Source organism: Streptomyces sp. NPDC102283, from assembly GCF_044766265.1.
Lineage (GTDB): Bacteria > Actinomycetota > Actinomycetes > Streptomycetales > Streptomycetaceae > Streptomyces.
On sequence record NZ_JBIWLQ010000004.1, the window covers coordinates 451,557 to 497,434 of the forward strand.

A 45,878-nucleotide genomic window follows, 5' to 3' on the forward strand; every position below is an offset into this window, starting at 1 on the left:
ACGCGCAGGTCAGCAGGGCGGGCCGGTCGTGCTGCCCCATCGAGGTGAGCAGCAGGACCGAGGAAGCGGTGAGGACGAAGCCCCAGCCGACCATGCGCCGGGGGCCGACGCGGCGCAGGGTGTGCGAGCCGGTGGCGCCCGCGGCCATCGCGGCGAAGGTCAGCGGCAGCAGCCGCAGCCCGGTCTCCAGCGGGCTGAGCCCGAGCACCAGCTGGAGGTACTGGACGGCGATCAGCTGGAGGCCGACGAGGGCCAGCATGGCGAGCACGATGCAGCCGACGGCGGTGGAGAAGGCGGGGCGGGCGAACATCGAGACGTCGATCAGCGGATGCCTGCGGCGCTTCTGGCGGCGTACGAAGAGGACGAGGAGCGCGAGCCCGAGGGCCAGCGGGCCCAGCGAGGCCGGATCCGAAAGCCCCGCGCCACCGCCCAGACGCTTCACGCCGAGGACGACGCCGAGCACGCCCGCCGCGGCGGTCAGCGCGCCCAGGACGTCCCACGGGCCGTCGTCGCCGCCGCGTGACTCGGGCAGCAGCCAGCGGCCCAGCGGCAGGATCACGGCCATCAGCGGGATGTTGACCAGGAAGACCGAGCCCCACCAGAAGTGCTCGACCAGGAAGCCGCCGACGACCGGTCCGGTGGCGGCGCCGACCGCGGCGACCGCGGTCCACACGCCGATGGCGAGCGCCCGCTCCCGGCGGTCGGGGAAGACCTGGCGCAGGATCGACAGCGTGGCGGGCATGATCATCGCGCCGCCGACGCCGAGGAGGGCGCGGGCCGCGATCAGGACGGCCGGGGTGTCGGCCGTCGCGGCGAGCGCGGAGGCCACGCCGAACAGCGCGTAGCCGAAGAGCAGCACGCGCCGTCTGCCGATCCGGTCACCCAGCGTGCCGAAGAGGATGAGCAGCGAGGCGCAGACGAGGGGGTAGGCGTCGACGATCCACAGGAGGGCCGTGCCGCTCGGGCGCAGGTCCTCGGTGACGGCGGGAACGGCGACGTGGAGCACGGTCGCATCGAGCGCGACGACCAGGAGACTGAGGCAGAGGACCACGAGGACGACCCAGCGGTTGGCGTCGTCGGCGGCTTCGCGCAGCCGGACCCCGGCCGTGGTCGTCCCGGACATCTACGTACCTCCCGATGAGTCCCTCGCGCTCGGCGGACCGACGGTGACGTGGGGTACGCGTCCCTCGGGCCCGGCATCGACGGGCGAGTGAGCCGTCAGCGTACGCGAGTCCGGCGAGGTCACACGTGGCGCACGTCATACCCCGGTCCGCCGCACAGTGTGGCCTACGCCATTCCGCCACCGGTGAGGGGGCTCCCGCCCGAGGGGCCCGGACGGCCGTCGTGGCGGGGGTCCGGGCGGGCGGCGCGGGGCGCGTCGCGACGGTGCGGGCCTCCCCCGAATGGCGGGATCAATTGCCGCGGATTCCGGTGCGCCTATCTTTCCGAGAGATCAAACACGCTTACGAACGGAACCGTCGGGCAATTGGCCGCAAGATCACGGAGAATCTTCTGCGCGCCCGGAAAAGACGCCGTTCCGAGACAAAGTCCACATCACATCGTCATCACAAAAAGCCCGGATTGGCCTGCTCGCACACTCACTCGCTGTAACGTCGATTGGGTGCGTACCGACATCTTTGCCCGGCTGGACCGGGAGCCGGAACCGCCGAAGATAGTGGCACCGCGGATGAGCCGTCACCGCATCGCCCTCTTCGGCGGGACGTTGGCGTTCTATCTCGCCATCGTCTGGGCGGTGCTGATCACGTCCTGGCTGGTGGCCCTGGACTGGAAGGTCATGCTGTTCCGGCCCTACCAGCAGTGGCCCGAGCTGCACGCCTTCCTGGACTACTACGTGGTGCTCGGCCAGCGCGGCCCCACAGCGGTGATGGTCGCCTGCTGGCTGGGCTGGCGCTCCTGGCGTCAGCACACGCTCCGGCCGCTGCTGGTCCTCGGCACCTCCCTGCTGCTGCTCAATGTGACGGTGGGCGCGGTCAAGCTGGGGCTCGGGCGGCTCGGCCCGCACTACGCGACCCAGATCGGCTCGGCCGAGATGTTCGCCGGCGGCGATATATTTCCCTCCGGGCACACCGCGAACGCCGTCGTGACCTGGGGAATCCTCGCCTACCTGGCCACCACGCCGCGCGCCAGGCGCTATCTGTCGGCGGTGTCCGCGACGGTCTCGCTGGGCGTCGGTCTCACCACCGTCTACATCGGTACGCACTGGCTCAGCGACGTCGTGCTGGGCTGGGCGGCCGGGCTGCTCATCCTCCTGGCACTGCCCTGGTTCGAGCCGCTGATCGCCCGGACGGAGGCCTGGATCTTCGCGATGCGCGAGCGGTGGCGCGAGCGGCGCGACGGCGCCCGTCCGGCGCCCGTGCCCGGGGCCGGGCCGCAGCCGGTGCTGCTGCCGCAGTCGATGGCCACCGACGGCCTCGCCGCCGAGACCGTGACCGCCGCGGCCGAGCCGGTGCTCCCCGCCGGACATCCGGCCCCGGGCGTCAGGGCGCGGGCCCACGGCGGGCACCCCGTGCGTCCGGGCTCCATGCCGGTCGCCCCCGCGGGCGTCCGCCGTCCGCCGCCGCACACGGAGCGGGGCGCGCGCGGCACCGGAAGTCCGGCGCGCCCGATGACCGGTGGCTGATCCCGCTTTCCCGGAACCGCTGGGTGCGCACGACGTCCCCCGCACACCGAAGGCCCCGACCGCGGTCGGGGCCTTCGGTGTGCGGGGCCCGGGCGACCGGCGCGTCAGCCCACCCAGCAGCGCGTCACCGTGCCGTCCTCGACCTGGAAGTTGATGCGGCCGTGGCGGAACTCCATGGTGAGGAACGCGCCCGGGGGAACGGCCCGGACCGTGTCCCAGCCTCGGGTCCCGGCCTGCCGCTCGGCGGCGTCGGCGGCGAGGCCGACGTACGACTCGGTGGCGTCGTCCGGCTGTGCTGGAGGGGTCGGTAGAGATGCCATGCCTTCACCGTAGGCGGCCCCGGACCGTGACGGAAGACCGGGCCGGGAGGGCGCCGGGGCGGGGATACACCTGCATCTCCCCATGCCATGACGGTCACGCTTGTGTCACAGGATCCCCACACGTGTATACGCGGCCCCATTCACTCGAACGGCCTCGATCGGAAGCACCGGCGCACATAAACGGGAAACAGCGTTCACCGGCATGAGGAGGTGTCGGAAGCCTTCCGGAATCATGGGATGACCTGCTTCTTTTCCCATCGCTGGGGAGTGTCGCCCGAATGGCCGGGACACCGGAATTTCCCGCCCCCGTAAACCGGCCTTTCCTTTCCGTACGCTTCCCGCCACCCGCCCGCAGGGCGTGGTGCGGCGGGCGGTCGACCACACCCGGAGTCTCACGGTCCGTCGAGCGCGCGCGTGAGCCGGTCCCGCGCCTCCCGCATCACCTCGGTCAGTTCGGGCGGCTCGATCACCTCGAAGTCGATCCCCATCATCAGCACGTGGATCACCAGCACGGCGAGGTCCGGCGCGCCCGCGGTCAGCCGGCAGGTGTCCGCGTCCACGGCCTCCAGCACCCCCGCGGACGGCGACACCTGCCGGGCCGCCCGGGCCAGCGGCGCCTTCAACAGGATCACGGCCCGGGCCGCGTAGGCCGAGACCGCGACGCCCCGGGAGACGTAGGCCGCCAGATCGTCCGCCGGCGGGGTGCGCGGGGTGAAGCGGGGGCCGTGCGGCGGGGTCGGGGTGATCCGGTCCACCCGGAAGGTGCGCCAGTCCGCCCGGTCCGGATCCCAGGCCACCAGATACCAGCGGCGTTCGGTGCAGACGAGCCGGTGCGGCTCCACGGTCCGGCGCGAGACCTCCCCGCCGTGGCTCCGGTAGGCGAACCGGAGCCGCTCCGTGTCCCGGCAGGCGGCCGCCAGCTCGGTGAGCACGGCGGGGTCGACGGCGGAGTCGTCCGCCCCGTGCAGCATCGGCACGGTGAACGCGCCGAGCGCGCTCACCCGGCGGCGCAGCCGGTTCGGCAGCACCTGTTCCAGCTTGGCCAGCGCGCGTACGGAGGTCTCGCCGATGCCCTCGATGCCGTGTCCGGCGGCCGTGCGCAGGCCGACGGCGACCGCGACGGCCTCCTCGTCGTCCAGCAGCAGGGGCGGCAGCTCGGCGCCGGCGCCGAGCTGGTAGCCGCCGCCGGTACCCCGGCTGGCGTTCACCGGATAGCCGAGGTCGCGCAGTTTGTCGACGTCCCGGCGCACCGTGCGCGGGGTGACGCCGAGCCGGTCGGCCAGGTCGGCGCCGGACCAGTCCCGGTGGGCCTGGAGCAGTGAGAGCAGGCGCAGCAGTCGTGCCGAGGTCTCCAACATGCGGGCGAGTCTGCCAGGAATTGCGGACAGATCCGGTCCGCAATCCGCTCGGTCCCTCAGCCCATCGGTCCCTCGGTCCGCGATTCCTCCGTCCGCGGCCCCTTCCCCCAGCGGTCTCCCTTCCCTCAGCTGTGCGCCGGTCCGGGCTCCAGCCGGAGGCAGAGGTCGTTGTCGGCGGTGTAGCAGGGGGTGGCGAGCACCCCGGGGGCCGCCGCGCGGGCCGGGTAGACGAAGGACTTGTCGCGGGACCAGACGTCGTCGAGGATGCGCGAGATCCTGATCCCGGCCGCGCCCTCCGCCGGGACCAGCCACAGCTGCCAGAGCTGTGCCTCGCGCACCGGCCCCCCGGCCGGCGGGCCGTAGGGCAGGGTGAAGGCGAAGCCGCCGGACGGCCCGTCAGGGGCGAGCGGGAAGCTGTGCGACCCGGCCGGGCCGCCCGGCGGCCGGGCCTCCACGAGGGCCCCCTCCCCCGCGGCGACGCCGTACAGCACGCCCTCGACCGTCATGCCGTCCGGGCCGACGACGACGGTTCCCGCCTCGGCGTGCGGGGCGCGGACCCAGCAGCGCAGGGCGAGCCGGCCGTCGGCGGTCGGGTAGGGCACCCGGGCGCTGACGCTCGCGGCTCCGGTGTCCGGGCTGCGGTCGACGAGGGCCCGCAGGTCCCGCAGCCCCGGCTCCACGGTCCGGACGGCCTGGGATCCCGGCTCCTCGACATAGGCGTCCCAGCGCCCCTCGGACAGCCCGGTGGAGGCCGGGAGGACCGCCCGCAGCCGCCCGGGGCCGGACTCGCCGAGCGGGATCCGCACCGTACCGCCGGGCCTGCGGCCGGCCGCGCCCCGGCGCCGCAGGAGCAGCACGGACGCGGGCGCGGGGGCGGGTGAGGAAGCCGGGACGGTCAGGTCGAAGGTGAGTGTCCCGGCCGGGTCGGCGGCGCAGTCGGCCCGTACGGTGGCTATGGCGGGGGTCATGCGGCCCTTCCCTTGCGGAGCGCGTCGGCGGCCTTGTAGCGCAGGGCGTAGGCCCCGTCGAGGACACTGCCGCGGGTGCGGTGCAGCGCGGTGCGCAGGGCACCGTGCCCATGCCCCTGGGCGCCGCGGGCGACGAGTTCGGTGAACAGGCTCTCGTGGCGCTCGGCGATCCGCGCCGGGTCGAAGCGGGCCGAGGCGCTCAGCGCGGCCACGCCCATCCGGTGGCGCAATCCGTCGTCCTCGATCAGCTGGAGCAGCGCGGCGGCGATCGCGTCCGGGTCGCCGACCGGCACCAGCCGCCCGTCGACGCCGTCCTCGACGATCTCGGCCGGTCCGTGCGGGCAGTCGGTGGCGACGACCGGCAGACCGCCGCGCATCGCCTCGACGATCGTCATGCCGAAGGACTCGCGGTCCGAAGTGACGGCGGCGATCGACCCCTTGGGCCACTCGGCCTCCATCGGGTTGGCCGAGCCCATCAGGAACACATGGTTGTGCAGGTCGAGTTCGTCGACGAGGGTGCGCAGGGAGGCCTGTTCGTCACCGGTCGCGTCGCCGCCGCCGTAGATGCGCAGCCGCCAGTCCGGGCGGGCGGCGGACACCTGGGCGAAGGCCCGCACCAGGAGGTCGTAGCGCTTGACCCGGTGCAGCCGGCCCGCCGCGACGACCCACTTCAGGTCGCCGCTCGCGGGCGGACAGGCAGGCTGGGGAACGGCGTTGGGGATGGTCTCGATCCGTACGCCGGGCAGCTTCAGCCGGCTTCGGTAGTCGTCCGCGTCGGCACGGGTGACGGTGGTGAGCGCGTCGAGCAGCGCGTACCGGTGGGCGATCTCGCGGCGCAGCCGGTAGCCGTGGCTGTCGAGCGTCAGGTGCTCCTGCCCCACGCGTACCGGTCCGCGGCGGGTCCCCCGGCTGAGGTGCACGTTGAGACCGGGGCGGGTGCCGACGACGACGTCCGCCTCGACCGCCTGGAGATGGGCGGCGATGCGGGCGTCGGTGAGCCTGCTGTACTGCTTGTGCCGGCTGTCCCCGCGCGGGAACACCGCGGCGGGCCGGGCGTGTTCGGGGTCGTCACCGTCGTACGTCGCGCTCTTCTTCCGCAGGTCGACGAGGTGGCGCAGCGTCACGCCATCGGGTGCGCCGAGAGCGGGGGCGTCACGGTGCCGGAAGACGGACACGATCTCGACGTCGTGCTGCTCGGCGAGCGTACGGGCGAGCGTGAACGTCGTCCGGATGGTTCCTCCGATTCCGTAGGCATTGTGCAGAAGAAAAGAAATATGCATGGTGTCGCTGTTTCCCCCTGTCGGCCCGACCTTGTCAAGTCTGTAGTTCCCGGCGAATTTCTGCCCGAAATGAACCGGGAAATCCCGGAGCATCCGCGACATCCCGCACGGTAGCCCCGCTCCTCCCTCGAACCGCTGTTGACCTGCGGGTTCCGGAGGCGTTCAATCCGGATAGCCGCAGGCCCCGGAAGTAACGGGATCGCGCGTGCGGACCACCGGTGCGACGACCCGGACGGTTAACCCACCACCCGTTCGCCAAGGCTTTACTCCGAGCTTGACGTAGATAAATGCCGGGAGGTTGCCTGCGCCCCGGCAAAAACTTCCCCGACGGAACGCGAGGGCCCCGGGCCGACGGGCCGGGGCCCGTGCGCCGAGCGGCCGGAACCGTGCGCCGACCCCTCGGAAGGCCCTACGTCGACTGCTCGACGTACCGATGTGTCGACCTGTGCCGCACTTCTGTGCGCCCCGGTGCGTGACCCCGGCCGCGGATCCCGCGTTGTCTCTTCATGGAGCCCGGGAACCACCCGGCCCACGCACCGAGTTCGAGGAGTCCCCGTGCCGCGCATGCTCGACGTCAGCCAGGACGTACGCGCCGAGATCGGCGACGACGAAGCCGACCGGCTGCTCGTCGGCGACAACGCCCCGGGCAGTTACGACTGCACCTCCTGCCGCACCCCCGGCGACTCCGACCAGGAACGCACCAGCACGGTGCTGTTCATCGGCGACGAGACCGCCGTCCTCGCCTTCGCCCACGCGACGTGCATCCCCTCGCAGGTCGTCAAGGTCGCGGAGGACCAGCTCCAGGGCGCGGTGCGCAGCATCACCGGAAGCGAGCAGAAGGATACGGAGGGGCGCATGCCCGAACAGGCCGTCCTCGGCATCACCAGCGGACTCGTCCTCATCGAGGACGATCTGCGCCCGGCCCTGGTCGTCGAACCGACCGGCCCGGTCGCCCGGCCCGGCACCGACGGCAGCGGGGGCGACGAATTTCTCCAGCTGCTGCTGGAGCAGGGATTCCGCCCCGCCCCCGACATGAACCGGCTGCCGGAGGTCCTCGCGGGCTGGTCCGTGCTGCTGGCGGTGGGCCAGCTGCACGCCGTGCTGCAGCCGAGCGCCGGAGGCGGCAACCCGGTCGCCTGGTGGCAGGCCCACCAGCCGCTCCAGGTGACCGACGGCTGGCGGGCCGCGGCCAACAAGTCGCAGACGGTCCTCGTCTTCGCCGCCCCGGCCGGCACCATCGGCCAGCAGCCGCGCGAGGACCTGCTCCGGGACGCCCTGGAGAAGGCCGCGGTCAACGGGCTGCTGGTCGCCGCGTCGATGCCGCTGGCCGGGACCTGATCGTGTCCGGCCGGCTCGGACGCCCCCGCCGAACAGCGTTTTCTCCGGCGGAGCCGCATCCGACGGGCAGTGAGGTCGTTGGCACCTACGTGCACTCATACGACTCCTCCCGCCAGCATCAGAGTCAGATCCCTGCCATGCGTCCCTCGCAGGATCCGTCGGGGGGCGTGTCCCCCACCCCGATCTACGACGCGCTGTACTCCGAGTACCGGCGCTCGTTCCGGGCGTTGCCGGGCGACCGGAGCGGCGAGGAGAATCTCGGTTTCCCGGCCTTCGGCGCCGGTCTCTTCGCCTCCAGGACCGCGTTGAGCGGTCACCCCGCCCCCTCCGGGCACGGCGGTGGGCACGGCGGCGGCGTTGGGCACAACGGCCAGAGCGGGAGCGGCGGGCAGAGCCCGCACACCGGGGGCCTCGGCTCCTGGCAGCGGGTGGGGCGGCATGCGGGGCGGGCCCGGCCCGCGGCGCTGCCGCCGGGTTCACCGGACTCCTGAGGCCCTGCTCCGCAGGCCGCGCGACGAAGCCCCGGGCCGCTCCGGCGAGAGCGGTCCGGGGCTTCGTCGTGCGCTGGTGCTGCTGGTCGCGCTGGTGCTACTTGTTGCGGCCGCGCTTCTCGCGGACCCGGACGGAGATGTGGATCGGGGTGCCCTCGAAGCCGAACTCCTCGCGCAGGCGGCGCTCCACGAAGCGGCGGTAGCCGTGCTCCAGGAAGCCGGAGGCGAAGAGCACGAAGCGCGGGGGCTTGGTGCCCGCCTGGGTGCCGAAGAGGATGCGCGGCTGCTTGCCGCCGCGGATCGGGTGCGGGTGGGAGGCCACGATCTCACCGAGGAAGGCGTTCAGCCGGCCGGTGGGAACACGGGTCTCCCAGCCCTCGATCGCGGTCTCGATCGCCGGGACCAGCTTCTCCATGTGCCGACCGGTGAGGGCCGAGACGTTGACGCGCGGGGCCCAGGCGATCTGCGCGAGCTCCGTCTCGATCTCGCGCTCCAGGTAGTAGCGGCGCTCCTCGTCGAGGGTGTCCCACTTGTTGAAGGCGACGACGAGGGCGCGCCCGGCCTCCACGGCCATGGTGATGATCCGCTGGTCCTGGACGCTGATGGACTCGCTGGAGTCGATCAGGACGACGGCGACCTCGGCCTTCTCCACGGCGGCGGCCGTACGCAGCGAGGCGTAGTAGTCCGCGCCCTCCTGGAGGTGGACGCGGCGGCGGATGCCGGCCGTGTCGATGAACTTCCAGGTGATGCCGCCGAGCTTGATCAGCTCGTCGACCGGGTCGCGGGTGGTGCCGGCCTGCTCGTTGACGACGACCCGGTCCTCGCCCGCGACCTTGTTCAGCAGGGAGGACTTGCCGACGTTCGGGCGGCCGATCAGGGCGATGCGGCGGGGGCCGCCGAGGGCGGTGCCGAACTTCTGGGCCGGGGCGTCGGGCAAGGCCTCCAGGACCGCGTCCAGCATGTCGCCGGTGCCGCGGCCGTGCAGCGAGGAGACCGGGTAGGGCTCGCCGAGGCCCAGCGACCACAGGGCGCTGGCGTCCGCCTCGCCGCTCTGTCCGTCGACCTTGTTGGCGCAGAGGACGACGGGCTTGCCGGCCCGGCGCAGCAGCTTGACGACGGCCTCGTCGGTGTCGGTGGCGCCGACGGTCGAGTCGACGACGAAGACGACCGCGTCGGCCGTCTCGATGGCGTACTCGGCCTGGGCGGCGACGGAGGCGTCGAGGCCCAGCACGTCCTGCTCCCAGCCGCCGGTGTCGACGACCTTGAAGCGGCGTCCGGCCCATTCGGCCTCGTAGCTGACGCGGTCGCGGGTGACGCCGGGCTTGTCCTGCACGACGGCCTCGCGGCGGCCGATGATCCTGTTCACCAGGGTCGACTTGCCGACATTGGGGCGGCCGACGACCGCGAGCACGGGGAGCGGGCCGTGACCGGCCTCGTCGAGGGCGCCCTCGACGTCCTCGGGATCGAAGCCCTCCTGCGCGGCGAGCTCCATGAACTCCGCGAACTCGGCATCGCCAAGTGCTCCGTGCTCGTGGCCCGAGCCGTCGGAGTGAATCTGGTCGTTCATGAAGTCCGTTCCTCTTTGCATCATCATCGATGGACCGCGATCAGCGCGGTCCACTACTCAAGTCTCGCCTATCGCCCGGTGAGGCGCTTGGCGCTTTCCAGGTGGGCGGTCAGCTTCGCCTGGATCCGCAGGGTCGCCTCGTCCAGCGCCCTGCGCGTCCGCCGCCCGTCGCCCGCGCTCGCGTCGAACGCGTCGCCGAAGACGACGTCGACCCGGCTGCGCAGCGGGGGCAGCCCCCGTATCAACCGTCCGGGCCGCTCGGTGCTTCCCAGGACGGCAACGGGGACGATCGGAGCCCCGCCCCGTACCGCGAAATAGGCGAGTCCGGCCCGCAGCGAGGCGAAGTCTCCTTCGCCCCGGGTGCCCTCGGGGAAGATCCCGAGGACGCCGCCGTCCTCCAGCACGCCGAGCGCGTGGGTGATGGCGGTGCGGTCGACGACCCGGCGGTCCACCTCGATCTGGCCGATTCCGTGCAGGAACGGGTCGAGGGGGCCGACGAACGCCTCCTTCTTGATCAGGAAGTGCACCGGCCGGGGCGCGGTGCCCATCAGCATCGGTCCGTCGATGTTGTGGGAGTGGTTCACCGCGAGTATGACGGGTCCGGCGGCGGGCACGCGCCACGCGCCGAGGACCCTGGGCTTCCACAGCCCGTACATCAGGCCGATGCCGATGGACCGCCCGACGGCCGCTCCGCGCAGCGTGGGCGCGCCTGTGGCATCGCTCACGCGGCGACCCGCTTCCCCTCGACGAGGGTGACGACGCACTCGATGACCTGCTGGAGGGTCAGCTCGGTGGTGTCCACCTCGACGGCGTCGTCCGCCTTGGCGAGCGGCGAGGTCTTGCGGCCGGAGTCGGCGGCGTCCCGCTTGATCAGGGCCTCGCGGGTGGCGGTCAGGTCGGAGCCCTTGACCTCGCCGCTGCGGCGGGCGGCGCGGGCCTCCGGGGAGGCGGTGAGGAAGATCTTGAGGTCGGCGTCGGGCAGCACGGTGGTGCCGATGTCCCGGCCCTCGACGACGATGCCGCCGGTCGCCGCCGCGGCGATGGAGCGCTGGAGCTCGGTGATGAGCGTGCGCACCTCGGGGACGGCGCTGACGGCGCTGACCTTGGAGGTGACCTCCTGGGTGCGGATCGGGCCGGAGGCGTCCTCGCCGTCGACGGTGATCGTCGGGGCGGCGGGGTCGGTGCCGGAGACGATGACCGGCTTGGCGGCGGCGGTCGCGATCTCGGCCGGGTCGCCGACGTCGATGCCGTTGTTCAGCATCCACCAGGTGATGGCCCGGTACTGCGCGCCCGTGTCCAGGTAGCTCAGGCCGAGCTTGGCGGCGACGGCCTTGGACGTGCTCGACTTGCCGGTGCCCGAGGGCCCGTCGATGGCGACGATCACGGAGGAGCGTGCGGTTTCCACGGTGGTGGACACCTTCCTGGTACACGGTGCGGGGACGGACGGGCCTCGGAGACGGCCTCGTACCAGGTTACCGAGTACCGGGCGGGCCCTTGTACCCCGTACGGGGGAGGCGGGCCACCCGGGCGGGGAAGGCGCCGCCCCGCCGTGCGGGACCGGGCTCAGCCGCGGATCGACCAGCCGCGTTCCCGGAGGGCCGCGCCGAGGACCGGGGCGGCGCTGGGCTCGACCATGATCTGGACGAGGCCCGCCTGCTGGCCGGTGGCGTGCTCGATGCGGACGTCCTCGATGTTGACCCCGGCCCGGCCGGCGTCGGCGAAGATCGCGGCCAGCTCGCCCGGCTTGTCGCCGATGAGGACGGCCACGGTCTCGTAGGCGGCGGGGGCCGCGCCGTGCTTGCCGGGGACCCGGACGCGGCCGGCGTTGCCGCGGCGCAGGACGTCCTCGATGGCTTCGGTGCCGGCGCGCCGCTTCTCCTCGTCGGCGGAGTGCAGGCCGCGCAGCGCGGTCACGGTCTCCTCCAGGTCGGCGGCGACCCCGGCGAGGACGTCGGCGACCGGGCCGGGGTTGGCGGAGAGGATCTCCACCCACATCCGGGGGTCGGACGCGGCGATCCGGGTGACGTCGCGGATGCCCTGACCGCACAGCCGTACGGCGGTCTCGTCGGCCTCCTCCAGCCGGGCGGCGACCATCGAGGAGATCAGCTGCGGGGTGTGCGAGACGAGGGCCACGGCCCGGTCGTGGGCGTCCGCGTCCATGACGACGGGGACGGCCCGGCACAGGGCGACCAGCTCCAGCGCCAGGTTGAGCACCTCGGTGTCGGTGTCCCGGGTCGGGGTGAGGACCCAGGGGCGGCCCTCGAAGAGGTCGGCGGTCGCGGCGAGCGGGCCGGAGCGTTCCTTGCCGGCCATCGGATGCGTACCGATGTACGGGGCGAGGTCGAGGCCGAGCGCCTCCAGCTCGCGGCGCGGGCCGCCCTTGACGCTGGCGACGTCCAGGTAGCCGCGGGCCACCCCGTCGCGCATGGCCCCGGCCAGGACGGCGGCGGTGTGCGCGGGCGGCACGGCGACGATCGCCAGGTCGACGCGGCCCTGGGACGCATCGTCCGTGCCGGCGCCGAGCGCGGCGGCGGTGCGGGCGGAGGCGGGGTCGTGGTCGACGAGGTGCACGTGGACGCCGCGGCCGGCCAGGGCGAGGGCGGCGGAGGTGCCGACGAGCCCGGTTCCGATGACGAGGGCGGTTCTCACTGGGCGATGTCCTTGCGCAGAGCGGCGGTGGCGCCGAGGTAGACGTGGCTGATCTCGGCGCGCGAGAGATAGGTCTCGACATGCACGAGGATACGGACGACCCGGGGCATGGCCCCGTCGATGTCCAGCTCCTGTGCGCAGATCAGGGGGACGTCGACGATACCGAGGCCGCGCGCGGCGGCGGCGGGGAAGTCGCTGTGCAGGTCGGGGGTGGCGGTGAACCAGATGCTGATCAGGTCGTCGGCGACGAGCTCGTTGCGGTCCAGTACGGCCGTCAGCAGCTCACCGACCCGCAGGCCCATGTGCCCGGCCTCGTCCTGGTCCAGCTGGACAGCGCCCCGGACCGCTCGTACCGCCACGTCGCACTCCTCGTTCTGCGTTCTGCGTTCTGCGCTGATCGTCCGCGCCTCCGGGCCGGCGCCCTCGGCGCCGCCCTTCGCCCACCTCAGCCTAGATCGGCCGCGGCGGACCCGGTCGCGGTGTTCCCTCCGTGAGACGGCCGGTCACGTGCGTGGGGCGCTCCGGAGCGCGGGCCGTCAGGGCGGGGGGCAGGGCCGTCGGTGGCCTCTGTCGACACCCGGGCGGGCGCACGGTCCGCCCGGTTGCTTCGCCCGGGGGCCCTCCGCCGCCACGATGGCCGGTACCCACCACACCAGGCCCTACCGAAGGAGAGCCCATGAACGCACGGCGAAGGACGGTGCTGGCCGCGGGTGCGGCGGGCGCCGCCTCCCTGGCCACCGGCTGCGGATCGTCCGGCGGGGACGGCGACGGGGACGCGAGCTCCACGCCGACAGCGTCCGACGGCGCTTCGGGTGGGGCGGAGCTGGCCAGGGCCGCGGACGTCCCGGTCGGCGGTGGCATCGTCCTCACGGAGCGGAAAGTGGTGGTGACCCAGCCCGAGGAGGGCGATTTCAGGGCGTTCTCCGCCGTCTGCACCCATGCGAGCTGCCTCGTCTCGACGGTGAGCGACGGCACGATCGACTGCCCCTGCCACGGCAGCAAGTACAGCATCACGGACGCGGCGGTCGAGGCCGGCCCGGCGACCCGGCCGCTGCCCGCGGAGCGGATCACCGTCTCGGGGGGCGCGATCCGGCTGGCCTGAGAGCGGGCCGGAATCTCCGAGGCGCGGCGGCCACCGCGCACGTACGCTCGCGGGCATGATCACCGCCGCCGACGAAGCACTCGTACGCGACCACACGGTCTACGCCTGTGTGATGGGCTCGCGCGCGTTCGGGCTGGCCACGGAGGACAGCGATACCGACCGGCGCGGGGTGTTCCTCGCGCCCACCCCGCTGTTCTGGCGCTTCGAGAAGCCGCCGACGCATGTGGAGGGCCCCGCGCCGGAGCAGTTCTCCTGGGAGCTGGAACGCTTCTGCGAGCTGGCGCTGCGGGCCAACCCGAACGTGCTGGAGTGCCTGCACTCCCCGCTGGTGGAGTCCGTGGACGAGACGGGCCGCGAGCTGCTGGCGTTGCGCGGGGCGTTCCTGTCACGGCTCGCGCACGACACGTTCGTCCGGTACGCGCTGGGTCAGCGGAGGAAGCTGGAGGCCGACGTACGGGTCCATGGCGCGCCGCGCTGGAAGCACGCCATGCACCTGCTGCGGCTGCTGGCGAGCTGCCGGGACCTGCTGCGCACGGGTGAGCTGCGCATCGACGTCGGCGAGGCCCGTGAGGAACTGCTGGCGGTGCGGCGGGGCGAGGTGTCCTGGCCGGAGGTGGAGCGCCGGATGAACCGCCTCGGCGAGGAGAACACCGAGGCGGCGGTCCGCTCCCCGCTGCCGCCGGAACCCGACCGGGCCGCCGTGGAGGGCCTCCTCGTCCGCGCCCGGCGGGCCTCGGCCGATCGCGCTGCGGGCCGGTCCGCGCTCACACCGTACGAGGACCGCCCGACGCGGCCGTGAGCTCGGCGAGCTTCTGGAACTCGCCCAGGTCGTAGTTGGCCAGGGCGGAGTCGAGGTTGGTCAGCGCGCCCAGGTGCTCGATGAATCCCTGGGGGTCGTACTCGACCTGCAGGGCGACGCGGCTCGACGTGTCGTCGAGCCGGTGGAAGGTGACCACCCCGGCGTGGTGGACGCCCTCGGTGGTCTTCCAGGCGATGCGGTCCTCGGGGACCACCTCGGTCAGCTCCGCGACGAACCGCTTCTCCGCGCCGGGCAGCGAGAGCTGCCAGGCGAAGCGCCGCTCGTCGATCGGATCGACGCGCTGGACGTGGCTCAGGAACCTGGGCCACTGGGTGACATCGCTCCACAGGGACCAGGTGACGGCCACGGGAGCCTTGATGTCGATGGTCTCGACGAGTGAGGAGGACACGGATACCACCAGGCCTTCGTACGGGAGCAGGTCCGCCCTCTCGTACCCGGTCGCCCTCGGCTCACTCACACGCGGGCCCCGTCGGCGAGACGATGACGCGCAGACGCCGACGGGAAGGCTCAAGCGTCCCAGAGCGCGGCGAGGGAGAGCAGGTCGCTGCGGTACTCGATGCGCTCCGACCACTCCTTGGGCCAGGCCGCCGCGCCCAGGTGCGCCCCGGCGAGCGCTCCGGTCAGGCAGGCGATCGAGTCGGAGTCGCCCCGGGTGCAGGCCGCCCGGCGCAGGGCGGTGAGGGGCTCCTCGGGGAACAGCAGGAAGCAGTGCAGCGCGGTGGCGAGGGCCTCCTCGGCGATCCAGCCGTCGCCGGTCCGCTCGCAGGGGTCGGTCTCCGGCGACGGGTCGCGCAGCGCGTCCTGGACGCGTCCCAGCGCGGTCAGGCACTCGTCCCAGCCGCGCTGGGTGTACGCCTGCGGGGTGGCGTCGCCCGCGTGGCGCCAGAGGTCGCCGAGCCAGCGGGTGTGGTAGCGGCCCCGGTTCTCGTAGGCGTAGCTGCGGAGCTGTCCGATCAGACCGAGGGGTTCGGCGCCCTGGGCGAGCAGGAACACCGCGCGGGCCAGCAGGTCGGAGGCGGTGAGCGCGGTGGGGTGGCCGTGGGTGAGGGCGGCCTGGAGCTGGGCGGCCCCGGCGCGCTGTTCCTCGCTGAGGCCCGGGACCAGGCCGACGGGGGCGACCCGCATGTTGGCGCCGCAGCCCTTGGAGTGCGTCTGGCTGGCCTCCTGCCAGACCCGGGTGTGTTCGAGCAGGCGGCAGGCGGTGAGGCAGGTGTTGCCCGGGGCGCGGTTGTTGTCCGGTGAGTGGTACCAGGCGACGAACTCCGCGCGGACCGGGTCCACCATCCGTTCGGGGGTGAGCAGTCCGCTGTCCATGGCGGTGCGGATACCCCGGCCCAGGGCGATCGTCATCTGGGTGTCGTCGGAGACGACCGCGGGCGTCAGGAGGGGAAGCTGCCGCCAGGGGCCGAACTTGGCGAGGATGGCGGGCACGTCGTTGAACTCGGTGGGGAAGCCCAGGGCGTCGCCGAGCGCGAGCCCGGTCAGCACGCCGGTGGCGGCCTGCTTGGTGAGGGGCGGGGTGGTGATGGTCATCTGTCTCGTCCTTCCGGTGCGGAGTGCGACGGGGCTGCGGGGGCGTCCGGTCGTGGCGGGCGCAGGAGCGGCGGGTGCAGGGCGGTGGCGTCGCCCGCCCGAAAGAGGGCGGCCGGTTTACCCCGGCCGCCGGTGCGGCGCGGCGGGCCCTCGACGGCCTGGACGAACCCGGGCGCGTTCAGGACCTTGCGCCGGAAGTTGGGGCGGTCGAGCTCGACGCCCCAGACGGTCTCGTAGACCTGCTGGAGTTCCCCGAGGGTGAATTCGGCGGGGCAGAACGCCGTGGCCAGGCAGCTGTATTCGAGCTTGGCGCCGATCCGGTCGTGGGCGTCGGCGAGGATCCGGTCGTGGTCGAAGGCCAGCGGTCCGGTGGAGCCCGCGTCCCCCCACCGGGCGCTCGCCGCGTCGCCGCCGCCGCGCGGTTCGGGCAGGTCCGGCAGGAGTGCGGCGTACGCGACGGAGACGACCCGCATCCTCGGGTCGCGGTCCGGGGCGGTGTAGGTGCGCAGCTGTTCGAGATGGAGGGTGCCGACGGCGCCCTGGCCGAGGCCGGTCTCCTCGGCCAGTTCGCGGCGGGCGGCGTCCTCCGCGGACTCGCGGGGCAGCAGGAAGCCGCCGGGCAGCGCCCACCGGCCCCGGAAGGGCTCCTGGCCGCGTTCGACGAGCAGCACGTGCAGCCGGGCCTCTCGGACGGTGAAGACCGCGAGGTCGACGGTGACCGCGAACGGGGCGAAGGCGTGCGGGTCGTAGCCCTCGGGGACGGGGGTTCTCATCGCGTCTCCGGGAGGGGTGCGGCGAAGTTCCAGCCGGTGGTGAGGAGTTCGTCGACGGCGGTGCCGGCGGCGGTGAGCCGCGCCTCGGGCGGACCGGTCATCTCGATGAACCGCCTGCCCGTACGGGTGAGTTCGGCGCGGAAGCGGTCGGTCATCCAGGGGCGCAGCTCCTCGCCGTCACGCAGTCCGTCGTCCTCGAAGGGGACGCCCTCGTGGTCGGTGAGCAGCCACAGGTGGTGGTCGGTGCGGTCGGCGATCTCCTCGACGAGCGGGTTGCGGCCGCCGACGTACCGCTCGTGCCAGACGGTGGTGGCGAAGGAGTCGGTGTCGCAGAAGAGCACCGGGGACCCGGCGCGGGCGGCGGCCTCCTCCCGGTCGTTCTGGGCCTGCGCGATGAGCGGGAAGTCGTCGGTGGTGAAGCTGACGTCCTCCCAGGCGGCTCCGGGCCAGCGCTCGCGCAGGGCGGCGAGCTTCTGTTCGCTGTACTCGCGCCCGTACTCGGCGACGTAGCCGGTGCGTGCCCACACGCCGCCGCGTGCGCGGTAGTGGGCGGCGAGCGCCCGCGCGAGGGTGGTGGTGCCGGTGGACTCCGCGCCGAGGACGACGACCCGGCGGGCGAGGGCGGCCCGCACGGGCGGCCGGAGGAAGTCCCAGCAGTCGGCCGGGGACCGGCGCACGGCGGTGCCGGAGACCGGGAAGAGGGTGCGGCCCCGGTCGACGAGGACGGACGCGGCGCCGAAGCGTCGGCCCAGCTCCTCCCCGTACGCCTCCGAGGTGAAGACGGCGTCCACCCGCTCGGGCACGGCCGCGGTGAAGACCGCCATGTGCGCGTCCCAGACGGCCGGGTCGGCCACGTCCATGTGCGTGTCGTCGACCGCGCCCACCACCGTGACGTCCGGGTGGACCTCGCGCATCCAGGCGACCCGGTCGGCGAGCGGGACGGATTCCACGGAGGCGGCGCAGACCAGCACGGTCAGCCGTTCGCAGCGGTCCCGAGCAGTCTCGACGAGGTGGTGGTGGCCGGCGTGCGGCGGGTAGAACTTGCCGAGGACCAGGCCGTGTTCGTAGCGCTTCATGCCGCGGCCACCTCCGCGGGGCGCGCGGTGCGGGCGGTCAGGTCGCGCCGCCAGTCGCGCAGGCCGACGAGGCAGAGCGCGAGGAACCCGGCGTAGAGCAGCGAGGTCAGATACAGCCCCTTGTGGGCGTACAGCGGGATGTAGACGACGTCGGCGGCGATCCACAGCCACCAGGACTCCAGCCGCTTCCTGCACTGCCCGTACGTCGCCATCAGCGACAGGGACGTCGTAGCCGCGTCCCAGAACGGGACGGTGGAGTCGGTCGCCCGGGACAGCAGCAGCGTGATCCCGAGGGTCCCCACCACCCCCGCCGCGAGCAGCCAGGTCCATTCGGTGCGGGTCGTTCGACACACCGGCAGGACAGAGGTCCCTGGTCCACCCCCGTGGGTCCAGGTCCACCAGCCGTACGCGGCGAGGGTGATGAAGACGATCTGGAGGCCGGCGTCGGCGTACAGGCCGGACTGGGCGAACAGCAGGACGAAGAAGAGGTTGTTGGCGATGCCGATCGGCCAGTTGGCGAGGTGCTGGCGGGCCACGAGCCAGACGCACAGCGCCCCGCTTCCGAAGCCCAGCACCTCGGTCCAGCTGACCGGGGTGTCCAGGATCGTCACCAGGGGCTGTTGCAGGGGATCGAGTACGTCCGCGAGGCTCACGCCCGCCTCCTTCTTTATAGTCACTCTGACTATAAAGGCTGGACGGGGGCAGCAGAAGGCCCGCGGCCGGTTCTGTTCGAACTTTCCGAACAGAACCGGCCGCGGGCCTTCGTACGACGTCTGGTGCGGAGAAGGGCCTAGAGGCCGACCTCGCGCATGAGCATGCCGACCTCGGTGTTGGTGAGGCGGCGCAGCCAGCCGGACTTCTGGTCGCCCAGCGGGATCGGCCCGAAGGACGTCCGCACGAGGCGCTCGACCGGGAAGCCGGCCTCGGCCAGCATCCGGCGCACGATGTGCTTGCGGCCCTCGTGGAGGGTCACCTCGACCAGGTAGTTCTTGCCGGTGTTCTCGACGACGCGGAAGTGGTCGGCGCGGGCGTAGCCGTCCTCCAGCTGGATGCCGTCCTTGAGCCGCTTGCCGAGGTCGCGCGGCAGGGGGCCCTGGATGGCGGCCAGGTAGGTCTTCTTGACGCCGTACTTGGGGTGCGTGAGGCGGTGGGCCAGCTCACCGTGGTTGGTGAGCATGATGATGCCCTCCGTCTCGGTGTCCAGCCGGCCCACGTGGAACAGCCGCGTCTCGCGGTTGGTCACGTAGTCGCCGAGGCACTGGCGGCCGTCCGGGTCCTCCATCGAGGAGACGACCCCGGCGGGCTTGTTCAGCGCGAAGAAGAGATACGACTGGGCGGCGACCGTGAGGCCGTCGACCTTGATCTCGTCCTGGTGCACGTCGACGCGCATGCCCTGCTCGACGACGATCTCGCCGTTGACCTCGACGCGGGACTGCTCGATCAGCTCCTCGCACGCCCGGCGCGAGCCCATGCCGGCGCGGGCGAGGACCTTCTGCAGCCGCTCACCCTCCTGCTCGGCGCCCGGGTGGGTCTTGGGGAGGTTGATCTCGGGCTTGTTCGCGTACCGGTCGCGGTTGCGCTGCTCGATCTTGGCGTCCAGCTCACGGGGGCGCGAGGGTGCGGCCCGGCGGAAACCGCCGCTGCGGCTGCCGCCCTGTGCGGGCTTCGGGCCGCCCTTGGCGCCGCCCCGGGCGGCCGAGCCGCGGCCCTTGCGGGGGCCGTCCTGCTCGGCCCGGGCGCCGGGGGCGTCGTTGCCGACGTCGTAGCGGCGCTCCTCCGGGCGGGGACGACGGGGGCGCTGCTCCTCGTCGCGGCCGCCCTGGTAGCTCGAACGCCCGTCCTGAGCGCCCTGGCGTCCGCCCTGGCCGCCGCCCTGGCCGGTGGGACGGCCGCCCTGGCCGGGACGACCGCCCTGACCGGAGGGACGGCCGCCCGGGGCTCCGGGCCGCCCGCCCTGGCTTCCGCCGCGGCCGCCGCCCTGGCCGCCGGGACGACCGCCCTGGCCGCCACCCTGGCCCTGGCGGAAGGACCCGCCGCCGCTGCCCGCGCCGCCGCCGCTCCGGGGGTTCCGGTTGCCGCCGCCGCTGCTCCGGCCGCCGCTCCCGCCGTTGCCGCTTCCGCTGTTCCTGCCACTGCTTCGCATCAAAATTCCGTCTTGTCGTCTGCGTGAGTATCCGGGGTGTCCGGTGCGTCCGGATCGAACGACGGCACACCCTCTAGCGTCTCAGCCTCGATCGCGTCCGCCTCCGGGAGGAAGGGCGCGAGCTCCGGGAGCTCGTCCAGGCCGCGCAGGCCCATTCGCTCCAGAAAGTAGTTCGTCGTCCTGTACAGGATCGCACCTGTTTCGGGTTCCGCGCCCGCCTCCGCCACCAGGCCCCGCTGGAGGAGGGTCCGCATGACGCCGTCGCAGTTCACTCCGCGCACCGCCGAGACCCGCGAGCGGCTCACCGGCTGCCGGTACGCGACCACCGCCAGGGTCTCCAGCGCGGCCTGGGTGAGCCGGGCGTGCTGGCCGTCCAGGACGAAGCCCTCCACGGCCGCCGCGTACTCGGGGCGGGTGTAGAACCGCCAGCCGCCCGCGACGAGCCGCAGGTCGAAGCCCCGGCGCTGCACGGTGTACTCGTCAGCCAGCTCCCGCAACGCGTCCGCCACGGCCCTGCGGGGCCGCTGGAGCACCTTGGCCAGGTGGTCGACGGTGGCGGGCTCGTCGACGACCATGAGGACCGCCTCCAGGGCGGGCTTCAGATCGAGCGCGGCGACCGCGCCCTCCTCGGTCTCCCGAGTCGGCTGCTCACTCATTCCCGTACGTCCTCCTCGTCAGCGGGCCGCCCGTTGAGTTCGGCGTCGAACTCGTCCGTCACCACCGGCTCCGCGTCCGCCCCGCCGCACCAGGTCACCAGCAGGCCGCCCAGCGCCTCGTCCTGGTCGAGGGTGACGGCCTTCTCGCGGTACAGCTCCAGCAGGGCCAGAAACCGGGCCACCACGGTCAGGGTGTCCGGCGCGTCCCCGGTCAGCACCGCGAAGCTCAGCGCCTTCCCGGCTTCGCGCAGCCGCTCCACCACGAGGGCCGCCTGCTCCCGGACGCTGACCAGCGGGGCGTGGATGTGGTCGACGTACACCTGGGGTCTGGGCTTCGGCCGCATCGCCTTCACCGCGAGCTTCGCGAAGCCCTCGGGCCCGATACTGATGACCACCTCGGGCAGCAGCGCGGCGTGCTGGTCCTCCAGGCCGACCGTACGGGGATGGCGGCGGGCCTCGGACTCCAGGCGGCCCTCGAAGATCTCGGCGATCCGCTTGTACGCGCGGTACTGGAGCAGCCGCGCGAAGAGCAGGTCCCGCGCCTCCAGGAGCACGAGGTCCGCCTCGTCCTCGACCTCGGCGGCGGGCAGCAGCCGGGCGGCCTTGAGGTCGAGCAGCGTGGCGGCGACGACGAGGAACTCGGTGGTCTGGTCGAGGTCCCAGTCGGGGCCCATGGCGCGGATGTACGCCATGAACTCGTCGGTGACCTTCGACAGGGCGACCTCGGTGACGTCCAGCTTGTGCCGGGAGATCAGCTGGAGGAGGAGATCGAAGGGGCCCTCGAAGTTCACCAGCCGGACGGTGAAGCGCTTGCCGTCCGACTCCTGCTCCGGCACAGCCTCTTGTACGGGTACGGGTACGGGCTCTTGCACGGGAGTCGCCTCCACCGGAGGCGCCACCGCACCCGGCCCCCGCCCCAGGGCACGGCGGCGCGGGGTGGCGGGGTCGTCGGGCGTGGGCATGGAGGTCCAGGGATGGGGCGGCGGCGCGGGCGGTTCCCGCCGGGCGGCGGGTCCAGAGCCTGTCGTCAGGCCCTAGTGGGGCAGGCTACCCGCGCCGTGCCGCTCAGCGGCCGCGCAGCCGCCGTACGAGGATGCTCGCGTCGCCCCGGGACTCCAGGTCGGCCAGGACCACCGCCACCGCCTCGCGGACGATGCGGCCGCGGTCGACGGCGAGGCCGTGTTCGCCTCTCAGGACGAGCCGGGCGTGTTCGAGGTCCATCAGCTCCTCGGCGGAGACGTAGACCGTGATCTTCTCGTCGTGGCGTTCCCGGCCGCTGGGGCGGCGGTTGGCGCCGCGGCCGCCGCCGCGCCTGCGCTGCTGCTGGACCGCCGGGGGCTGCTCGGCCGGAGCGGCCGAGGACGCGGGGCGCTCGCCGGACGCGGCCCCGGCGGACGGGGAACGCTCGCCCTCACCGCCGCGGCCCCGCGCGTCGCCGCCGTCGGCGTCGGCCGCGGTGTGCTCCTCACGGTCGGCGGGCGGGGCCTGGCCGGAGGGGTCGCTCTCCCCGGCGGGCGCGGGCACCCGCGGCTCGCCGTTCGCCTTGCGCCGCCGCTCCGCCGGGGAGGACGGCTGGAGGCCCATCCCGCCTCCGGTGGTACGGAACAGTTCGTCGGCCCCCGGCAGACTCACTCGGCGTGACACCGGGCGAGCACCTCCCTGGCGAGCTGGCGATAGGCGGCTGCGCCGACCGAGTTGGAGGCGTAGGTGGTGATGGGCTCACCGGCGACCGTGGTCTCCGGGAAGCGGACCGTGCGGCCGATGACCGTGTGGTAGACGTGCTCGTCGAAGGCCTCGACGACGCGCGCCAGGACCTCGCGGCTGTGCACCGTACGGGAGTCGTACATGGTGGCGAGGATGCCGTCGAGCTCCAGCTCCGGGTTGAGCCGCTCCTGGACCTTCTCGATGGTCTCGGTGAGCAGCGCCACCCCGCGCAGGGCGAAGAACTCGCACTCGAGCGGCACTATGACCTTGTGAGCGGCCGTCAGGGCGTTCACGGTGAGCAGGCCGAGGGAGGGCTGACAGTCGATCACGATGTAGTCGTAGTCGGCCATCAGCGGCTTCAGGGCGCGCTGGAGCGTGGACTCGCGGGCCACCTCGCTGACGAGCTGCACCTCGGCCGCGGAGAGGTCGATGTTGCTGGGCAGCAGGTCCATGTTGGGGACCGCGGTCTTGAGCAGGACGTCGTCGGCCGTCATGCCCCGCTCCATGAGCAGGTTGTAGACGGTGAGGTCCAGCTCCATCGGGTTGACCCCGAGGCCGACGGAGAGGGCTCCCTGCGGGTCGAAGTCGACGAGCAGGACCCGGCGTCCGTACTCCGCGAGCGCGGCGCCCAGGTTGATGGTCGACGTGGTCTTGCCGACGCCGCCCTTCTGGTTGCACATCGCGATGATCTTCGCGGGGCCGTGGTCGGTCAGGGGACCCGGGATCGGGAAGTACGGCAGGGGCCGTCCGGTCGGGCCGATGCGCTCGCGGCGCTGACGCGCGGCGTCGGGCGCGAGGGTGGCCGCGTACTCCGGATCGGGCTCGTACTCGGCGTCGGGGTCGTAGAAGTGCCCCTCGGGCACCTCGGCGAAGTCGGCGAAGCGGTCGGTGTCCCGGCTGCTCTCGTTGCCGGCCGTGGCGTTCACGTGTAGGCCGTCCATCATCTGGGGGGCTGTCGTCATGTGCTGTTGGGTGGCGAAGGTGCGGACAGCGACGGAGCCGACAGCTTCGAGCCCGATCGGGCTCAGACCCCGTGCAGGCATCCCTGGTTGACCACCCCCGGGAGTAATTGTCGACTCATTCACAAGTCGTCTTACCTCCTTGGACGTGACCAGGAAACTTATCGATAGGTCAGCGTGGCACCATGCCGACGATTGGCGACTCTATGGCGTGTCACCGGTCCGCAGCAACACAATCCGCCGGACCCGGCCCGATGTGTCGGCAATCGAACGCCTCGCTGTCAAGGGCGCACAGCGACCAAGCCGCACATTTCACCGCAGCACGAAACGGGTAAAGGGTTACGTTCGGCGCGAGTTGCGCAAGGGCCCCACAGGGCCCGATACGCATCCGGCCGGACCTTGCTCGGCAAGGTCCGGCCGGAGTCCCGATGTTGACGGAGGGGGTTGACCCGTCAGCCGAGGAGCGCGGTCAACTCGACGTGCGGGAGACCGTGCGCTTCGGCCACCTCGCGGTAAACCACCTGGCCCTCATGGGTGTTGAGACCCTTGGCGAGAGCGGCGTCGCGACGCAGGGCGTCGGCCCAGCCACGGTTCGCGAGCTCCACGATGTAGGGCAGCGTCGCGTTGGTGAGCGCGTAGGTGGAGGTGTGGGGCACCGCGCCGGGCATGTTGGCGACGCAGTAGAAGACCGAGCCGTGGACCTGGAAGGTCGGCTCGGCGTGGGTCGTCGGACGCGAGTCCTCGAAGCAGCCACCCTGGTCGATTGCAATGTCGACAAGTACACTTCCGGGCTTCATCTTGGCGACGAGCTCGTTGGTGACCAGCTTCGGGGCCTTGGCTCCGGGGATCAGCACGGCGCCGATGACGAGGTCGGCCTCGACGACGGCCTTCTCCAGCTCGAAGGCGTTGGAGACGACGGTCTGCACCTTGGTGCCGAAGATCCTGTCGGCCTCGCGCAGCTTGTTGATGTCGCGGTCGAGCAGCGTGACGTGGAAGCCGAGGCCCACGGCGATCTGCGTGGCGTTCCAGCCGGAGACGCCACCACCGATGACGACGGCCCTGCCCGCCGCGGTACCGGGGACGCCGCCGGGGAGAACACCGCGGCCGCCGACGGAGCGCATCAGGTGGTACGCGCCGACCTGCGGGGCGAGACGGCCGGCGACCTCGGACATCGGGGCGAGCAGCGGGAGGGCGCGGTTCGCGGTCTCGACCGTCTCATAGGCGATGGCGGTGGTGCCGGAGGCCAGCAGCGCGTCGGTGCACTCGCGGGAGGCGGCGAGGTGCAGGTACGTGAAGAGGGTCTGGTCCTTGCGCAGGCGGTGGTACTCCTCGGCGACCGGCTCCTTGACCTTCAGCAGCAGGTCGGCGGCGGCCCAGACCTCGTCGGCGGTGGCCAGGATCCGCGCACCCGCGGCGACGTACTCCTCGTCCGGGATGGACGAGCCGACGCCGGCGTCGTGCTCGATGACGACCTGGTGGCCGTGGCCGACGAGCTCATGCACTCCGGCGGGGGTGATCGCCACCCGGAACTCGTTGTTCTTGACTTCGCGGGGGATGCCGACCTTCACGTCGATCACGGTCCTTGGCTCGGAGGGTCATCCGGGCAGAACTGTGCACACCCGGACATATACAGCATAAATGGAGACGCCACGAAGGAACGCGGCAGAGCCAGTCTAATGAAGGACTTCGCGCTGTCTAGCCTTACAAAGCATTAACTTTCTGTCGAAGCACTACGGATTTCGTAGGCTGAGGGCTCCTCGCCCAGCAATCTATCGGCCGCACCCCGGTGCAGCCTGGCCGCCGCGGGGTCCCCGAGCCGGTCCAGCGTGTCGGCAAGCCGCAGCTGGAGCGCCGCCTGAAGCCGCACGTCACCGACGCGCCGGGCCAGATCGACGGCCTCCCGGCAGGTCTGGAGCGAGTCGTGCGGCCGGCCCGCGTACTCCTGGACCCGGGCCGACTCGCTCAGCGCCCGCGCCTGGGCCGCCGGATCGCCGAGCCTGCGGTGGCCCGCGGCGGCGGCCCGCCAGTTCCGCAGCGCCTCGCCGTAGCGTCCGGCGTAGGTGTGGACCGCCCCGAGCCGTCCGTACAGCCGGGCCTCGTCGGCGCGCTCCCCCTGGGTCAGCCGCTGGGCGAGCGCCCGGCCGTACCAGTCGGCGGCCCGGTGGTAGTCCCCCAGCTCCTCGTACGCGCCGCCTACGGATTCCATCGCGCGCCCGGTGGCGTACAGGTCCCTCGCCGCTCTTCCGGCGTCCAGCGCGGCCCGGTAGCGGGTCAGCGCGTCCCGGGTGCGGCCGGTGCGGGCGTCCAGGTCCGCGAGGTTCAGCAGGGCGGCCGCCTGCTCGCGGGGCAGCTCGCGGCGGAGCGCCACGTCCAGGACGAGGCCGTGCAGCCCGTACAGCTCGGGTGCGGCCTCCTCCGTCCCCCGGTGCGCGGCCAGCGCCCGCACCAGGGCCGCCACCAGCCGCCGCGCCAGGGTGTCGAGCTCGCCGTCCGCCACGGCGAGCCGGGCCGACGCGAGCAGGGCGGGCTGGCGGACCCGCAGCCACGCGCCCGCCTCGTCGGCGCTCGGGAAGCGCAGCGAGCGGGGCAGGCCGGCGAGCTTGCGGCGGGCGGCGGAGCCCTCCGGCTCGGTGACCGCCCGGCAGGACTGGAGCCGGCGCACGGTCCGCTCCAGCATCCGGGCGCGGGCGAGCTGGATCTCGGCCGGCCGGTCCCGGTCCTCCAGGAGGGCCGGCAGCATCGGGGCGAGGCAGCCGGGCACCGCGTACTGGGGGTGGGCCGCGCCGTCCGTCCGCAGCAGCCCGAGCTTCACGAAGTCGTCGAGGGTGGAGCGGGCGGCGGAGACCGAGCAGCCGGCCAGCGCGGAGGCCGTGTGGGCGTCGGCGAGGCCGGCGGGGGCGAGGGCCAGCAGACGCAGTATCCGGGCGGCGGCCGTCGGCAGGGAGTCGTGGACGAGCCGGAACGCACGGGCCAGCGGGCGGGCTCCGGTGGGCAGGTGATCGCCGGGGTCGGGCAGCTCGTGCAACTGCTTGGTCACGTCGGCGACCGAGGCCATGGGGTGCGCGGCGAGCAGGCCGCCCATCAGGGCGAGCGCCGCGGGCTGGCCCCCGCACTCCTCGGCCAGCCTCTCCGCGGTGCGGGGGTCGACGGTGATGCGGACCTGTCCGATGACGCGGGCGAGCAGCCGCACCGCCGCGCCCGCCTCCAGTCCGCCGAGGGTGCAGGGCCGTACGTCGGGGATGCCGGTCAGCGGTCCGGTCGCGGTGGCGAGGACCAGGCAGTCCGGGTTCTCCGGGAGGAGCGGGTCGACCTGTTCGGCGTCGGCCGCGTCGTCGAGCACCAGGACAAGCCGCCGTACGGCGAGGGCCTCGCGGACCATCTCGGACAGTTCGTCCTGGTCGGCGCCGGGCGGGACCGCCATCCCGAGGAGGCCGAGGATCTCGCCCGCGGTGCGTTCGGTGGGGACGCGTCCGCCGCCGGGGTCGGTGAGGCCGACCCGGAGCACCCCGTCGGGGTAGTCGCCGGAGCCCGTACCGGGAACGGCCCAGGGCAGTGCGCCCGTGGCGGTCGCGGCGGCCCCGGCGGCGTCGGTTCCGGTGAGCGCCCCGGCCAGTTCCTCGGCGAGCGCGCTGCGGCCGGAGCCGGGCCGGCCCGCGATGAGCAGGACCCGGGCCCGGGGGGCCTTGCGCCCGGCAAGGGTGTCGAGGCCGGCGCGCTCGATGTCCGCCCGCAGCGCCTTCAACTCACGTTCGCGGCCGACGAATCGGGGCGGGGCGGCGCCGGACGGCGCCTCGGCCCCCGGGGCCTTCGCCGGGCCGCTGGTGTCCACCGCCTGATCGGTCACGAGCCACGCTCCACTTCGCTGCACGCGGTGCCCGCCGGAACTCCGGTCGGGTGCGTTTCGAGCGTAGTTCAGCGGTGACGACGATCACTGCGGAGTGGAGCGGAGCACGAGGAACATCCCCCGATCGGATCAGCATTTCTTCACTTTTACCGATCGCCAGGTTCGGTGACCGTCCGACCGGGGGTACGACGCGCGGCGGCAGACGGGCCGTCAGGCCTCGAAGGGCCGGGCCGGCCAGGGCGCGTCGGCGGGGCGCAGGGAGTCGACGCCGTCGCCCGCGCGTACGGCGGAGAGCGCGAGCGCCCCGACGACCAGGCAGTTGTTGTGCACGTCCCCCGCGATCACCGAGCGGACCAGCTCGGGCAGCGGCACCCGGGCGTGCTCCATGTCGGCCTCCTCCTCGGAGACCGCGTACCGCTCGCCCTCCGCCTCGGAGAGATCGCGGGCGAGGAAGACGCGCACGGCCTCGTCGCAGCCGCCGGGCGTGGTGTAGACGTCGGTCAGCACCCGCCAGTCCTCGGCCTTGACGTGCGCCTCCTCGTACAGCTCGCGCTGCGCGGCGTGCAGGGGGTTCTCGCCGGGGACGTCGAGCAGTCCGGCCGGGATCTCCCAGAGCCGGTGGCGCACCGGGTGGCGGTACTGCCGGAGCACGATGACCCGGTCGTCGTCGTCCAGCGCGAGGACGGCGACGGAGCCGGGGTGGACCTGGTAGTCACGGCCGTGGACGGACCCGTCGGGCATCACCACCTGGTCGGTGCGGACGCTGGTCTTGTTGCCGGTGAAGGGGGTCGCGGTCGCGGTGACCTGCCACTCCTCGGGCTTGTCCTGGATACCCATGTACGTCCACGTCCTCCCACGAACCAACGGAAACCGGGGTACCGATCCGCGCAGGATCCGTACCCCGGTCAACCGTAATGCCTCGGTGTTACGCGTCCGCGCCCTTCGCGGCGGCGACCTGGCGCGCGACGGCGGCCTTCACCAGACCCGCGAAGAGCGGGTGCGGGCGGGTCGGGCGGGAGCGCAGCTCCGGGTGCGCCTGGGTGGCGACCAGGTAGGGGTGGACCTCGCGCGGGTACTCGACGTACTCGACGAGCTTGTTGTCCGGGGAGGTGCCGGAGAAGACCAGTCCGGCCTTCTTCTCCAGCTCACCGCGGTAGGCGTTGTTGACCTCGTAGCGGTGGCGGTGGCGCTCCTCGACGTACGGCTCGCCCGCGTACGCCTCGCGCACCAGGGAGCCCTCGGCGAGCTTGGCCGGGTAGAGGCCGAGCCGCATGGTTCCGCCCAGGTCGCCCGCGCCCTCGACGTAGGCGAGCTGCTCCTCCATCGTCGAGATGACGGGGTGGGAGGTGGCGGCGTCGAACTCGGTGGAGTTGGCGTCGGGGATCTCGGCGAGCGAGCGGGCCGCCTCGATCACGATGCACTGGAGGCCGAGGCAGAGGCCGAGCAGCGGCACCTTGTTCTCGCGGGCGTAGCGGATGGCGCCGACCTTGCCGTCGACCCCGCGCTCGCCGAAGCCGCCCGGGATGCAGATCGCGTCGACGTCGCCGAGGTGCTCGGCGGCGCCCGCCGCGGTCCGGCAGTCGTCGGAGGTGACCCACTTGACCTTGACCCGGGCCTTGTTGGCGAAGCCGCCGGCGCGGATCGCCTCGGTGACCGAGAGATAGGCGTCGGGCAGGTCGATGTACTTGCCGACCAGCGCGACGGTGACCTCGTGGTCGGGGTTGTGGACCCGGTCCAGCAGGTCGTCCCAGGTGGTCCAGTCGACGTCCCGGAACGGCAGGTCGAGCTTGCGCACGACGTAGGCGTCCAGACCCTCGGTGTGCAGCACCTTGGGGATGTCGTAGATCGACCGGGCGTCCGGGCAGGCCACCACGGCGGTCTCGTCGACGTCGCACATCAGCGAGATCTTGCGCTTGATGGCGGTGGGGACCTCACGGTCGGCGCGCAGCACGATGGCGTCCGGCTGGATGCCGATGTTGCGCAGGGCGGCCACCGAGTGCTGGGTGGGCTTGGTCTTCAGCTCGCCGGACGGGCCGATGTAGGGCAGCAGCGAGATGTGGACCACGAAGACGTTGTCCCGGCCGACCTCGTGGCGGACCTGACGGACGGTCTCCAGGAACGGCAGCGACTCGATGTCGCCGACCGTGCCGCCGACCTCGGTGATGACGACGTCCACGTCGTCGGCGGCCATGCGGCGGATGCGGTGCTTGATCTCGTTGGTGATGTGCGGGATGACCTGGACGGTGTCGCCCAGGTATTCGCCGCGCCGCTCCTTGGCGATGACCTGCGAGTAGACCTGGCCGGTCGTCACGTTGGCGGAGCCGTCGAGGTCGACGTCGAGGAAACGCTCGTAGTGGCCGATGTCCAGGTCGGTCTCGGCGCCGTCGTTGGTGACGAACACCTCACCGTGCTGGAAGGGGTTCATCGTGCCCGGGTCGACGTTGAGGTAGGGGTCGAGCTTCTGCATGGTGACCCGCAGGCCCCGCGCCTTGAGCAGGGCACCCAGGCTGGAGGCAGTCAGACCCTTGCCGAGGGAGGAGGCGACACCCCCGGTGACGAAGATGTGCTTGGTCGTCGTGGATGTGGGCTGCATAGCCAAAGGGGGCTCCCGTGGTCGCGGTTCTGAGGTGCGTACCGGCCGCCCAACCGGAGATTCCGGGGGCGCCGTCGCTGCGGTTCGGGGGCCTCGTGCGCTGTCGCGAACGACCACCGGTCCACGGGCTACCAGGGTAACAGCGACGGCGAGAGGCTGCTTCCGGCCACACCCTGCACAGGGACGTCACAGCTTCACCGCAGCCACTCCACGTCCCACCCGATCAGCTCAGAGATGTTGCGGAGACCGTCGCGCGGATCTTCGTGGTGCGTCGTATCCTGCTCAAACACTCGCTGCCGAGACGGCCGGGCGGTGGCGCCACCCAGGCCGCCCACCCGGTACAGGCCTCGTCGGATCTTCCCGGGTGAAAGACCCTACGACCCCCTTGACCCGCAGTAAGCGCCCTTCGACAGGGCGACATGGCCGTTCGACTGGAGACGCACGTGGCCGGGCGCATCGAGGATTACGCACTTATCGGAGACATGCAGACCGCCGCCCTGGTCTGCCGGGACGGCACAGCGGACTGGCTGTGCCTGCCCCGCTTCGACTCGCACGCCGTGTTCGCGGGGCTTCTGGGCACCGAGGAACACGGCTTCTGGCGCCTGGGCCCCGCGAGAGCGGAAGGAACGGAACCAGCCTTCGCCGACCGGCGTCGCTATCGCGGTGACTCCCTCGTCCTGGAATCGGAGTGGGACACGCCGCGCGGCACCGTACGGGTGACCGACTTCATGCCGCCGCGTGACGGCGCTCCCCAGCTCATCCGGATCGTGGAGGGCGTCAGCGGCCGGGTGCCGATGCGCTCGGAACTGCGGATGCGTTTCAGCTACGGCCGGGTGACGCCGTGGGTGCACAAGGTCGACAACCGCACGGTCGCCGTCGCCGGACCGGACTCCGTCTGGCTGGACACCGAGGCGGAGACGTACGGCAAGAACCTCACCACCTACTCCGACTTCACCGTCGGCCCCGGCGACCGGGTGGCGTTCACGATCAGCTGGCAGCCCTCGCACCACGGGCCGCCCGCCCTCCCCGAGCCCGAGGGCTCGCTGGAGGCGACCGAGCTGTTCTGGCGCGAATGGGTCGATCAGTGTACGTACCACGGACCCTATCGGGAGGCGGTCGTCCGCTCCCTGATCACGCTGAAGGCCCTCACGTACGCGCCGACCGGCGGCATCGTCGCGGCCCCGACCACCTCACTGCCCGAGGAGATCGGGGGCGTACGGAACTGGGACTACCGCTACACCTGGCTGCGGGACGCCGCGATCACCCTCTCCTCGCTGCTGCGCACCGGATACCGGGAGGAGGCCCGCGCCTGGCGCGAGTGGCTGCTGCGGGCGGTGGCGGGCGACCCGGAGAACCTCCAGATCATGTACGGCATCGCCGGGGAGCGCGAGCTCGGCGAGGCGGAGCTGGACTGGCTGCCCGGTTACGAGAACTCCGGCCCGGTCCGGGTCGGCAACGGCGCGGCCAACCAGCTCCAGCTCGATGTGTACGGCGAGGTCACCGAGGCGCTGCACCTGGCGCACATGACGGGGCTGACCCGCAACGACTACGCCATGGGCCTCCAGCTCAAGCTGATCGAGTATCTGGAGAAGCACTGGGAGGAGCCCGACGAGGGCATCTGGGAGGTGCGCGGGCCGCGCCGGCACTTCGTTCACTCGAAGGTGATGGCGTGGGTCGCGGTCGACCGGACGATCAAGCTGGTCGAGTCCGGGGACGTCGAGGGTCCGCTGGAGCGGTGGTACCAGCTCCGCGACGACATCCACCGCGATGTCTGCGAGCGCGGCTACGACAAGGAGCGCAACACCTTCACCCAGTCCTACGGGTCGAAGGAGCTGGACGCCTCCCTGCTACTCATCCCGCAGATGGGCTTCCTGCCGCCGGACGACAAGCGGGTCATCGGCACGATCGAGGCGATCCAGCGGGAGCTGTCCACGGAGGACGGCTTCATCCTGCGCTACCCGACGGAGGGCGAGAACGCGGGCGTCGACGGTCTGGCGGGCGACGAGGGTGCGTTCCTGGCCTGTTCGTTCTGGATGGCCGACGACCTCGCGATGATCGGCCGGGTCGACGAGGCGCGCCAGCTGTTCGAGAAGCTGCTGTCGCTCCGCAACGACCTGGGCCTGCTGGCCGAGGAGTGGGACTCCAATCTCCAGCGCCAGGTGGGGAACTTCCCGCAGGCGTTCAGCCATGTCCCGCTGATCGACACGGCTCTGCGGCTGACGGCGAGCGGCGCGTACGTCGGCTGAGCCGCCGACGGTGAGAACGGCCGCCCCGGGTTCTCCGGGGCGGCCGTCGCGCGTTGTCAGGGGGCGGTGAGCGGTTCGACCTCGTACGCCCGGTGGAGCAGCTCCAGGAACGGCGGGGCGGACGGCAGCTCGACCGCGCCGATCCGGTGGACGGCCACACCCGGCGTCCAGGAGTTCATGACGACCGCCCCGGCGAGGGCGGGCAGGTCCTCGGGGGTGATCGCGACGGTCCGCTGTCCGATCCCGAGCCGGCCCAGCTGCCGCCGGACGATGCCCATGGTCGTCCCGGCCAGCAGCCCGGCCCGGGGCCACAGCACCGACTCGCCGTCCCAGAAGGCGAGGTTCCAGATCGTCGCCTCGCTGAAGCGGCCCTCCCCGTCCAGGAACGCGGCGTCGTCGAAACCGTCGGCGGCGGCCTCGCGGAGCAGCCGCGTCTTGGCCGGCTCGCCGACGTGCTTGATGTGCGGTAGGTACCGGTCGTGCCGGAGCGCCGCCAGGGCGAGCGGCCCGGCGGGACCGGACGACGCCGGGCCGGTGCGCACGAGGAGCGCGGGATCGGCGTCGGCCGCGGTGAACTCGCCCGCCGGGGAGTACACCGCGGCCGTCAGCGAGAGATCGGCCGGTCCGTCGCGGAGCGCCCTACGCAGACGCGAGCGCACCACGTCCTCGGGCAGAGCCCGGCCGAACAGCTCCGTCGACGCGGCCCTCAGCCGCTCCAGGTGGAGGTCGAGGCCGCGGGCCCGGCCGCCCCTGACCTGAACGGCGGTGAAGTGGGCGTGGCCCGCGAAGGCGAGCGGCGCGAGGTCGCCGGTGGTGGCCGTCCGGCCGTTCACCTGCACGACGTACGGGGAATCCTGTTTCATGGCCCGGACGTTAGGGCCTGACACCGGTGACAAGGTCAAGAGGGAACGAGGCACGGGCACATGCTGATCGGGGAGTTGTCCCGGCGGACGGGCGCCAGCGCGCGGTCGCTGCGGTACTACGAGGCGCAGGGCCTGTTGTCGGCCGGGCGCGGCGCGAACGGCTATCGCGCCTACGCCGAGGAGGCGGTGGTGACCGTCACACAGATCCGCGCGCTGCTGCGGGCGGGCCTGACCACCGAGGTGATCGCCCAGGTGCTGCCGTGTGCCCGGGGCGAGGGACCCGCGTTCGACTGGTGCGCGGAGCTGCGGGAGATCCTCGGCGGGGAACTGGCCGTGATGGACGACCGGATCGAGGCGCTGCGCCTGAGCCGGGGCGCGCTCGCGGGGTTGCTGACGAAGCCCTGACCGGCGGGCCCGGTGCGGCAACGCGTCCGCGCGCCTCCCCTGCGGTGCGCGCCCCGGCCCCCGGGCGGTAGCGTCCTGAACAGGACGACCACCCGATCGACGGGCGGGGCACAAGGGAAGCGGGCCGGTACGTGGAGAGCCACAGCGGAATCACCGTGCAGCGGGCGCTGGAGCTGCCGGGGCTGCGCGCCGGGCTCCCGGAGGTGGTGGCCGGCGCCGACCGGCTGAACCGTACGGTGCGCTGGGTGCATGCGGGAGAGGTCCCGAACATCGCCTCCCTCCTCAAGGGCGGCGAGCTGCTCCTGACCACCGGCCTGGGCCTCGGCGCCCGCCCCGCCGAACAGCGCGCCTTCGTCCGCCGCCTCGCCGACCGGTCCATCGCGGCCCTGGTGGTGGAGCTCGGCCCGCGCTTCGGGCGGCTGCCCGCCTCCATCGTGGACGCCGCCCGCGCGGCCGGGCTCCCGCTGGTCCAGCTGCACCGCGAGGTGCCGTTCGTCGCGGTGACCGAGGAGGTGCACACCGAGATCGTCAACGGACACTACGCGCTGCTCCAGCAGGCGGAGGAGGTGCACCGGCGTGCCACCCGGGCGCTGCTCGACGGCGGCGGGGTGCCGCAGGTCCTCGGGATCCTCGCCGACTTCACCGCCAACCCGGTCTTCCTGGAGACGCCCGACGGCCGGCTCCTGTACGCGGCGTCCACCGGGACCGGCCCGGTGGGCGCGGACCCGCTCCAGGTCTGGGAGGGCATGCGCGGCGACCGGGCCGCCCGGGAGAGCCCGCCTGTGGGCGCGGTGCTGGTGGACGTGCCCGGCGGCGGGCCCGAGACCGGTGCGGTACGGGCCCGGCTGGTGCTGCTCGCGGTGGCCGGGCCGCTGGCGACCGTGCACCGGATGGCGGCGGAGCGCGCGGCGGGCCTCCTCGCCGTCGTGCTGATGCAGGCCCGGCAGGAGGAGGAGCTGGCGGCCCGGGGCCGGGGCGACTTCCTCACCGACCTCGCGGAGGGCCGGATCGCCCCCGAGGACGCCCCCGCCCAGGCCCGGGTGCTCGGCTTCCGGCCCGGCGACACCCCGCTGCTCCCGGTGGTGATGCGGCTGGCCCCCGAGCTGTCCCCGTCGGGCAACTGGGCGGTGCTGGCCCGTGCGGTCCTGGAGGAGCTGGCCTCGGTCGGGGTGCCGGTGCTGCTCGGCGTACGGCCCGTGGAGGGGCGGGTTCCGCTGCTGGTCGGGCTGCGTTCGGAGGGCGAGCGCACCGCGGTCGCGGACCGGGTGGCGGCGGCGCTGCGCGCCGGGGTGGAACGGGCGGGCCTCGACCGCGCCGGATCGCAGCCGCCGGTGGTCGTGGTCGGCGTCGCGGGCGGCTGGGCCGCGGCGGGCGCGGGGCTGCGGCACGCGTCGGAGACGGCGACAGCCGCGCAGGGCCTGGACGACCGGCCCTGGTACGACGCCCGGCGCCTCGACATCGACCTGCTGCTGTGGCGGCTGCGCGACCATCCGGACCTGGCGGCGTTCGTGAACCGGGCGATCGGTCCGCTGCGCGAGCACGACCGCACCTCGCGCCCGCCGCTGCTCCCGACGCTCCAGGCGTATCTGGCGCACGCGGGCCGCAAGGCGGAGACCGCCCGCGAGCTGCACCTCAACCGCCAGACGCTCTACAACCGGCTGGCCCGGATCGGCGAGCTGCTGGGCACGGACCTGGACGACCCGCAGACGGTGCTGGCGCTGAGCCTGGCGCTGCGGGCCCGCCGCCACACCACCTGAGAGCGGGCCCCGGCGCCGCCTCGTCAGCGCGTCCGCCCCGTCGCCAACGGCTGCGCCAGCTCGTCGTAGACGCTGAGCACATGGGCGATCGTGTCGTCCTCGGTGGGCCAGCCCGCCGCCTGCACCCGCCCGGCCGCGGCGAGCCGGGCGCGCTCCGCCGGGTCCCCGAGCAGTCTCACGACCGTACGGGCGAGGGCCTCGGCGTGGCCGTAGGGGACCAATGCGGCAGCCTCGCCGACCAGTTCGGGCACACCGCCGACCGCCGTGGCGACGAGCGGCACCCCGGCCCGCAGCGCCTCCTGCGCCAGCAGGGAGCGGCCCTCCCACCGGCTCGGCAGCAGGGCCAGATCGGCGGCGGCGAGCAACTCCCCGACACCGTCGCGGCATCCGATGAGTGTGACGGGCAACTCCTCGTCCCTGATCCGCCGTTGCAGAGCGCCCCGGTCGCGCCCCTCCCCCGCGATGACCAGCAGCGGCACAGGGTCCAGACGCCGCCAGGCGCGGGCCGCGTCCAGCAGGACGTCGAAGCCGTGATGCGGTACGAGACTGCCGACGGCCATCAGCAACGGCCGCTCCACCGAGCCCAGTTCGGCCCGCGCCTTGCCCGCGTCGTCGGCGTCGGCCGGCCGCGGGGGCGGGACGGCCACGGGGGCGAACCGGGCGTCGCGGGCGCCCCGCTCGCGGGCCCGGTCCACCAGGTCGGACGAGGGGGCGAGGACCACGGCCGCCGCCCGTGCGGCGCGCCGTTCCAGCAGGTGCAGGATCTGGCGGCGGGCGCCTTCCGCGTACCGCCGCGTGTGCCAGGTCATCACCAGCGGCACGGCGCGACCGCTCAGCGCGAGGGCGGTGCGGGCGGCCGCGTGGAGCCCATGGGCGTGGACGACGTCCGCACCCGCGCAGGCGGCCCGCAGCGCGGCGACGGCGAGCGGGTCGCTGCGCCGGGGCACCGGAAGGAACCGGGCCCCGGTCGCCGTGAAGTCGTAGGCGCGGTCCACCGCGGGCGGGGCGCAGACGGTCACCCGCACCCCGCGCGCCACCAGCCCGGCGGCCAGCGAACCGACGTGCGCGCTGCTGCCCGCACTGCCGCCGCCCAGGACTTGGACCGTACGCAGTTGTGACACGTTGATTGGCTCCCCGGGGCTCCGGAGTCGGCGGAAAGTACAGCGCCAAGGATGCCAGTCCGTACGCACGTTCCGGGACCGGCGTAACGTTGCTGCCGCACTCCGGGCGACAACCGGCCACACCGCACCACCCTCACGGGTGAATATCGAGGCGCGAGGTTGTCGACATCCGCCCGCCGGAAGCACGTACGGGCGGGAGGAATGCCCCCGCCCGTACCCGTACGGCCGCCACGAGCGGCTATTCGGCGCGGGCCGTGGCCAGCAGCTCCTCGGCGTGGGCGCGGGCCGTCTCGGAGTCCTCCTGGCCCGCCAGCATCCGTGACAGCTCCCGGACCCTGTCCTCGCCCTCCAGGACGGTGACGCCACTGCGGGTCACCGAGCCGTCCACGGTCTTCTCGACCAGCAGCTGCCGGTCGGCGAAGGCCGCCACCTGCGGCAGGTGGGTCACGACCACCACCTGGGCGGACCGGGCGAGCTTGGCGAGCCGCCGGCCGACCTCGACGGCCGCCTTGCCGCCGACGCCCGCGTCGACCTCGTCGAAGAGATACGTCGGTACGGGGTCGGAGCCCGCGAAGACGACCTCGACCGCGAGCATCACCCGGGACAGCTCACCGCCCGAAGCGCCCTTGGCGATCGGCCGGGGCTGGGCGCCCGGGTGCGGGGCGAGCAGCAGCTCGACCTCGTCCGCGCCGGAGGGACCGTAGGCCACGCTCCGCCCGCCGATGTCGATGCCGGACGCCTCGTCCGCCGCCTCGGTCTGCCGGATGGCGAAGGAGACCCGGGCGTGCGGCATGGCGAGCGAGGCCAGCTCGCCCGTCACCGCCTCGGCGAACAGGGCTGCCGCCTCCGTGCGCGCATCGCTCAACGCCTGTCCGAGCACGGAGAGTTCGGCCCGCAGACCGTCGCGCTCGACGGTCAGCTCACCGATGCGCTCGTCGTCGCCCTCCAGCTCGGTGAGCCGCCCGGCGCCCTCCTGGGCCCAGGCGAGCACGGCCGTGATGTCCGTGCCGTACTTCCGGGTCAGGGTGGTCAGCGCGGCCCGGCGCTCCTCCACGGCGGCCAGCCGCAGCGGGTCCGCCTCCAGCTGGTCGGCGTACCCGGCCAGCTCGCCGGAGACGTCGGCGATCAGGATGGAGATCTCCCCGATCCGGTCGGCCAGCGCGGCCAGCGCCGGGTCATGCGCCCGGACCGCGTCCAGGGCCTGCCCGGCGGCGGCGACGACCGTCGTCGCGTCGACGCCCTCCGGATCCTCCGGGTTCCCCGCGAGCGCGGTGTGCGCGAGGGAGGCCGCGGAAGCGAGCGCCTCGGCGTGCCCGAGCCGCTCCGCCTCGGCGGCCAGCTCGACGTCCTCACCCGGCAACGGCTCGACGGCGGCGACCTCGTTCAGACCGAAGCGCAGGTGATCCGCCTCCTGGGCCCGCTCCCGGGCCCGGGTGGTGAGCTCCTCCAAGGTCGCGGCGACGGTCCGCAGCCGCCGGTAGGCCGCCGTGTACGCGGCATGCGGGACGGCCACGCCGTCCCCGGCGTACCGGTCGAGCGCCCCCCGCTGCCGTGCGGGCTTGAGCAGGCCCTGCTGGTCGGTCTGGCCGTGCACGGCGACGAGTTCGTCCGCCAGCTCGGTCAGGACCCCCACCGGCACGGATCTGCCGCCGAGATGGGCCCGCGAGCGTCCTTCCGCCGAGACCGTACGGCTGATCAGCAGCGCGCCGTCGTCGAGTTCCGCCCCGGCCTCCTCGGCCCGCAGCGCCGCCGCGTCGCCCTCGGACACCGTGATCCTGCCCTCGACGACCGCGGCCTTGGCCCCGACCCGTACGAGAGCGGGGTCCGCGCGCCCGCCGAGCAACAGCCCGAGGCTCGTGACGACCATGGTCTTGCCCGCGCCGGTCTCACCCGTGACCGCGGTGAAACCGGGTGACAGCTCCACCACCGCGTCGTCGATGACTCCGAGCGACCGTATCCGCATCTCCTCCAACACGGACATGACCTTACGAGGTCGCGGGCCGGGCGCGCGACGGCCCCCGCTCCCGGATTCACTCTCCCGAGGGTCGCGGGGGCCGCGAGGCGCCGTCGTCACCGTCAGTGGGGAGCGCCCCGCCACCCCGAAACGGGCAGCGCGAACTTCGCCACCAGCCGGTCGGTGAACGAGGCCTGGTGCAGCCGCGCCAGCCGTACGGGCACCGCACCGCGCCGCACCTCGACCCGCGCCCCGGCGGGCAGCTCCACGGTCCGCCGCCCGTCGCACCACAGCACCCCGTGCGGGGTGTGCGGCTGGACCTCGACCGCGAGCACGGACGTGGGCGAGGTCACCAGCGGCTTGGCGAACAGGGCGTGGGCGCTGATCGGGACCATCAGCAGCGCCTCGACCTCGGGCCAGACGACCGGCCCGCCCGCCGAGAAGGCGTACGCGGTCGAACCGGTCGGGGTCGCGCAGACGATCCCGTCGCAGCCGAACCCGGTGACCGGACGGCCGTCGATCTCCAGGACCACTTCGAGCATCCGCTCGGGCGACACCTTCTGCACGGCCGCCTCGTTGAGCGCCCAGTCGGAGTGCACGACCTTGCCGTTGCTGTGCACGAGGACGTCGATCGTCATCCGCTCCTCGACCTCGTAGTCGCGGGTGACGACCCGGGAGACCACCTTGTCGAGATCGTCGCGCTCGGCCTCGGCGAGGAAGCCGACGCGTCCTAGGTTGACGCCGAGCATCGGCACCCCGGAGGCGCGGGAGAACTCCGCGCCGCGCAACAGGGTGCCGTCACCGCCGAGGACGATCAGCAGCTCGCAGCCGTCCACCGCGGAGGGGCTGGTGTCGGTGACGGTCTCCACCGTGTCGGGCAGCGGCAGATCGGCCGCCTCGGTCGCCGAGACCCGCACGCCGAGCCCGTTGCGCAGCAGACCCTGCACGACGAGCTCCGCGCTGCGGATCGCGGCCGGCCGGCCGGTGTGCGCCAGAAGGAAGACTGTTCGTGCCGCATTCGTGGTCACATTCGTCGTCAACGAGGCCCCTCCGCCACTGCACGGTCGACATCCGCGGGATCCAGCTCAGGTGCGCCGGCCCGCAGCCAAAGAAAGTACTCGACGTTGCCCGACGGACCGGGCAGCGGACTGGCCGTCACCCCTCGTACGCCGAGGCCCAGCCCCCAGGCCCGCCGCGCCACTTCGCGCACGGCTTCGGCGCGCAGCTCCGGGCTCCGCACCACTCCGCCGCTGCCGAGCCGCTCCTTGCCCACCTCGAACTGCGGCTTGACCATGAGGACCAGGTCCGCGTCGGGCCCGGCGCACCGGGCGAGGGCGGGCAGCACGAGGCCCAGCGGGATGAAGGACAGGTCCCCCACCACCAGGTCGACCGCCTGCCCGTCGATGGCCTCCAGGGTCAACTCCCGTACGTTGGTACGGTCCTTGACGACGACCCGTTCATCGGACTGCAACGACCAGGCGAGCTGCCCGTAGCCGACGTCGACGGCGAGAACCTGCCGGGCCCCGGCCCGCAGCAGCACGTCGGTGAACCCGCCGGTCGACGCACCGGCGTCCAGCGCCCGCCGCCCCTGGACGGTCAGCCCGAGCGGCACGAAGGCGGCGAGCGCCCCGGCCAGCTTGTGGCCGCCGCGCGAGACGTAGTCCGGGTCGCCGTCGTCCTTGGTGACGACGATCGCGGCGGCCGTCTCGACCTGGGTGGCGGGTTTGGTCGCGGTGGTGCGGCCGACGGTGACGCGCCCCGCGGCGATCAGCTGGCTCGCGTGCTCGCGCGAGCGGGCGAGCTTGCGGCGTACCAGCTCGGCGTCGAGGCGGCGACGTGCCACTCCTGCCACGTTCGGTTCAGCTCCTGTTGTCGTGATGCGTGTCGTGATGCGTGTCGTGCGGTCGGTGCGACGGCGTGGGTACGGGTCCGGGTACGGCGGCCGGACGGGCGTCCAGCGAGGTCAGCTCCGACCGCAGCCCACGGTGTACATCCTCGTACACCTCGACGTGCCCGTCCGCCGGGAGGTGGTCCGCATCGGCCAGGCGCTCCAGCCGGGCGTCCACCGCCCCATGGCCGGTGGGGGTGCGGACGACCCCCAGGGGTACGGGTTCGTCGGGCGTGCTCACGGGCGGTGTCCCCGCCTCCGGCGTCCAGTCGCTCATGCCGAAACGCTACATGGACGGGCCGGTGTACCGTCGAGCACGATGGCGACCATGGCTGAGTGCCGCAGCGCACTGACAAGACTTTCCGACAACCTCGCGACCTCCGGGGGCGACGTGCGCGGCGCAGCCGCCCTCGACCGCTCGCTGAGCTGTCACATCAAGGACCTCGACGTCACGTTCACCGGCCGGCTGGCCGATGGCCGGATCGAGGTACGGGACACGGTCGAGGGGCCGCCCCGGGAGAAGGCCGAGATCAGGCTGGCGATGACGGGCGGCGACCTGGTGGCGCTGGTGGACGGGGACCTGAACTTCGCGAAGGCGTGGGGCTCGGGCCGCGTACGGCTGGAGGCGGGCTTCCGCGACCTGCTGAAACTGAGATCGCTGCTGTAGCCGCGTCGGGCACGTTCCGGCCCGCACCATCGAGGACGAGCGGCGGCACGATCAAGCCCGTTGGGGCGATCGAGGGCAAAGCGCCCAGCGGGGCGCACCCCGCGCCCACCGCCGTACACCAGGCCCACCACCTACGCGGCGGCGACCTTCCGAGCCTTACGGGCGGCGGGCACCACCAGCGGCGTCCCCGTCTCAGGATCGTCGATCACCTGACAGCGCATCCCGAACACCCGCTCGACCAACGCCGCGTCGACCACCTCCGAAGGCGGTCCCTCCGCGACGATGTCCCCGTCCCGCATCGCGATGAGATGCGTGGCGTACCGCGCGGCGTGATTCAGGTCGTGGAGCACCGCGACCAGCGTGCGGCCCTGCGTCTCGTGCAGCTCCGCACACAGGTCGAGGACATCGATCTGGTGCTGGATGTCGAGATACGTCGTCGGCTCGTCGAGCAGCAGCAGCGGCGTCTGCTGGGCCAGCGCCATGGCGATCCACACCCGCTGACGCTGGCCACCGGACAGTTCGTCGACATAGCGATCGGCCAGCTCGGCGACGCCGGTGGACTCCATGGACTCGTCGACGACCCGCTCGTCCTCCGGCGACCACTGCCGCAGCAGCCCCTGGTGGGGGTAGCGGCCGCGGGCGACGAGGTCGGCGACGGTGATCCCGTCGGGGGCTATGGAGGACTGCGGCAGCAGCCCCAGCGTCCGGGCGACCTTCTTCGCGGGCAGCTGGTGGATGGTCTGCCCGTCCAGCAGCACCTGACCCCGGCTCGGCTTCAGCATCCGGGCGAGGGCGCGCAGCAGGGTCGACTTGCCGCAGGCGTTGGGACCGACGATGACGGTGAAGGAGTTGTCGGGAATCTCCACCGAGAGGTTCTCGGTGATGACCCGCTGGTCGTAGCCGAGGGTCACCGATTCTGCGGTGAGGCGCTGCATGGTCGTACTCCCGGAGTCGGCGAGGTGGAGCGGCACGGCGCGGGGCGCGGGCGGACCACCGAGCAGCACCAGGTTAGGTTAGCCTATCTTCCTCTTCGCGCCACTGGTCCCGGGCCGCCGCCCCACGCCCTCGACACGCTCAACGCCTCCGCGTGCCAGGGGCGTCGAGCGGCGGGATCGGTTCGTCGGGCGGTGCCGGGGACCGGTTCAGAGCCCGAGCGCGGCCAGGACCTTCCCCGTCCCCAGCCCGCACACACCCGGACCGGCGAGGGTCCAGGCCGCCGCGCAGAGCGCCCGCAGCCCGTCGAGGGCCTCGCCCTCGCCCTCCAGCACCAGCTCGCCCCCGCGCACGGCGGCCGTCCAGCCCCCGCACCGGTAGGCCTCACCGGTCGGCGTCACCTCGGGCTGCCCGGTCAGCAGCCCCCGCAGGTCCCGGTCCACATAGGTCGGCCGGTGCTGCGGCGGAGCGGCCAGCAGCTGCGCGGCGTCGGTCACCCCGGTCAGCACCAGCAGCGAGTCCACGCCTCCGTTGAACGCGCCCTCGATGTCCGTGTCCAGCCGGTCCCCGACGACGATCGGCCGCTTCGCCCCGGTCCGCAGCACGGTCTCGCGGTGCATCGGCGGCAACGGCTTCCCGGCGACCTGCGGCTCGGCCCCGGTGGCGATGCGGACGACCTCGACCGCGGCCCCGTTACCGGGCGCGATGCCCCGGGCGCCCGGGATCGTCAGGTCGGTGTTGGACGCGAACCACGGCAGCCCGCGCCGGATCGCGTAGCTCGCCTCGGCGAACCGCCCCCATGCCATGTCCGGCCCGCCGTAGCCCTGGACCACCGCGGCCGGGTCGTCGTCCGCCGACTCCACCGGCACCAGCCCGCGCTCGCGCAGCGCGACCCGCAGCCCCTCGCCGCCGATCGCCAGCACCCTTGCCCCGGGCGGCAGTTGATCGGCGACCAGCCGGGCGACGGCCTGCGCGGAGGTGATCACGTCGGAGGGTTCGGCGGGCACCCCCAGCTCGGTGAGGTGCTCCGCCACCGCGTCCGGCGTCCGCAACGCGTTGTTGGTGACATACGCGAGGTGCATGCCTCCGGCCCGTGCCCGCGCCAGCGATTCCACGGCATGGCCGATGGCTTCCCCGCCCGCGTACACGACCCCGTCGAGGTCGAGGAGAGCCGTGTCGTACGCCTCGCTCAGCGCCGTGTCGCTCCCCGACGGTCGGGACCTGTCCTGCTGGTGGCTCATATGGTTCGCTCCTCTTCCACGCTTCTGCCCCGATCTTCGCGTATGCCCTCTGCACACATACGATGCCCTGATGAACACTTCAGGCCCCGTCGACCAGGGGCTGCGGCTTTTCCCGTTCCGCGGACTGCGTTACGTCCCCGAGCGGGTCGGCAGCCTTGCCGCCGTGACCTCGCCCCCGTACGACGTGGTCGTCCGGCCCGACGGGCTGCACCACCTGGAGTCCGCGGATCCGCACAACATCGTGCGCCTCATCCTCCCTCAGGCCGACACGGCCCGGGACCGGCACCGGCAGGCGGCCGCCACACTGGACCGCTGGCTGGCCGAGGGCGTCATCGCCCCGGACCCGGACCCCGTGCTGTACGTCTACGAGCAGCGCAACGACGAGATCCTCCAGCGGGGCCTGATCGGCGCCCTGGCCCTCTCCCCCGCCGCCGAGGGCATCGTGCTGCCCCACGAGGACGTCATGGACGACGTCGTCGCGGACCGCGCGGAGCTGATGCGTACGACAGGGGCCCATCTGGAGCCGCTGCTGCTGACCTACCGCGGCGAGACGGGCGCGCCGACCGGGGCGGCAGCGGTGATCGAGCGCACGGTCCTGCGGGATCCTCTGCTCGCCACCACGACGGAGGACGGCTTCCGGCACCGCCTCTGGGCCGTGACGGACCCGGCCGAGCGGAGCGAGATCGCGTCGGACCTCGCGCGGCACCAGGCACTCATCGCGGACGGGCACCACCGCTGGGCCACCTACCTCCGGCTCCAGCGTGAACAGGCAGCCCCCGGGCCGTGGGACCGCGGCCTCGTCCTCCTCGTCGACACGGCCCGCCACCCGCTCCAGGTCCGCGCCATCCACCGGCTGCTGCGCGGGCTGCCGGTATCCCGGGCCCTGGAGGCGCTGAACGGTCTCTTCCGGGTCCGGCCGGTCGAGGGGCCGCTCCCCCGGGCTCTCGACGCGCTGGCCGAAGCGGCGGCCGGGGGCAACGCGTTCCTCCTCGCCGGCGACGGAGGCTTCCATCTGGTGGACCGCCCCGAACCGGCCCTGCTGGCCCGCACCATTCGGACGGACCGCCCCGACGCCTGGCGCAGCCTGGACGCGACGGTCCTGCACTCCGCGCTGCTCGACGACGTGTGGCGGATTCCCGACGCGCCGGAGCACATCGGCTACATCCACGACACCGCGGCCGCCGTCGAGCAGGCGGAACGCCTCGACGGCACGGCGGTCCTCATGCATCCCGTACGCGAAGAAGTCGTCCGGGACCTGGCCCGGCACGGTGTGACCATGCCCCGCAAGTCGACGTCGTTCGGCCCGAAGCCGGCCACGGGCCTGGTCATGCGGAGCCTCGCCCTCGACTGACCGGCGGACCGGCGCGGGATGCGAAGAGGGGCGGTACTCCGACCGGAGTGCCGCCCCTCTTCACCAGTTGCTAGGCCTTGACCGAACCGTCAGAAGAACCGTCCTGGTCGTCCTCGTCCACCCCGTCATCGAGGTCGGCGTCGTCACGCACGTCGTCCTCGTCCTCGTCGTCGTGGTCGTGGTGGTGGTCGGGGCCTTCGGGCGCGACCTGGTCGGACGCGTCCGCCTCGGCCGACTCGTCGTCACCGAGGACATCGACGAACTCCACGCCGTCGAGCGCGGCGAGCCGGTCGGACGCGTCGGTGGAACCGTCCTTGTCGGCCTCCAACGCCTTCCCGAACCACTCCCGCGCCTCGTCCTCGCGCCCCGCCTCCAGCAGGGCGTCCGCGTACGCGTAGCGGAGTCGCGGCGTCCACGGCTGCACGGAGCTGGACGCGAGTTCGGGGCTCTGGAGCGTCACGATGGCGGCGTCGATCTGGCCCATGTCACGACGTGCCCCGGCGGCCACCAGTCGCATCTCGACCTGTCCGGCCTTGTCCAGCTTCCGCACCTCGGGCTCGCCGGCCATGGCCATCGCCCGCTCGGGACGCCCGAGCCCGCGCTCGCAGTCCGCCATGACGGGCCACAGGTCCACGGACCCGGTCATCCGCCGGGACGCCCGGAACTCGGCGAGCGCCTCGGCGTACTTCTGCGTCGCGTACGCCGCGAAGCCGGCCGCCTCACGGACAGCCGCGACACGGGATGCGAGCCGGAGGGCGATACGGGCGTACGCGTACGCCTCCTCGGGGTCCTCGTCGATCAGCCGGGCGACCATGACCAGGTTGCGCGCGACATCCTCGGCAAGGGTCTTCGGCAGGCTCATGAGCTCCTGGCGTACGTCCTTGTCGATCTCGTGGCCCGTGACGTCGTCCGGAATCGGCAGCCGCTTGATCGGCTCACGGTCGCGGTCGCCGCCCCGGTCATCGCGTCCGCGGAAACCACCACGGTCCCGGTCGTCGCGCTGACCGCCGCGGTATCCGCCCCGGTCCCTGTCACCGCCCCGGTTGTCGTCGCGGCGGAAACCGCCGCCGGAGGGTCGGTCGTCGTCACGGCGGGGACCGCGCGGGCGGTCGTCACGGCGCTCGAAGCCACCGCTCGGACGGCCACCACGGTCATCACGCTGCTGACCACCGCGGTACCCACCACGGTCGTCGTCACGACGAGGCCCACGATCACGGTCCCCACCACGACTGTCGTCACGCCGGAAGCCACCGCCGGAGGGTCGGTCGTCGTCACGGCGGGGGCCACGCGGGCGGTCGTCACGGCGGTCGAAGCCACCACCCCGGTTGTCATCGCGGCGGAAGCCACCGCCGGAGCCGCCGCCACCACGGTTGTCATCGCGGCGGAAACCGCCGCCGGAGCCGCCGCCACCACGGTTGTCATCGCGGCGGAAACCGCCGCCGGAGCCGCCGCCACCACGGTTGTCATCGCGGCGGAAACCACCGCCGGAGGGCCGGTCGTCGTCACGGCGGGGGCCACGCGGGCGGTCGTCACGGCGCTCGAAGCCGCCACCACGGTTGTCGTCGCGCCGGAAACCACCGCCGGAGCCGCCACCACGGTTGTCATCGCGGCGGAAGCCACCGCCGGAGGGTCGGTCG

Annotated in this window: 43 protein-coding genes and 1 pseudogene (1 of these 44 only partly in view); 11 read left to right on the plus strand and 33 right to left on the minus strand. The window is 73.0% G+C overall.

From position 1 onward, the window contains the following. Nucleotides 1-1,123 carry the 5' portion of an MFS transporter gene (locus tag ACIRJT_RS11305; protein WP_403907424.1) on the minus strand. The gene continues 572 nt to the left of window position 1, outside the view, so 1,123 of the gene's 1,695 nt are visible here — the first part of the coding sequence; it begins with the start codon at nucleotides 1,121-1,123; its stop codon lies beyond the left edge, outside the window. Between the two features lie 498 nt (nucleotides 1,124-1,621). Here ACIRJT_RS11305 and ACIRJT_RS11310 point away from each other — a divergent pair, with 498 nt between their 5' ends. Continuing rightward, nucleotides 1,622-2,641 (plus strand): phosphatase PAP2 family protein, encoded by a 1,020-nt coding sequence (locus ACIRJT_RS11310; RefSeq protein WP_403907426.1) that lies wholly within the window; start codon nucleotides 1,622-1,624, stop codon nucleotides 2,639-2,641. Nucleotides 2,642-2,745: 104 nt separating this feature from the next. Here ACIRJT_RS11310 and ACIRJT_RS11315 read toward each other — a convergent pair whose 3' ends face one another. From ACIRJT_RS11315 to ACIRJT_RS11330, 4 genes are all read right to left on the minus strand, one after another. After that, nucleotides 2,746-2,961 carry an I78 family peptidase inhibitor gene (locus tag ACIRJT_RS11315; protein ID WP_403907428.1) on the minus strand — a complete coding sequence of 72 codons (216 nt, stop codon included), beginning with the start codon at nucleotides 2,959-2,961 and terminating at the stop codon, nucleotides 2,746-2,748. Nucleotides 2,962-3,353: 392 nt separating this feature from the next. After that, nucleotides 3,354-4,319, minus strand: coding sequence for a helix-turn-helix transcriptional regulator (locus ACIRJT_RS11320; protein WP_403907430.1), 966 nt, complete (start codon nucleotides 4,317-4,319; stop codon nucleotides 3,354-3,356). 125 nt (nucleotides 4,320-4,444) lie between these two features. Further along, nucleotides 4,445-5,287: a transferase gene (locus ACIRJT_RS11325; protein WP_403907432.1), complete on the minus strand. Its 843-nt coding sequence runs from the start codon at nucleotides 5,285-5,287 to the stop codon at nucleotides 4,445-4,447. Next, on the minus strand, nucleotides 5,284-6,567 hold the full coding sequence (locus ACIRJT_RS11330; RefSeq protein ID WP_403907434.1) for a glycosyltransferase family 4 protein: 1,284 nt from the start codon (nucleotides 6,565-6,567) through the stop codon (nucleotides 5,284-5,286). The genes ACIRJT_RS11325 and ACIRJT_RS11330 overlap by 4 nt, the downstream gene beginning before the upstream one ends. Before the next feature lie 555 nt (nucleotides 6,568-7,122). Between ACIRJT_RS11330 and ACIRJT_RS11335 the strand changes: the two genes are divergently transcribed. Together ACIRJT_RS11335 and ACIRJT_RS11340 are read left to right on the plus strand one after the other, a co-directional pair. Next, a complete protein-coding gene (locus tag ACIRJT_RS11335) occupies nucleotides 7,123-7,905 on the plus strand; it encodes a hypothetical protein (protein ID WP_371622681.1) in 783 nt (260 codons plus the stop codon). A 137-nt stretch (nucleotides 7,906-8,042) separates the two neighbouring features. After that, nucleotides 8,043-8,396, plus strand: coding sequence for a hypothetical protein (locus ACIRJT_RS11340; protein WP_403907436.1), 354 nt, complete (start codon nucleotides 8,043-8,045; stop codon nucleotides 8,394-8,396). Nucleotides 8,397-8,493: 97 nt separating this feature from the next. On the opposite strand, the gene der is transcribed toward ACIRJT_RS11340, so the two are convergent. The 5 genes from der to aroH form a co-directional block, all read right to left on the minus strand. Continuing rightward, a complete protein-coding gene (gene der, locus ACIRJT_RS11345; RefSeq protein ID WP_403907438.1) occupies nucleotides 8,494-9,963 on the minus strand; it encodes a ribosome biogenesis GTPase Der in 1,470 nt (489 codons plus the stop codon). Between the two features lie 68 nt (nucleotides 9,964-10,031). Further along, nucleotides 10,032-10,688 carry a lysophospholipid acyltransferase family protein gene (locus ACIRJT_RS11350; RefSeq protein ID WP_403907440.1) on the minus strand — a complete coding sequence of 219 codons (657 nt, stop codon included), beginning with the start codon at nucleotides 10,686-10,688 and terminating at the stop codon, nucleotides 10,032-10,034. Then, a complete protein-coding gene (cmk, locus tag ACIRJT_RS11355; protein ID WP_032790830.1) occupies nucleotides 10,685-11,380 on the minus strand; it encodes a (d)CMP kinase in 696 nt (231 codons plus the stop codon). Before cmk ends, ACIRJT_RS11350 begins: the two co-directional genes overlap by 4 nt. 146 nt (nucleotides 11,381-11,526) lie before the next feature. Further along, nucleotides 11,527-12,612, minus strand: coding sequence for a prephenate dehydrogenase (locus ACIRJT_RS11360; protein ID WP_403907443.1), 1,086 nt, complete (start codon nucleotides 12,610-12,612; stop codon nucleotides 11,527-11,529). Beyond that, nucleotides 12,609-12,971 carry a chorismate mutase gene (gene aroH / locus ACIRJT_RS11365; RefSeq protein WP_403907445.1) on the minus strand — a complete coding sequence of 121 codons (363 nt, stop codon included), beginning with the start codon at nucleotides 12,969-12,971 and terminating at the stop codon, nucleotides 12,609-12,611. Before aroH ends, ACIRJT_RS11360 begins: the two co-directional genes overlap by 4 nt. Before the next feature lie 317 nt (nucleotides 12,972-13,288). Here aroH and ACIRJT_RS11370 point away from each other — a divergent pair, with 317 nt between their 5' ends. Both ACIRJT_RS11370 and ACIRJT_RS11375 read left to right on the plus strand, forming a co-directional pair. Next, nucleotides 13,289-13,714, plus strand: a complete 426-nt coding sequence (locus ACIRJT_RS11370; RefSeq protein ID WP_403907447.1) for a Rieske (2Fe-2S) protein — start codon at nucleotides 13,289-13,291, stop codon at nucleotides 13,712-13,714. Between the two features lie 55 nt (nucleotides 13,715-13,769). Continuing rightward, nucleotides 13,770-14,513, plus strand: coding sequence for a DNA polymerase beta superfamily protein (locus ACIRJT_RS11375; RefSeq protein WP_403907449.1), 744 nt, complete (start codon nucleotides 13,770-13,772; stop codon nucleotides 14,511-14,513). Here the strand turns inward: ACIRJT_RS11375 and ACIRJT_RS11380 are convergent. The 14 genes from ACIRJT_RS11380 to ACIRJT_RS11445 form a co-directional block, all read right to left on the minus strand. After that, nucleotides 14,479-14,922 (minus strand): SRPBCC family protein, encoded by a 444-nt coding sequence (locus tag ACIRJT_RS11380; RefSeq protein WP_403907523.1) that lies wholly within the window; start codon nucleotides 14,920-14,922, stop codon nucleotides 14,479-14,481. The genes ACIRJT_RS11375 and ACIRJT_RS11380 overlap by 35 nt on opposite strands. Before the next feature lie 119 nt (nucleotides 14,923-15,041). Further along, the gene (locus tag ACIRJT_RS11385) at nucleotides 15,042-16,067 is read right to left on the minus strand and encodes an ADP-ribosylglycohydrolase family protein (RefSeq protein WP_403907451.1); all 1,026 of its coding nucleotides are present in this window, start codon (nucleotides 16,065-16,067) and stop codon (nucleotides 15,042-15,044) included. Beyond that, nucleotides 16,064-16,840: an NUDIX hydrolase gene (locus tag ACIRJT_RS11390; protein ID WP_403907453.1), complete on the minus strand. Its 777-nt coding sequence runs from the start codon at nucleotides 16,838-16,840 to the stop codon at nucleotides 16,064-16,066. The genes ACIRJT_RS11385 and ACIRJT_RS11390 overlap by 4 nt, the downstream gene beginning before the upstream one ends. Further along, on the minus strand, nucleotides 16,837-17,916 hold the full coding sequence (locus ACIRJT_RS11395) for an AAA family ATPase (RefSeq protein ID WP_403907455.1): 1,080 nt from the start codon (nucleotides 17,914-17,916) through the stop codon (nucleotides 16,837-16,839). Before ACIRJT_RS11395 ends, ACIRJT_RS11390 begins: the two co-directional genes overlap by 4 nt. Continuing rightward, on the minus strand, nucleotides 17,913-18,569 hold the full coding sequence (pnuC, locus tag ACIRJT_RS11400; protein ID WP_403907457.1) for a nicotinamide riboside transporter PnuC: 657 nt from the start codon (nucleotides 18,567-18,569) through the stop codon (nucleotides 17,913-17,915). The genes ACIRJT_RS11395 and pnuC overlap by 4 nt, the downstream gene beginning before the upstream one ends. Nucleotides 18,570-18,706: 137 nt before the next feature. Next, entirely contained in the window at nucleotides 18,707-20,059 is a 1,353-nt protein-coding gene (locus ACIRJT_RS11405) for a pseudouridine synthase (protein WP_403907459.1), read from the minus strand. Beyond that, nucleotides 20,059-20,715: an SMC-Scp complex subunit ScpB gene (scpB, locus tag ACIRJT_RS11410; RefSeq protein ID WP_403907461.1), complete on the minus strand. Its 657-nt coding sequence runs from the start codon at nucleotides 20,713-20,715 to the stop codon at nucleotides 20,059-20,061. Before scpB ends, ACIRJT_RS11405 begins: the two co-directional genes overlap by 1 nt. Continuing rightward, the gene (locus ACIRJT_RS11415; protein WP_403907463.1) at nucleotides 20,712-21,677 is read right to left on the minus strand and encodes a segregation and condensation protein A; all 966 of its coding nucleotides are present in this window, start codon (nucleotides 21,675-21,677) and stop codon (nucleotides 20,712-20,714) included. The genes scpB and ACIRJT_RS11415 overlap by 4 nt, the downstream gene beginning before the upstream one ends. A gap of 103 nt (nucleotides 21,678-21,780) precedes the next feature. Further along, the gene (locus ACIRJT_RS11420) at nucleotides 21,781-22,347 is read right to left on the minus strand and encodes a hypothetical protein (protein ID WP_403907525.1); all 567 of its coding nucleotides are present in this window, start codon (nucleotides 22,345-22,347) and stop codon (nucleotides 21,781-21,783) included. Further along, nucleotides 22,344-23,462 (minus strand): ParA family protein, encoded by a 1,119-nt coding sequence (locus ACIRJT_RS11425; protein WP_007448578.1) that lies wholly within the window; start codon nucleotides 23,460-23,462, stop codon nucleotides 22,344-22,346. The genes ACIRJT_RS11420 and ACIRJT_RS11425 overlap by 4 nt, the downstream gene beginning before the upstream one ends. A gap of 368 nt (nucleotides 23,463-23,830) precedes the next feature. After that, entirely contained in the window at nucleotides 23,831-24,946 is a 1,116-nt protein-coding gene (gene ald, locus ACIRJT_RS11430) for an alanine dehydrogenase (RefSeq protein ID WP_403907527.1), read from the minus strand. A 143-nt stretch (nucleotides 24,947-25,089) separates the two neighbouring features. Further along, on the minus strand, nucleotides 25,090-27,222 hold the full coding sequence (locus ACIRJT_RS11435; protein WP_403907466.1) for a tetratricopeptide repeat protein: 2,133 nt from the start codon (nucleotides 27,220-27,222) through the stop codon (nucleotides 25,090-25,092). 210 nt (nucleotides 27,223-27,432) lie between these two features. Continuing rightward, nucleotides 27,433-28,059, minus strand: coding sequence for an NUDIX hydrolase (locus tag ACIRJT_RS11440; RefSeq protein WP_007454720.1), 627 nt, complete (start codon nucleotides 28,057-28,059; stop codon nucleotides 27,433-27,435). 88 nt (nucleotides 28,060-28,147) lie between these two features. Next, nucleotides 28,148-29,815: a CTP synthase gene (locus ACIRJT_RS11445; RefSeq protein ID WP_403907469.1), complete on the minus strand. Its 1,668-nt coding sequence runs from the start codon at nucleotides 29,813-29,815 to the stop codon at nucleotides 28,148-28,150. A 443-nt stretch (nucleotides 29,816-30,258) separates the two neighbouring features. Here ACIRJT_RS11445 and ACIRJT_RS11450 point away from each other — a divergent pair, with 443 nt between their 5' ends. Beyond that, nucleotides 30,259-32,061, plus strand: a complete 1,803-nt coding sequence (locus tag ACIRJT_RS11450; protein WP_403907529.1) for a glycoside hydrolase family 15 protein — start codon at nucleotides 30,259-30,261, stop codon at nucleotides 32,059-32,061. 56 nt (nucleotides 32,062-32,117) lie between these two features. Here the strand turns inward: ACIRJT_RS11450 and ACIRJT_RS11455 are convergent, their stop codons facing one another. Continuing rightward, nucleotides 32,118-32,924 carry an aminotransferase class IV family protein gene (locus ACIRJT_RS11455; protein ID WP_403907471.1) on the minus strand — a complete coding sequence of 269 codons (807 nt, stop codon included), beginning with the start codon at nucleotides 32,922-32,924 and terminating at the stop codon, nucleotides 32,118-32,120. Nucleotides 32,925-32,984: 60 nt separating this feature from the next. Here ACIRJT_RS11455 and ACIRJT_RS11460 point away from each other — a divergent pair, with 60 nt between their 5' ends. Next, nucleotides 32,985-33,329 (plus strand): MerR family transcriptional regulator, encoded by a 345-nt coding sequence (locus ACIRJT_RS11460; RefSeq protein WP_403907472.1) that lies wholly within the window; start codon nucleotides 32,985-32,987, stop codon nucleotides 33,327-33,329. Nucleotides 33,330-33,460: 131 nt separating this feature from the next. Beyond that, complete coding sequence (locus ACIRJT_RS11465; RefSeq protein WP_403907474.1) at nucleotides 33,461-35,086, plus strand: PucR family transcriptional regulator; 1,626 nt, start codon at nucleotides 33,461-33,463, stop codon at nucleotides 35,084-35,086. A gap of 23 nt (nucleotides 35,087-35,109) precedes the next feature. On the opposite strand, the gene ACIRJT_RS11470 is transcribed toward ACIRJT_RS11465, so the two are convergent. The 5 genes from ACIRJT_RS11470 to ACIRJT_RS11490 form a co-directional block, all read right to left on the minus strand. Then, on the minus strand, nucleotides 35,110-36,207 hold the full coding sequence (locus ACIRJT_RS11470) for a glycosyltransferase family 4 protein (protein ID WP_403907476.1): 1,098 nt from the start codon (nucleotides 36,205-36,207) through the stop codon (nucleotides 35,110-35,112). A gap of 238 nt (nucleotides 36,208-36,445) precedes the next feature. After that, entirely contained in the window at nucleotides 36,446-38,188 is a 1,743-nt protein-coding gene (gene recN, locus ACIRJT_RS11475; RefSeq protein ID WP_403907478.1) for a DNA repair protein RecN, read from the minus strand. 95 nt (nucleotides 38,189-38,283) lie between these two features. After that, nucleotides 38,284-39,189, minus strand: a complete 906-nt coding sequence (locus ACIRJT_RS11480) for an NAD kinase (protein ID WP_403907531.1) — start codon at nucleotides 39,187-39,189, stop codon at nucleotides 38,284-38,286. Nucleotides 39,190-39,197: 8 nt separating this feature from the next. Further along, nucleotides 39,198-40,013 carry a TlyA family RNA methyltransferase gene (locus ACIRJT_RS11485; RefSeq protein WP_403907480.1) on the minus strand — a complete coding sequence of 272 codons (816 nt, stop codon included), beginning with the start codon at nucleotides 40,011-40,013 and terminating at the stop codon, nucleotides 39,198-39,200. Between the two features lie 7 nt (nucleotides 40,014-40,020). Beyond that, nucleotides 40,021-40,326 carry a hypothetical protein gene (locus ACIRJT_RS11490; protein ID WP_403907482.1) on the minus strand — a complete coding sequence of 102 codons (306 nt, stop codon included), beginning with the start codon at nucleotides 40,324-40,326 and terminating at the stop codon, nucleotides 40,021-40,023. A 42-nt stretch (nucleotides 40,327-40,368) separates the two neighbouring features. Here ACIRJT_RS11490 and ACIRJT_RS11495 point away from each other — a divergent pair, with 42 nt between their 5' ends. Further along, nucleotides 40,369-40,716, plus strand: coding sequence for an SCP2 sterol-binding domain-containing protein (locus tag ACIRJT_RS11495; RefSeq protein ID WP_403907484.1), 348 nt, complete (start codon nucleotides 40,369-40,371; stop codon nucleotides 40,714-40,716). A gap of 131 nt (nucleotides 40,717-40,847) precedes the next feature. Here ACIRJT_RS11495 and ACIRJT_RS11500 read toward each other — a convergent pair whose 3' ends face one another. Both ACIRJT_RS11500 and ACIRJT_RS11505 read right to left on the minus strand, forming a co-directional pair. Beyond that, a complete protein-coding gene (locus tag ACIRJT_RS11500) occupies nucleotides 40,848-41,651 on the minus strand; it encodes an ABC transporter ATP-binding protein (RefSeq protein ID WP_050362315.1) in 804 nt (267 codons plus the stop codon). Between the two features lie 207 nt (nucleotides 41,652-41,858). Then, nucleotides 41,859-42,890 (minus strand): HAD-IIA family hydrolase, encoded by a 1,032-nt coding sequence (locus tag ACIRJT_RS11505; RefSeq protein WP_403907486.1) that lies wholly within the window; start codon nucleotides 42,888-42,890, stop codon nucleotides 41,859-41,861. Between the two features lie 70 nt (nucleotides 42,891-42,960). Between ACIRJT_RS11505 and ACIRJT_RS11510 the strand changes: the two genes are divergently transcribed. Next, nucleotides 42,961-44,241 (plus strand): DUF1015 family protein, encoded by a 1,281-nt coding sequence (locus ACIRJT_RS11510; protein WP_403907488.1) that lies wholly within the window; start codon nucleotides 42,961-42,963, stop codon nucleotides 44,239-44,241. Between the two features lie 70 nt (nucleotides 44,242-44,311). On the opposite strand, the gene ACIRJT_RS11515 is transcribed toward ACIRJT_RS11510, so the two are convergent. Next, entirely contained in the window at nucleotides 44,312-45,103 is a 792-nt protein-coding gene (locus ACIRJT_RS11515) for a tetratricopeptide repeat protein (protein WP_403907490.1), read from the minus strand. Between the two features lie 30 nt (nucleotides 45,104-45,133). Between ACIRJT_RS11515 and ACIRJT_RS11520 the strand changes: the two are divergent. Next, a pseudogene (locus ACIRJT_RS11520) lies at nucleotides 45,134-45,878 on the plus strand (hypothetical protein); the annotation flags it as partial.

Excerpts from the sequence above, each read along its gene's own strand:
- ACIRJT_RS11315 (WP_403907428.1), bottom strand. The coding sequence starts at position 2,961 with ATGGCATCTCTACCGACCCCTCCAGCACAGCCGGACGACGCCACCGAG.
- ACIRJT_RS11320 (WP_403907430.1), bottom strand. The coding sequence starts at position 4,319 with ATGTTGGAGACCTCGGCACGACTGCTGCGCCTGCTCTCACTGCTCCAG.
- ACIRJT_RS11325 (WP_403907432.1), bottom strand. The coding sequence starts at position 5,287 with ATGACCCCCGCCATAGCCACCGTACGGGCCGACTGCGCCGCCGACCCG.
- ACIRJT_RS11330 (WP_403907434.1), bottom strand. The coding sequence starts at position 6,567 with ATGCATATTTCTTTTCTTCTGCACAATGCCTACGGAATCGGAGGAACC.
- ACIRJT_RS11340 (WP_403907436.1), top strand. The coding sequence starts at position 8,043 with ATGCGTCCCTCGCAGGATCCGTCGGGGGGCGTGTCCCCCACCCCGATC.
- der (WP_403907438.1), bottom strand. The coding sequence starts at position 9,963 with ATGAACGACCAGATTCACTCCGACGGCTCGGGCCACGAGCACGGAGCA.
- ACIRJT_RS11370 (WP_403907447.1), top strand. The coding sequence starts at position 13,289 with ATGAACGCACGGCGAAGGACGGTGCTGGCCGCGGGTGCGGCGGGCGCC.
- ACIRJT_RS11375 (WP_403907449.1), top strand. The coding sequence starts at position 13,770 with ATGATCACCGCCGCCGACGAAGCACTCGTACGCGACCACACGGTCTAC.
- ACIRJT_RS11385 (WP_403907451.1), bottom strand. The coding sequence starts at position 16,067 with ATGACCATCACCACCCCGCCCCTCACCAAGCAGGCCGCCACCGGCGTG.
- ACIRJT_RS11390 (WP_403907453.1), bottom strand. The coding sequence starts at position 16,840 with ATGAGAACCCCCGTCCCCGAGGGCTACGACCCGCACGCCTTCGCCCCG.
- ACIRJT_RS11395 (WP_403907455.1), bottom strand. The coding sequence starts at position 17,916 with ATGAAGCGCTACGAACACGGCCTGGTCCTCGGCAAGTTCTACCCGCCG.
- ACIRJT_RS11405 (WP_403907459.1), bottom strand. The coding sequence starts at position 20,059 with ATGCGAAGCAGTGGCAGGAACAGCGGAAGCGGCAACGGCGGGAGCGGC.
- scpB (WP_403907461.1), bottom strand. The coding sequence starts at position 20,715 with ATGAGTGAGCAGCCGACTCGGGAGACCGAGGAGGGCGCGGTCGCCGCG.
- ACIRJT_RS11415 (WP_403907463.1), bottom strand. The coding sequence starts at position 21,677 with ATGCCCACGCCCGACGACCCCGCCACCCCGCGCCGCCGTGCCCTGGGG.
- ACIRJT_RS11425 (WP_007448578.1), bottom strand. The coding sequence starts at position 23,462 with ATGCCTGCACGGGGTCTGAGCCCGATCGGGCTCGAAGCTGTCGGCTCC.
- ACIRJT_RS11440 (WP_007454720.1), bottom strand. The coding sequence starts at position 28,059 with ATGGGTATCCAGGACAAGCCCGAGGAGTGGCAGGTCACCGCGACCGCG.
- ACIRJT_RS11445 (WP_403907469.1), bottom strand. The coding sequence starts at position 29,815 with ATGCAGCCCACATCCACGACGACCAAGCACATCTTCGTCACCGGGGGT.
- ACIRJT_RS11455 (WP_403907471.1), bottom strand. The coding sequence starts at position 32,924 with ATGAAACAGGATTCCCCGTACGTCGTGCAGGTGAACGGCCGGACGGCC.
- ACIRJT_RS11460 (WP_403907472.1), top strand. The coding sequence starts at position 32,985 with ATGCTGATCGGGGAGTTGTCCCGGCGGACGGGCGCCAGCGCGCGGTCG.
- recN (WP_403907478.1), bottom strand. The coding sequence starts at position 38,188 with ATGTCCGTGTTGGAGGAGATGCGGATACGGTCGCTCGGAGTCATCGAC.
- ACIRJT_RS11490 (WP_403907482.1), bottom strand. The coding sequence starts at position 40,326 with ATGAGCGACTGGACGCCGGAGGCGGGGACACCGCCCGTGAGCACGCCC.
- ACIRJT_RS11495 (WP_403907484.1), top strand. The coding sequence starts at position 40,369 with ATGGCGACCATGGCTGAGTGCCGCAGCGCACTGACAAGACTTTCCGAC.
- ACIRJT_RS11500 (WP_050362315.1), bottom strand. The coding sequence starts at position 41,651 with ATGCAGCGCCTCACCGCAGAATCGGTGACCCTCGGCTACGACCAGCGG.
- ACIRJT_RS11505 (WP_403907486.1), bottom strand. The coding sequence starts at position 42,890 with ATGAGCCACCAGCAGGACAGGTCCCGACCGTCGGGGAGCGACACGGCG.
- ACIRJT_RS11510 (WP_403907488.1), top strand. The coding sequence starts at position 42,961 with ATGAACACTTCAGGCCCCGTCGACCAGGGGCTGCGGCTTTTCCCGTTC.
- ACIRJT_RS11515 (WP_403907490.1), bottom strand. The coding sequence starts at position 45,103 with ATGAGCCTGCCGAAGACCCTTGCCGAGGATGTCGCGCGCAACCTGGTC.